The organism is Alteromonas genovensis, from assembly GCF_010500895.1.
GTDB classification, from domain to species: domain Bacteria; phylum Pseudomonadota; class Gammaproteobacteria; order Enterobacterales; family Alteromonadaceae; genus Alteromonas; species Alteromonas genovensis.
Genome location: NZ_JAAAWO010000006.1, coordinates 57,672 through 115,342, shown reverse-complemented (window position 1 = coordinate 115,342; position 57,671 = coordinate 57,672). Strand labels below are relative to the sequence as shown.

The following is a 57,671-nucleotide window of genomic DNA, read 5'->3' as shown; positions in this document are numbered from 1 at the left end:
ACGCTACGTCCTCGTGCACCAGCCTGCGCGGCACAAAAAAGCCCAGCAGCACCTGCTCCAAGCACTATCACATCGCGTTTAATCACGTATTAAGCCTCTCTTGGAAATACGGCTAACGGGTGGGTAGTAATAAGCTGCATATGCGCACGCTCACCTGGCTTAATCGCATTCTCGTGGCTTACGCGCACTTTAAGCTGACTGCCGTTATCATGAGTTACAGCATAAAGTCGACTTTCACCCTCATAGCGTACCCAGTCTACTGTACCGTTTGGCGAGGCATGACTTGCATCTAAACTTAAGTCATCGGGTCTTACCAATAAATCTACGTCGCCATGAGCATTTTGAAGCGGTGTACCAGGAACATTGCCGATATCCGTAATAACGGTGTTATCTACATTGTTTTCGCTATTGTCGAATTGAGCCTTCAGAAAGCTCGCCTCACCCATAAAGCGCGCTACAAAGCGGCTGTTTGGAGTTGAGTAGCACGACTCGGGCGTGTCTAACTGCTCTAAAACGCCCTTGTTCAAAATGCCAATTCTGTCACCCACACTGAGCGCTTCTTCTTGATCGTGAGTCACCCAAATAGCAGGTACGCCCGCTTTTTTAAGAGCGTCGCGTATTTCCCAACGCAAGCTGTCTTTTAGCGCAGCATCAAGGTTTGATAGGGGCTCATCAAGTAATACAAACGCAGGCTCATGAGCAAGTGTACGGGCTAACGCCACACGCTGCTTTTGACCGCCAGATAAACTGGCTGGCTTAACGTCGCGAAAATTATCTAGTCCCAACAGCGTTAGCCAATGATCGGCAAGGGAGGTGTCTTTTAAACGGAAACATACGTTTTGCTGCACAGTAAGGTGAGGAAACAGCGCAAAGTCTTGAAACACCATGCCTACATTGCGCTTTTCAGGCGGAACGTGCTTAGCCGGCGTACTTGTCCACTTACCTAGGCGAATTTCACCTTCGGATAACGGTATTAGGCCCGCTAACGCCTGCAAAATAGTGGTTTTACCGCAGCCTGTAGGCCCTACCAACATGAGTATTTCGTCTTGCCCAAGTTCTAAATTTAACTTGTCGACAACGCGGGTAGACCCATAATTCACTGACAAATTACTGACACTTAGCATTACGAACGTTCATCCTCGGTAACGGTAAATTGGGCTTTGCGTTCGCCCGATAGCATTAGCACTAACCCAACGCCTGATAATAAAACTAGCAGCAAGCCCGGCACAGCGGCGCGGCCAAAATAGCCTGCTTCGTAAACACGCCACATATAAGTAGCTAGTGTTTCAAACCCCGTCGGCCCAAGCATAAGGGTAGCCGGGAGCTCTCGCATAGCTTCTAGAAAGACTAATGCAGCACCCGCAATCATACCACGAAGGGTTAGCGGTAGCGTAATTCGTGTAAAGGCTTCTCTGGGGCTTGCGCCAAGTACTCTTGCCGCTTTTACTAAGCCTGAGTCGATATTTTCAGCGGTGGTTCTTACACTGCCTACTGCCAATGGCAAAAAGCGCAGCACGTAAGCCATAACTAATAAACCTAGGGTTTGATATAGCGCAGGAAGCTGCAGGCCAACATAAACCAGTGCAGTCCCCATAACGATGCCAGGTACGCCAAAGCCAAAGTACGTAATACGCTCCATCAAACGGCCTGCTTTCCCTGCAATAGCAGCATGAGCAACAGGAATAGCCAATAGCACCGCCACAAGAGCCGCGAGGAAAGAAGCGTGAGCAGAGTTCCATGCGTAGCTTAATTCAAAGCCACCGGTTCCCTCTCGCACTAGCCAAAGGGTAAATATAGCGAGAGGCAAAACAATTGCCATAAACACAATAGGCATGGCAGAAAGTAGCATTAAGTTGCACTTCCAACGCGCAGGAAAAAGTGACAGGTGTCGACCAGGGCGCTCTGTTGCGCCACTAATGCGGCTCTCAATAAATAGGATGAGCCCCACAATTACCATAAGCTGCAAGCTCAACATGGCAGCTTGGCTTAAACCAAACGCATTGTATTCAACGAAAATAACGCGGGTAAATGTATCGAGGCCCATTATGGCTGGGGTGCCAAAATCGGAAAGCGCGTAAAGCGCGGCAAGCAATGCCCCAGCCGCAATGCTGTTTACCACTCTAGGCAGTACTACACGCCAAAGGCTTGCACCTAATGAAAGCCCTAGCGTACGAGCCGCATTCACTAAACTGGCGTCTAAACTAAGTAAGCTAGAACGCGTGGTCATCATAACAAACGGGTAGGTATACAGGCTCATGACAAGTGCCGATCCCCACAAACCGCTGATAGGTGGCGTGGTAATACCCAGCACGTTTTCTATTTCGCCACCGCGGCCAAACGAGAAGTACATGGCAAACGCGCCAATATAGCTTGGTAACGCCAGCGGAGCGGCTAATACAATTAGCCAAAATCGTTTAAACGGCAGTTGCACATAGGCGGTAAACATTGCCAGCGGCACACCAATAATCACTGCGCCAATAATGGTCAGCACCATTAATGCAACCGTGTTGCCTAGTACTCGTAAATTATGGGTATCGAATAATTGCGCACTGTCTTGAGCTAGAGAAAACAAAACGCCGACGGGCAATAAAGCCATCAGCGCAATGAGTAGTGCCAGTGGATACGACTTTGGCCAATTTGTCACAGTACGCCAACATCCCTCATCATATTTAGGGTTGGGCGCAAGTCTGCAAGTTTGCGAAGATCGAGTTCAGGAGGAGACAGCGAGGTCAAACTCGCCAACCCTTCTGGTGCAGCCACATCTTGCACCATTGGAATTTCATACGCTTCTCGAGCAAGGTAGCTTTGTACTTCATGGGTCAGTAAATAACGAATGAAGTTAACGGGTAAATCGCCATCGCTTAGGGCTACAATACCCGAAGCGTTTACCAAACAGCCCGCATCGTTATTGGTGTAGGCTAACGCCACATTAGCGTCAGGTTTGCCCGATTTTAAGCGTAAGGTGTAATAATGATTGGCAAAACCGATATCCACTTCACCGCGCTCTACGCCCATGACTACACCAAGCTCACCAGCGTATTTCTTAGCATTGCGGTTAATGCCTTTTAACCACATGCGAGTGGCTTTTTCGCCTTCTAGTACGCGCATTGCCGTAACAAACGACTGAAATGAAGAGTATGCAGGCGCCCAGCCAATTTTTAAATCGCTGTCGGCTAATGCCATTACGCTATCAGGAATTTGTTCGGGAGTAACTCGCTCGGTATTGTACGGTAGCGTACGTACTCTGCCCGTTACCGGAGACCAGCTAGGATATTGAAAACCGGGCTTTAACTGATTGGTAATGCTTGCAGGAAGGGGTTTTGCTGCTCCCGAATCGGTAACCATACCAATAGAGCCCGTATCTACCGCCCAGAATAAGTCAGCCCGCTTCACGCCTGCTTTAGTTTCAGCCACAATGGTATTGGCCAACGCGGCAGAACCACCGCGGCGAATTTTAAGATTTAACTTAGGATTGCGCTTTTTAATCGCATCGAGAACATTCTCGTAAAGCCCACCTTCTCCACGCCCTAAATACAGCGTTAGATCGCCCTCTAACTTGGGTAGCGATTCTACAGAAACGCTACCGACTACAGATGCGGCTTGGGCTAAACTGAAAGGTACACAGCCCAATACACCTGCGGCAGCTAAACCTTGTAAGAATGTTCTTCGTTGCATCTAGGTTCCTTAAAATACGTCTTTACGGCCTTTTTCTGCTTCTACAAGCAGTACACGCGCTTTATCGAGTTTGCTTTGCATGGTTTCTACCACGCTACGCACACCGTCTACGCCTTTATCTTGGGAGATAGCTTGCGGCAATGTAACGTTAAAATCTTTTTCCAACGACTCAACTAACGCAGCGTCTTTTGCAATTAGGTCGCCTTCTACCCCTTCAAAGCGCTGAAGGTAAGTATCGTGAACTAATGTGGTAGCCACTTCATTAAGCTGCTCTGCGTATTTGGCCACAACGCGATCTAGTCGAGTTTTAATATCGTCGATAACAGCTGGGCCTGTAGTTGGTTCAACTTCGGTGGTTTGCACTTCACCAACCAGTCCACGCTTTTGATATTGCGACGCAAGTTTAACTGCGCCCAGCGCTTGCCACAAGGCGTGGTTCAATTTCTCTTGCTCGTGGCGTACTACATCAATAGGTTTGCCGTCATCAATGGCCACTTTTACGCCGTATATACCCTGCCAAATTGAGGCATAAATAGGTACATACTGAGTTTCAATTGCCGAATGAAAATCTACTTCTTCCCAATATTCCATTAGGGCGTCACTTTTAAGGCTTTTATCTTTGTTGGCGTAGGCATCTACCACACCGCCAAACTTGCTTTCCAACCACTCGACTTCTTCAGTGTATTCACCGATATGAGCATGCAGATTATTGACATGGTCGCCTATAGCTCCATTCGCCATCGCGTGTCCTGTCACCATAGATAGTGACATCACTGATACAGCCAAAAGAGCACTCATTTTTTTCAATGTTGCTGTCATACTTGTTCCTAAAACATTGTTCTGTAACGTTGGCATCTGCGCAAATGATACTTATTATCATTAACTAAGTAAAGGCAACTCACCTTGGCTACCGGTTGTATACCTATGCTCAAGAGCATGAACTCACTCAATACTGGTCCGTTTTAACACAGGTTTAAAGTGACTTAATCGCCTTGTGTACTCACTACATGCCCGCAGCAGACTCCTTTCTCAAGCGGTCAAAAGCACTGATAGTCATCGAGTTTTTCTCAATTGAGCGCACTTTTTTATGCGATAGATTACGAAAGCGGCGTTATATTAATAAAAATGAGTCTCAGGTACATTAACTCTTTCTTACAAATACGCTAGAAAACAAAAACCCGCTAAAAAGCGGGTTTTTCAATGGATAAGTAGTGTCGAAAGTGGTTATAAACTTTTTAACATAGACTCTGCATCACTCACTTCAAAGCGGCCTGGATCTTCAACGTTAAGCTGTTTCACTTCACCGTCTTCAACAAGCATCGAGTAGCGCAACGAACGTACGCCACCAAAGTTACTTGTATTCATATCTAGGCCTACTTGGCTGGTGAAAAACGCATTTCCATCGGCAAGCATAGTAATATGCTCCGCATTATTTGCTTTACCCCACGCGTCCATAACGAATGCGTCGTTTACCGAAAGGCATATAATACTGTCTACGCCCTTAGCTTTTATTTTATCAGCTAATGCGATGTAGCCTGGCAAGTGAGAATGTGAACAGGTTGGCGTAAACGCTCCCGGCACGGCAAACACTACCACGCGTTTTTCAGAAAAAAGCTCGTTAGTACCAGGATTGGTAATTTCTCCGTCAACTAAAAGGCTAAAATCGACTTCTGGTAAAGTGCTTCCAACTCGTAACATGCTGCTCTCCTATTTATTTTGACACAAATACACATCAAATCTGTGTTTCTTACTTTCAATAGCCATTGATGGTTTTTCACCTGCTAATACATCTGCACTGTTTGGACGTTTAACCACCACGCGGTGTGTAGCAAGCTTAAGCGCCGGCGGTAATAACGCATCTGCATCTGGATCGTGACCAAGCAATTGTTGAAACAACCGCATTTCTTTTTTCACAAAGGCTGATTTCTTTTTATGTGGGAACATTGGGTCTAAGTAAATAGCATTCACACTCTCACCTTCGAAGTATTGCATCACCTCTGCACTATTTCCATGTTGAAGTGAAATTCTCTCAGCAAGTTCTGGAAAATGTATCGCTAGTCGCCTAATACCGTCTTCTAATAACGCGGCAACGATGGGCGAACGCTCTATCATGGTAACCTTGCACCCCACACCTGCCATAACAAAGGCATCGCGGCCAAGCCCGGGTGTGGCATCTACAACATGCCAGCTGTCATTCCCTTTTAAGCCAACGGCTTTCACTATGGGCTCTTTCCTTCCGCCGCCATGCTGCTTGCGATACATGCTGGCAGGAGAGGCAAAATCAACCTCAACGGGCAGTACCTTTTTCTCACTGGCATCGGCTAAACCCAGTACATTGTCTTTTATCTGTAAATACAACCCCTCATTAGGCTTGTTTTCTTCTATAAGTATCGCCTCGGCCCACTTTACGGCCACGTCGTTAAGTAGCAGTCTGTCACCTTCATACAAGTTACTGCTTGTGTCGGTAGCAACCGTTACCGGCATTAGCACTGAGGGTGTGGGAACCGAGCGGTCTGACGCACTAATGTTTGTATTATTAGGCATTGCCATACTGCTCCTTATGACCAATCCAGCGATTAATAATGGCCTGCGCATGGGAGGGGTATTTGTCCCACATGGTATAAGCAATCTCTTGTACTTTAGGGATGAGCGCTGCATCGCGCACTAAATCGGCTATTTTAAGCTCTGCCATGCCGGTTTGCCGCGTGCCCATAAACTCACCCGGCCCGCGTATTTCTAAGTCTCGCTGAGCGATATAAAAGCCATCGCTACTTTCTCTTAATACACCTAGTCGCTGAGTGGCGGTTTTAGATAGCGGGCTTTGATACATAAGCACACACTGGCTTTCCACCGCGCCGCGCCCAACTCGACCGCGCAGCTGATGCAGCTGCGCTAAACCAAGGCGTTCGGGATTTTCGATTATCATTATGCTTGCGTTGGGTACATCTACGCCCACTTCAATGACCGTGGTGGCAACCAGCAAATCAAGCTTCCCTTCTTTGAAATCGGCCATGACTTGGGCTTTTTCAGCAGACTTTAATCGCCCATGCACTAAACCAACCTGTAAATCTGGCAGTGCGGTACGCAGGGTAATAGCAGCCTCTTCGGCTGCTTGGCATTCTAATACTTCAGATTCATCTATTAGCGTGCACACCCAATACGCTTGCCTGCCGTTGTCTTTGCATGCCTGACGCACCCGCTCTATAACATCCGCGCGACGGGTATCGGGCAATACCACCGTAGTAACTGGGGTTCGCCCCGGCGGTAGCTCATCAATAATTGATGTGTCTAAGTCGGCGTAGGCCGTCATGGCAAGGGTACGCGGTATGGGCGTTGCCGTCATAATAAGTTGATGGGGAAAGCGCCCTTGCTGCTCGCCCTTATCTCGCAGTGCAAGTCGTTGATGTACGCCAAATCGATGCTGCTCATCAACAATAACTAATGCCAGCTGCTGGTAATTTACGCTTTCCTGAAAAACAGCATGGGTACCCACCAGCATTTGCACATCGCCGGCTTCAAGCCTTGCCAGCACATCGCTTCGAGCTTTGCCTTTAAGCTTGCCTGCTAACCAGCCTACCTCAATACCTAGTGGCTCTAGCCAACCTCTAAAATTATTAGCGTGCTGCTCTGCTAATAGCTCGGTGGGCGCCATTAACGCCACTTGATGACCTGCGCCAATTGCTGATAAAGCAGCAAGGGCTGCCACTAGGGTTTTACCCGAGCCTACATCGCCCTGCACCAGTCTCATCATAGGTCTGGCGCGCTGCATGTCTAGCTGAATATCTTTCACTACCCGCTGCTGTGCGCCGGTAGGCGAGAATGGCAGCTGTGCCAGCATTTTTCCAATCAGGTTGTCATCTACTTTTATGGCTATGCCCGGCTGGGCGTCTGACTGCTTACGTACTTTAAGTACGCTTAAGTTGTGGGATAATAGCTCTTCAAGAATAAGACGGTATTGAGCAGGGTGAAGCCCCTCTTCTATTTCATGCACATCGGCATCTGGAGGCGGGCGATGCACTGTGTGCAGGGCTTCATTAAGGGAAACTTGATTATCGTAGATACCCTCTGGCAATAAATCTGTTAAAGCGCCTTTATCTAAAAGCGCTAATGCCTGCTCGGTTAAGTTGCGAAGGGTAAGCTGTTTAATGCCCTCTGTCGTTGGATAAACAGGGGTTAACGACTCTTCAATTGGCGGCGCGTCTTCATCTACCACTTTAAATTCGGGATGCATCATTTCGATGCCCCATTTGCCCGTGCGAATTTCCCCAAAACAACGAACTACGTTGCCAGGGGTCATCATTGTTCGCTGCACTGCACCAAAGTGAAAAAAGCGCAGCGTTATTGTGCCCGTGCCATCACTAATTTTGACGACCAGCATTCGCTTTTTGCCATACTGAATATCGGCATTCATCACTTCGCCCTGCACACTTACATGGGTAAAAGGACGGCATTCAGCAACACTGTAAACGCGAGTTCTGTCTTCATAGCGAAGGGGAAGATGAAATAGAATATCTTGCAGCGTAAACAAGCCGATTTTGTTGAGTTTTTCTGCCACCTTTGCGCCTACCCCTTTAAGGGCAGTGATAGGTGTGGTGGCGAGTGCTTGCATGCAGCCTAATCCTCAATTCAAACGGTTGATTGTGATACTAAAACGATAAATGAAGTGTAAAGGATTGTTGCGGGGTTGGCGAGTACGCTTTAGGCCAGTTTTTACTGACTGGCCTTAGGCTTACACCACTTGCTAGTTGGCTTCTAGTGCTTCAGCCTCAGCTTTGGTTATTTGCATTTCACGCCACCAACTTTCATCGGCAATCACTTCACCCATGTTATTGATTGCGGGATAAGGCAGGCCTTTGCGTGTGCATAACTTAAACAAACGCGGATAACCATTTTGAAATGCCAATGCTTGGCACTCTTCCTCTGGTAATTGCTGGTTGTTGTACATACCGGCAATAGTGCGCTGGCGCTGGGCTTCATAAAGCACAAGCGCTGCCGCTACAGACACGTTTAGCGACTGCACCATGCCCATCATAGGAATAACAATGTCCTGATCGGCAAGGCCAATAGCTTCGTCAGTGGCACCGTATTTTTCCTGACCAAACAAAATGGCGGTGGGTTTGGTGTAATCCACATCGCGAAAATCGATAGCCGAGTCAGACAAGTGAGTAACCAGCACCTGCATATTCTGCGCTTTCAATGTGTCCATGGCACTACCAATATTGTCGTGATTGGTTTGACGCACCCAATCTTGACTGCCCATGGCGGTACCGCCACGAAATTGGTATTTCTTTTCCCACACCGTGTGCACACGATGAATGCCTACGGCATCGCAGGTGCGCACGACAGCTGACACATTATGTGGTTTATGCACATTTTCTAAGCAAACCGTAAGGTCGGTTTGCCTTTTGTCCAGCACAGATCGTATGCGCTGATAACGCTCTGGCGACATGGCTTACTCCGGCAGCTCCATAACTCCGTCTATCTCTATTTGAGCGCCTTTAGGTAGTGCAGACACCTGTACCGCAGCACGAGCTGGGTAAGGCTGGTTGAAATAACGGCTCATTATTTCGTTCACTAACGCAAAGTGACCTAAATCGATGAGAAAGATGTTTACCTTTACTAAATCGTTAGTGGTGCCGCCAGCTGCTTCACACACTGCTTTTAGGTTTTCAAATACCTGAACGGCTTGTGCTTCGAACTCTTCAGACACCATTTCCATTGTTTCTGGTACAAGTGGAATTTGACCTGAAACATATACCGTAGTGCCGGCTTTAGCCGCTTGGCTGTAAGTACCAATAGCAGCAGGTGCCTTATCGGTCTGAATAATAGACTTAGACATAAATATTCCTAAATTTTGATAAAATTAGTGTCGAGATTGACTGTGACGAGACACTCTTTGAACCTCTGGCATGGTGCGTATTTTCTTCATAACGCGGGCCAGGTGCACGCGATTGTGCGTGGTTAGCTCTAGGTCAATAAAGTAGATGTTACTCTCTTTCTCTTCGGTTTGCAGACCAATAATATTGGACTCACACCCAGAGATAGTGTTTGTTAACGTTGCCAGCGTACCTTGATGGTTAATCAGCTCAATGCGAAGTGACGCTTTAAACTCACCCTGAGGTTCATCGTCCCATTGCATAGGCAGCACGCGCTGCGGCTCTTCTTTGCTTAGCTTGCGAATATTATTACAGCCCGTTTGGTGTATGGTCATGCCTCGACCAGGACTTAGCACAGCAACAATTTCGTCATCGGGTATGGGGTGGCAGCAACGAGAATAATTCACTAACAAGCCTTCTGTACCGCGAATAGCGACGTTGCCTTTCTTATTGGATAGATCGGTTGTGCTCTCGCCCAATAAACGCCGCGCCACAATGGCACTTAACTCGTTGCCAAGGCCGATATCCACTAACAAAGCATCAAAATCGGAATGCTTCGTTTCAGCCACCACGCGGTCAATGTCTGCATGGGGAATTTCATCTAATTTCACACTGCCAAGGGCATGTCGTAATAAACGGTTACCCATATTCACAGCTTCTTGAGAATGCTGCTTACGCAAATACTGGCGAATGCGAGTGCGTGCTCGGGCGCTCACCACAAAGTTAAGCCAGTTTGCATTAGGCTTTGCCCGTGGCGAGGTAATAATTTCTACCGTCTGCCCATTTTCTAGTGGCTTACTTAAACTGAAATTACGACGCTCTACACGCACGCCAACACAGGTGTTACCTACATCGGAGTGAACTGCATAAGCAAAGTCCACAGCAGTTGCGCCCATAGGAAGTTCTATAATGCGGCCATCGGGAGTAAATACGTAAATTTCATCCGGGAACAAGTCTGTTTTTACCGATTCGATAAATTCAAACGACGAACTTGCTGATTGCTGAAGTTCTAATAGGCTTTGTGCCCATTTTCTGGCCCGCATTTGCGCTGTGGTGCCACTGTCACCAGGCTCTTTATAAAGCCAGTGCGCGGCAACGCCTTTGTCTGCCATTTGGTCCATTTCGTGGGTTCTAATTTGAACTTCCACCGGAATACCATGGGGGCCGATAAGTGAAGTATGCAGCGACTGATAGCCGTTGGTACGAGGAATCGCAATATAGTCCTTGAAGCGGTTTTCAATAGGCTTATACAAGCCGTGCATGGCACCAAATGCTCGATAGCAGTTGTCTACAGAATCCACCACGATGCGAAATGCATATACGTCCATGACCTCGCCGAACATAAGCTCTTTGTTTTTCATCTTTCGATAAATAGAGTACAAATGTTTTTCACGGCCTAACACGTTAGATTCAATGCCATACGCATCTAACCGAAGACTCAGCTCTTCGCGAATATTCTCGATAATTTCTTTTCGATTGCCTCTAGCCTGGCGCACTGCAGATTTTAGCGCACGATGACGCATGGGATACATCGCTTGGAAACCCAAGTCTTCAAGCTCATTTTTAATATCGTGGATACCCAAGCGGTGGGCAATAGGCGAATAAATCTCTAACGTTTCAAGAGCAATGCGACGGCGCTTGTCTGGTCGCAAAGACCCCAGCGTTCTCATATTGTGGGTTCGATCGGCAAGCTTAATAAGAATAACCCTGATGTCTTGTACCATGGCCATCATCATTTTACGGAAGTTTTCTGCCTGCGCTTCTTGTTTGCTGCTAAATGCAATTTTATCTAGTTTACTTACACCCTCTACCAGTTCAGCAACCGTATCGCCAAAGGCTTTGGCAAGGTCGTCCTGACTGTAGTGAGTATCTTCAATAACATCGTGTAGTAAAGCAGCCATGAGGGTTTCATGGTCCAGATGCATATCGGCAAGTATGCTGGCTACTGCGACAGGGTGTGTGATGTACGGGTCGCCACTAGAACGCATTTGACCATCGTGGGCCTCTTGAGCCAGAATGAAGGCATCTTGAACCAGCTGCACTAAATCAGCGGGCAAATACTTAACAACTTTCTGCTTTAAACCTTCAAACAAATACACAGTGTAAAATGGCCCCTAATTCCAGTATTACCCTTAGAATACGTTTATTTTCGCATTAATCCAATACGCTAAAAGCAAAGCGCCAGTGCTTTTTTCAAAGCACTGGCGCAAATTTGCATGTAACCGCCCTAAAAAGGGTTGGTTACATCGTCTATCTGAATAGAATTTACTGTTCAGATAGGATATTCGCAACAGAAGAAAACTCTACGTTGTCTTCACGCTCTTGTGTTTGAAGAGCATCTTGTTCAAGGGTGGCTGCTGTAACCAAACCTTCTTCAATTTCACGCAAAGCCGTTACGGTTGGCTTGTCGTTTTGAACGTCAACCATAGGGTCTCTCCCGCCAGTGGCGATTTGACGTGCACGACGAGCAGCAACTAGCACTAGGTCAAAGCGGTTACCAATTTTATCTACGGCATCTTCTACAGTTACGCGAGCCATCTATTTCTCCGAAAATCAGGTTGAGCGAGGAATACAAAAAACAGCCACGCAGTATACACGCATACCAATTGCGATCCTAGCACTTTGTTGAAATATAACACAGTAGGATCGCGCCGATCCTACTGTGTTAGGAGAAGCGCGAGCACTGAGTGTTAATTGAGTTTTGCAGTGCCTACTAAGCAGTACCTAGCAGCGAGTCGAATAGTGGCTGATGGCGAATTTGTTGCTTTGCAGAGCGCAGGCGCTGGGCAGTCACAATTGCCTCTAATTCATTTAATGCCGTAGCAAAGTCATCGTTAATAATGATGTGGCCGAACTCGTTAAAGTGGGACATTTCATCCACAGCCTTCGCCATACGACTAGCAATAACTTCATCGCTGTCTTGGCCGCGGTGATTCAAGCGTTGCTCTAAAACATCTAATGATGGCGGTAAAATGAAGATGCCGCAGGTATCGGGCATTAGCTTTGTCACTTGCCGCGCACCTTGCCAATCGATGTCTAGGAATACGTCTATTCCACGATACAGCGTTTGCTCGATAGTCACTCGCGACGTACCGTAATAATTACCAAACACTTCCGCGTATTCAAAGAAAACGCCTTGCTCGATTAACGCTTCAAACTGTTCGCGTGTAACAAAATGATAGTGCACCCCGTCTACTTCGCCAGGCCGAGGTTGTCGTGTGGTGTGCGATACAGACACCTGCATGGGGGTGTTAGCATTGCCCTCATACTTTTCCATTAATGCCTTGATAAGGCTAGATTTTCCAGCCCCAGAGGGAGCTGCAAGAATAAACAAATTACCGAGTAGTGAGGCCATGTAATAATAAAGTTTTGTTAAAGTATGGTGATTTTATATGTCAATGATAGCATATTGGATGTTCATGCCGTAACTATCACGTAAGCAAATACCCTGTCGCTGTGTTTCGAGAAAGTGAGTCAGGTTTATTACGTGTTTTTAGATAGCAGAATGAATCACAACGAAACAACCCGCCGATGAAGGTTGTGAATAATAACTCACTAGGAACAGAGACAATGACCCAACCACTTTTACCCTGTGTAGAAAACACGCCTTCTTCCACACCAGATGCCTGCGTTATTTGGTTACACGGCCTCGGCGATTCAGGGCATGGTTTCGCGCCAATTGTTCCAGAACTCAAGCTTCCAGGCTCTATGGCAATTAAGTTTCTTTTTCCTCACGCTCCTGAACGCCCTGTTACTATTAACGGCGGTATGAGAATGCGAGCTTGGTACGATATAAAGTCTCTCGATTTTGAAAGTCGCGCCGATTTAGATGGCGTAGAAGAATCTGCACGTCTGGTAGAGCAGCTGATTAACGCGCAAATAGACAGCGGCATTCCCGCAAATCGCATTGTGCTTGCAGGCTTTTCACAAGGCGGCGTAATTGCGTTGCATCTTGCTCCTCGATTTAACGCAAAACTGGCAGGTGTGTTGGCGTTATCCACTTATATGTGTGAACCCTCATTGCTAGCAAATCAAGCCAACGACATTAATAAACAAACACCGGTAATGATGGCTCACGGAGAGCAAGACGAAGTGGTACCTGTATTTATGGGTAATGCCGCGTTTAAAACCATGACAGAAAACGTATTTAACGCCACATGGCAAACCTACACGATGCAGCATAACGTATGCATGCAGGAGTTGAATGATATCAGCGCATGGCTGCAGTCGGTGCTTTCGTAAGAGTGCTTTGTATGGAATGAGGTTTTGTGAGCTCAGGTTTTATGGGCTTGCGTTTTGAAAAGCCGGGCTTAAGAGAACGTGTCTGGCTGTTTTAACTTAAGCCTTAAGCCCTGAACCTCACACAACCTTGTTTCTGCCGCTGTTTTTAGCTTGATACAAGTTGTCATCGGCCTGCTTTAATGTCGCATTGATGTTGCCATCGGTTAACGCGGTTGCTACGCCAAAACTTGCCGTTATCTTGTGATGAATATCACCTTTATCAAAAGGCTTGGCCTCCACTTTAGCGCGAATAATCTCGGCTAATTTTACCGCCTGAGTCAACGTCGCTTTTGGAAATATCACCAAAAACTCTTCGCCACCAGTGCGCGCTACAATGTCCGTTGTGCGCACTGCGCTTTTCATTATCTCGGTAAACTGTATAAGTACTTCATCGCCCACATCATGTCCGTAGGAATCGTTAATCACTTTAAAGTGGTCTATATCAACGACAACCGTGCTGAGTGGAAAGTAGCTGACGGGGTCTTTCGACACTTTTTCAAAATATACCGCTTCTAAGAATCGTCGGTTTGGCAGTTTAGTAAGGGGGTCGGTGTTGGCCTGACGCGTGCGCTCTAGGTTTTCTTCTAGCATTTCCTTTCTGCTCTGATGCCAAAAGTTTTCCGCAATAAAGGCAACGCAAATAAAGCACCCCATAGAGATAAGAAAACGGGACACGTCTTCTTCAGCGTATTGTGCGTAAATAAGATGCTGATTAAATAGCATAACAACAGCCAACATCATGGTGGCTGCTACATAAAGTAGCGCTGGCCTAAAGCTCACTACAATAATCTGAACAAAGATAAGCGGGTATAAAAAATACAGGCCGGTATTGTTGTATCCCCCCGTGTAAATAAGCGCATTAAAAGTAAACAGAACAATAAGACCTGCTACATAATAAGAAACGTCTGAGTGGGGAAAAATATGCGAGGCTATTACGTTAAGGTAAATAACCGTGGCTGATACTGCCAGCGCGGCAATTAAAAATGGGTTATCACCACCTACATTTATTCCCGCCATAATAGCCATGAGGGTGCCACCTACATAGGAAATAAAATACAACGTTAAGCGGCGACGCCTTGCTTCAGCTTCGTCCTTGTGCGCGCCTTTTAATAGGTGGCGTAGAAATGAATGTTCCATATACCTAGCTCTTACTCATTAAACGTAGTGGTGGCACTTCAGACGGTGCCTCTTTAAAATTTTAATACGCGGGACTCAATGCATTTGTTCCATATAAACCAGAGGAAAACCACGTGAATTCAACACATTTTTGTCTGATATGCGTATAATATAGCTTACGTTTTCCTGAGTATAATTCTAAATGTCAGGTATCGCATCCAATTTGAGCAGCATTATAGCCTAGTGTTAGCATCGACATCATTTTAACTATTTATAGCGTGGAATTATCATGAGTCACCAAGGTACGTCTCGCACCATTCGAATTGCAACCAGAAAAAGTGCACTAGCGCTATGGCAAGCCGAGTATGTGAAAGCAGAGTTATTAAAGCACTATCCATCGCTAACCGTTGAGTTGGTGCCGATGAGTACGCAGGGCGACAAGATTTTAGATACACCCCTTGCCAAAATTGGCGGTAAAGGCCTTTTCATTAAAGAGCTTGAAATTGCCATGCTTGAAGGCCGAGCCGACATTGCTGTGCACTCAATGAAAGATGTACCGGTGGCGTTCCCTGAGGAGTTTGGGTTACACGCCATTTGCGAACGTGAAAATCCGTTTGATGCTTTTGTGTCTAATCACTATGACAGCGTAGATGCCTTGCCAAATGGTGCCGTAGTTGGAACCAGCAGCCTGCGCCGTCAGTGCCAAATTCGCAAACACCGCCCCGACCTCATTATTAAAGACTTGCGCGGTAACGTTAATACCCGATTAGCCAAACTTGATGCCGGCGACTACGACGCTATCATTTTAGCGTCGGCGGGCCTTATTCGATTGAACATGCAAGACCGCATAAAAATGGCATTACCAGCTGAAGTGTCTTTGCCAGCAGTAGGCCAAGGCGCTGTAGGCATTGAATGTCGCAACGACGATTCCCAGCTTATTGAATTATTGAGCGCGTTAAACCACGACGAAACTCATGTGCGAGTAACTGCAGAGCGCGCAATGAACGAGCGTCTTGAAGGCGGCTGTCAGGTACCTATTGGTAGTTTTGCTACCCTCGACGGTAATACACTGACACTAACCGGAATGGTTGGAAAACCCGATGGCACAACATTACTGTTTGCCTCGGCTACCGCGTCTGCAGAAAAAGCAAAAGACATTGGTGTTGAAGTTGCCGATGCGCTTCTAGAGCAAGGCGCTGGCGAAATTTTAAAAGCCCTTTACGAGTAAGTAACCCCAAGTGCTGCTTTTTACCCGCCCTCTGCCAAAGCTTGCCTCTAGCGCAAAAGCGTTTGATGCTGCCGGGCTTGATGCAGTGGGCGCGGCCACCTGCGACATTGTTTACGTGAAATCGGAACGCAATGCTATTAGTACATTTTTAGCAGAAACGAGGGTAGATGTGATCATTGTCACCAGTGTTTACGCTGTTGATGCGGCTGAAGATGCGGTGCAGTCACTGATTGAAAAAGCGGTGCCTAACAGTAGCCTACCGTTAATTATTGCCGTTGGTGATGCCACTGCTAAAAAACTTCATCACGCCCTTTGTGCTATACCACAGCAAATATCACCGCTCGTTATACTGACTCCTGAGATACATACATCAGAAGGTATATTGGCTATGCCTCTACTCAATGAGGCAAAGGGCAAACAAGTGGTTATTATAAAAGGAGAAGGCGGTAGACAGCTCATAGCTGACGGACTGACTGCAAAAGGAGCCTCGTGTCAGAGCTTCTGCGTATACCGAACCGAGCAACTTACTGACCCAATTTACACAAAGTGCTGGAAAGTTGAAGATGTTCGCGGCATCATCGCTACAAGCGAAGCAATGGCAATGCAACTTATACACAGCCAAGGGCATGCAATTTTATCTCTGCCCTGGCTTACGGTTAGCGAACGCATAGCCGTATCGCTGAGAAAACGTGGAGTGACAGAGGTGTTTGTATGCCACCGTGCCACTGACCAAGCGTTGATTGCTTGGGTAAAGGACAACTGGGAGTATTGAATGGCCGATAATAAAGATAATGGCGTGCAAGATAGCAAAGAGACTGATGACGCAGTGATTGGTGTCGATGTAAAACGCAATGCAGAAGATTCAACAACTACTGCCAAGCCAGACGCCAACAAAAAGGCAAAAAAGAAGTCATCTGGAAATGGCCTACTGTGGTTTGTCGTTTTTATTCTCTTCTTATTATTAATAGGCCTCGCCGGCGCTGGCTACTGGTATTACACGCAGCAGCAATCAAGCAGCAGTTCTATGACAAGTGCACAGCAGCAAACTACGGCAAAGATTAATGCATTAGCTTCTGCAAAAGACGACGTAAACAGCACGCTTAGCCGAATTGCTCGTGATAACGACGCTTTAAAAGACACCATTAGCGATCTTCAAAAGCAAAACGAAACTCTGTCTTTACAAGCAGAGTCTACCCTTGAGCAACTAAATCAAATGGAAGGGCGTCGCCCAGCAGACTGGCTTATTGCCGAAGCTGACTATTTAGTGCGTATGGCTGGGCGAAAGCTGTGGCTAGAGAACGACGTTCGCACCGCTATCTTATTGCTAGTAAACGCTGACAAACGCTTAAAATCGTTAGCCGATCCGTCGGTATTGCCCGTACGCGCCGCATTAGCACAAGATATTCAAACCCTTCAGCAGCTAAACCCTGTGTCGCAGAGTTCGGTAGCGTTAGCGCTAACTGGCATGGTAGCGCAAATTGATAAACTGCCCTTAGACACTTTTGAAAAGCCTGAAGATAAAGACGCTGCAGATAATGCCCTTTCTGAGTCTACCGACGACTGGAAAGACAACTTAGCAAAAGTATGGCACTCATTAGTTGATGACTTCTTAACGGTAAAATCTATTGAAGGCCCTATTGAGCCGGTATTGTCGCTAGAAGCGCAGTTCCTTATTAAAGAGCAACTGCGACTGCAGCTTATGCACGCACAATCTGGTGCATTAACTGCCGACGCCGGTCTTTATAAACAGTCTCTGCAATATGCACAAACCTTGCTTATTGAAAAGTTTGATACAGAGAAAAGCCAGGTAAGCGGGTTTGTTAACGCTTTACAAAACTTGCTAGAAACTGATGTGGCGCGCCCTATTCCTACCGAGCTTGTATCGCAAAAGCCGCTAGAGCAACTTCTAGACCGCCGTGTTAAACAGGTCTTTGGTCAAGGAGCAAGCGCACTATGAAATGGTTAGCTATTGCCCTTGCGGTATTAGCCGCATTCGTTGTCGCGCTTATTGTTGGGCCTATGATTTTAGGCGACAAAGGTTACGTATTAATATCCCTCGGTGAAACCGCGGTAGAAATGACGGTGATCAGCTTTTGCATTCTGGTAATAGGCGCCGTAATCGCCTGGTACGTGCTGTCTCGATTAACACTTTGGGCGCTTAGTTTAATTACTGGCTCTCATCGCTGGTTTGGCACCTTAGGCGAACGCAAGCGCAAGCGCGCCTTTTATGATGGCTTACACGCCATGGCCGCAGGCGATATTGAATTGGCTCAAAAATCGTTAGGCAAAACCACTAACGGCGATTTTGAAGGGGTAAATTATCTTGCCTCTGCGCAAATTGCGTTTACAAGTGGCGAGCTAAACAAAGCCCGTTACTTTTTAGAGCAAGCAAGTGATTACGCCAATGCAAAAGTAGCCGCTACGGTTATGCAAGCTCGCATTGATATTAGTGAAGGTAAACATACCGAAGCATTAGAAAAGCTAAATGCGCTAGATGAGAAAGACCAAGAGAATAAGCAGGTTATTCGCCTTAAAGCACAAATACTAGCGGAACTGGGTAAATGGCAAGAGCTGCAGAACAAACTATCAGGATGGCGAAAAGCCCTGGCGAAAGAGGACTACAAAGCCTGGTCGCAGCGCATTGCCAAAGGTAAGTTTGCAGAAATTGCCAGTAAGCAAGGCGCTGTTGAGCTTAAGAGTTACTGGGAAGACTTACCCCGTAAAATGCGCAACGACGATATTTATCAGGCAGCGTATGTTCAGCAGCTGCTCGACCAAGGCATGCACTCTGATGCGCAAACCTTATTAGTAGAATGGCAGAAACGAGGGCCAAACAGCAGCTTATTCCCTCTGTTTACTCAGCTTAACATTCCCGATTCGTCGCCGTCTCTGCGCCTATTAGAGGGCTGGATTAAAAAAGACGAAAAGAACATCGAGCTATACTCTACCTTAGGACAAGTGGCCTTTAATTCCGGCGACGATGTATTGGCAGAAAAAGCGCTACTAAAAGCCACCAAAATGGCATCGCGCAGAGAAGACTTACTACTACTGTCAGCCATTAGCGAACGTCAGCACGATACCGCAACAGCACTTCAGCTTTACAAAGAAGGGCAACAAATAGCGGGCTAATGTGGCGTGGCACACCGTGTTTTTTTACACGTAAGCTAAACAAATAAGCTACACAATTTAAAACGCGCTTTTATGAAAATAAAGACGCGTTTTTTTGTACCTGCCACAGTAGAACCTGCTATAGCGCAGTATTATTTTTTCTAATATCAAAAGCGAGAAAATTTGTTTTGCTTTCGCAAACAAGCGCCCGTACACTCCGCACAAATTTTAGCCAGACGTTATGTGTTGCCCTATACTTTTTTAAGCAGCATGTATGGCTGCATCTTTAAACGCTTTTTCACTCGCTATTTAACCTGAATCCTGTTTAAAGAATGGTGCAAGTATTTGTTTTTGGCCCTAACTCACTAAGGAACGCTGTTGGACACAATTGAATTTATTCAAATTCGAAAGTTTATTGTTAAGCTTGGCAAAATGCTGCACAAGTACGGTACACCTGCATTCAGACTAGAGGCCTACCTAACTGAAATTGCCACGTACCTGGGTGTCCACGCCTCATTCATTTCTACGCCTACGTCGTTAACCATCGTTATTTGGAGCGATCGCCACGAAGACGAATACAACCACTCCGCGCGCCTAATGCCTGGAGAGTTAGACATGAATGCGCTCTCGCTAACCGATGAGCTAGCCAGCTCCTTATTAAAAGGCGAACTCTCCTTAAGTGAAGCCAATACTCGCCTAGACGAAATAGACGCAATGGGTAGCCTATACGGCAAACTACCAACCGGTATTGCTTATGGCATGGCCACCGGCGCATTCGCTATGCTGATGGGAGCCAGCTGGTCTGAAATTGGATGGTCTAGCGCTCTTGGCTTACTTGCCTTTGTATGGACGCTTTGGGCGACCCGCTCTAAACGAGTTAACTTAATGCTAGAGCCAATGACCGCGTTTATCGCAGGCCTATTAACTTGCGCCATTGGCAGCTATGTAGACCCTGGCATTAACATTCCCCTCGTTGTGCTGTCATCGGTAATTGTATTTGTTCCTGGTCTTGCCCTAACTATGGGGCTAGCGGAATTGTCTTCGAGGAATATGGTGTCGGGAACAGCGCGTACCATGGATGCCATTATGCAGTTATTTAAACTGTATTTTGGGGCATTTCTTGGCGTTACTGCAGGCTTTAATTTGTTTGGCGAAAACATCTATACTCCGGCGCAGTCACTTCCTTACTGGGCAACCTGGCTATCGGTATTATTGCTGTGCATTGCCCTAGTGGCCATTTTTAGAACCCGAGTAAAGCACATACCGTGGGCATTGGCTGCAGCTTTTATTGCCTACAGTGCTACAGCGTGGAGTGCCGATTACATGAGCCCAGGCTTAGGCGCATTCGTAGGCGCATTTGCATTAGGCATATTTGCCAACGGATTTACCCGCATTGCTAACCAACCGGCGACCATTGTGGCTATGCACGGATTAATAGTATTGGTACCAGGCTCAAAAACCTACATTGGGCTGAACTCGTTTATGACAGGAAAAGACTTTGTGCAGGCTGATCATTTAGGCCAAGAAGTGTTTCTCATTTTCATGTCCTTAGTGGCAGGACTCATATTTGCCAACGTCGTTATGCCCACGAAAAAGGCGCTGTAACAGCGCCTTTTTCATCATATTGAGACTCGACTAACATCTCTTTAAAGCCTATTTGAAACCTTATTTAAGCAACGCGATAAGCGCTCTGCCAAGTCTTGCATTTAGCGCACCTGCGGCAATGGCTTCGGCGGAGTTTTCCATAAATTTAGCCGATAGGCTGCCACCAATTTGATTGGCGACTTCGTCGGTGGCTAAATCAAAGATACCCTGCGCGGCAATGTTTTGCGCCAACACTTTTAATAACTTCCAGTTACCTGCTGTACTTGGGCGTAAGCCATATACCCGGGCCATGCGACGTATTGTGCGAAAGCTTATCCAGATTACCGCAAAGGTTTGAATAAGGTTGTTTGGGCTAATAAACGCTAAACTACCGGCTGTTACCGACTCTTTATTGAGCACCTTGTGGGCCTTCGCTTGCACTGGGGTTAATACCGTATCTTCATAAAGCCCAAGCAGCTCGATAGCCGTCATATCGCTTTGCACTGTTTGCTTGTAGCGCGCAAAACAGTGAGCCGCATAAGAGCCTTTTGTAAAACGCTGTCCATGAGCGGTAAGTACGCGATTAACGTCATTAATACTGATATCACTTTGCTTTGCTGCATCCCTTTTTTCTTGCAGCAATATACGAATAGCAGCAGCGTCATTCATTGCTGTATTAACCTGCTTATAGCCTCGCCATTCACGAAAGCTTAAATAACTAAATGTGCTGACAAAACCTGCTAGCAGTGCGCCTAATACGCCTGTACCAATGGGATGCTCGCTCACATTGGCCACTAAGGTGGTGTAAGCATCAAACGTAAAAAAACCTAAAACCGACAGCATACCAAATATCAGGGTTGCACTGCCTAACGACACCCCTTCTTTTTCTACCTCTAAGGTCCAGCTATCGTTTTCTACTTGCGCGGGCAGCTTAGTTTCCGGGGGCTCTATATCAAGGGTTTGCGTCGTCACTTTTGAACGATAAGGCGCTTTGTATTCGGCTTTATTTTCAGAGCTGCGGTCGGCTGTTTGATCAGCTTTAGCATTGCCCCAAGCGTCGCTATTATCGTAATTTTTGCCGTTATGTGCATCAAACCCGGCTTCTGCAGCCCTATTTGTTTCGGGCTTATTTTTTAAGTGCGCAGGGCCTTTGGAAGGTGCATCATCATCAAAGTCATCACTGGTATAAAACGGGCCTTCATTACGCTCTTTCATTATTGCTCTCCTTTACCCAGTAAAAATTGTAGAAGCCTGTCTAGCCCTTTGCCGGCTAATATTCTGGCCTTAAAGTCTGCGGGCACCTTTGCATGAGGCACGGGGAAATGCGCCCCCTCTTCCATTTCTTTTAACGCACTAGGCACAGGTTCAAACGTAGATTCAACGTAAGCACCATCGCTATTTTTATAACGAATTGCCTGCGGCGTGCTGCCTTTGTCTGTTACCTCTATAGCCGACACTAAAAAATGCTCAAACTCAATGGGCTTGTCGGTAAAGCGAGCTCTAGCACCTTCGGTAATCTGAGTCAGTAAACTCAGTAAATTCTCGCGCTGACTAACAGGAATTAAATCGGCTTTTGTTGCCACAAACGCTACTTTTCCTATCTGCTCTTTTTTCAGCACATTGCGCGAAAACCAGCTGCTTTGCCCGTACACAAAGGTATCAGCCAAATGACTGAGGGTTTCTTTTAGCTGATATAAATGCTGACGACTGTGATTAAGCCCTTCAAACAAATCGACCAAGATAATTTGCTTGTCGGTCTCTTTAAAAATTGACTGCTTCAATGGGGCTAACCATTTGTCTTGAAACGCACCAAAATGCTGTTCAAACGCTTTGTACCACGGATGCGATACATCGCTGGTAATGCTTGAGGGCAATGGCGTAAAGCCAAAGCTTTGCCAATCGAAATCGCTGGAGTCGAGTAAAAAACTGCCTGGCTGCAGCAAAGATATTCCTTGGCGCTTGGCTTCAATTAGATACTGCCTGTATGCATGCACAAGGTGTTGAATGCGCTCTGGCGTTGGAGGCTGCTCAAAGTCAAAGCTGTTAACAACTTGCTTCCAATCGTGCGCAAAGTGCTGTTGCGGCCCGCCGCTTAGTTGGGCCCATGCAGAGTCTGACCACTGTGCATAGGTTTTACTTAGCATGGGAATGTCGGTTATCCACTCGCCGGGATAGTCAATAAATTCAAACACAATGTCGGTATGGGGAAGTACGTGGCGCTTAATCGACGCTGTTTGCTTTAACCTAACAATAAGCTTAAAACCGAACGCTTCTTCTGTCGCCGCGGGCCACTGACCTTGCTCTAAAGCGGCCAAGTTTTCTGCTTGGGGAAAAGACTTATAGCCCTCTAATGGCTCAATTCGAATATCGAGCACCTGAGATGGCGGTAAATAACGCAACAGCGGTAAGCAGGCATAACCTTCCTCACTTCTACTTTTCAGCATAGTGACAAGGCTAGTAAACAGCATAGACTTTCCGCTGCGACTTAGCCCAGTAATAGTGAATCGATGTGTTTCTTTACTAAAAACATCCGCTAACGTGTTGCTTGTCAGCGACGCTGCTGCCATTGTTTTATCGAACAATGCGGCAATATTTTTTTGCATAGTAGAGGTTATGTCCCGTTTTGTGCGGCTATTAACATCGCTATAAAATGGCTAGTAAACCGCTGCGCACTGCTATTCACAGCGCTTTTAAAGCAGCGTGGCGCGCAAGCAAAAGTCTGCATTGTGTAACACGCAGCGTAAACTATCGATAGTACATTCTATTAATAGTGGTTCTTTAGCTGTTAAAAGCAAGGGCGGTGCCACATATTAACGCTGGGCATTATTTAACATTCCATTACCGTTCAGCGTTATAGAGCGTCATTCAATCTAATGATTTTTGGTGACACCAAACAGCTTTTTCTTGATGCGGTTTTTACTTGAGTGCCAGTGGTTCTTTGGCTTTATAGGGGCATTATCGATGACATGCTCAAAGTCTATATCACTTTTAGCCGTAGGCGGCACGTGGGCACAGAAGAAGGTATCTATAGATGATTGAGCCAAGGTTTTTAAACTTTCTCTGTACTGATTAGGATGACAAAGCGGGTATGGTGGAACCAGTTTTCCTTTTACCTTTACCAGCACATCGGCAATGTAGGCTTGCTTGCTAGGCACGTGCATAACTGAAAGGTCGTGATCGGTATGCCCCGGCGTATAAAGCACCTGCCAGTTAGCAAAAATAGGTAGCGTTTGTTTGTCTTTTAAAAGAATATCGGGGGCAAGAATCGGGTTATACCAAATAGACTCTTTCGCTTTGCCTATTCTATCTGCCACCCACCAAGTGAGTAATAAATCGATAATATGCGCAGTGCGCCCCCCAAGCCCTTTATACCAAGCTGCAGCTTTAGGGTGAGATGCTACCTGCGCGCCCGTTCTTTCGCGCAAGCGCATTGCACCACCGGCATGATCGGGGTGCATATGAGTAACGACTATCAGCTTTAAATCGCTTAATGGCCGCCCTAACGTACTCGTAATATACGAGCACACTTTGTCTACATCCGCGCGACTGCAGCCATCTAATAACAGCAGCCCCTCGCTATCTTCGGCAAGATAAATATGTTGTATATAACCTGACAACGTATGAATTTTCATAGAACAACCTAAATAAGCACGTGTCGCATGCTAGCAAAATTTATCTGGTAAGACCAGATTCGGCGAACAACTGTAGCATCAACCCTTTTAACCACATAAGCCCCGGCTCACTCTCGTGCTGACTATGCCAATATAAATGAGTTTCTAGCGCAGGCAACCCATAAGGTAGCGGCGCAGATATAAGTTTGTCGTCTGATATTGCCACTGCCACAGAGCCCGGCAGCGTAAGTATAGCGTTAGTACACGCTACCACATCGGCAGCAGCACGGTAATTTTGGCAGCGCCACAGCGAGGGCCTATTGACTCCAAGCTGCTGTAACGCAATTTCTTCTACCGAGGCCCCTTTCGCGCGATTAGACACAGTAATATGCCTAGCCTCAAGATAGTGTTTTTTGTCTAGTTGATTAATCAGCGGATTGTTGCGATTTATTAATACACGATAGTTATCTCGGCGCAGCATGCTATGAGATATGGGCTTTGGCACAGCACGGCCAATATCAATGGCCAAATGTAAACTGCGATTGCTTAAATCAGCTTCCATAGTATCGCGCTGTAAGCGTGTACTTACTATTTCTATGTTTGGTGCTGCTCTCTCAAGCTGGCTAAGCAAAGTGGGCAACACACCTAACTCTAAAGACTCTTGCATAGCAATAACAAAACGCTGATGACTTAAAGCGGGGTCGAAATGGTTAAACTGCTCTAGCGCACTGCGTATTTGGGTAAGGGCATGCAATATATCGGGGGCAAGTCGCTCGCATGCGGCCGTAGGTAACATATGCTGCTTTTCTCGCACAAACAGTGGGTCGCCTAGCAACTCCCTAAACCTGCGCATGGCGTGACTGACAGCAGAAGGCGTAATATGCAGAGTTTCAGCAACACGAGACATATTACGCTGCTGCCACAGGGCTTCGAACACTTTCAATAAATTTAAATCGAGTTTCTCAAACTGCCTGGTATCAATCATTTTATGCATACCCTTCTTGTTAATGCTTTTTTTACACACTCTGATGAGCTGTAAACGACCACACCAATAATGCATTTCAGTAAACCACACTATGAACGAAATTCACACATCACTGGTATTATATTTCATTTCATTCAAAATCATTCTTCTACTAAGCTAGGTGTTATCAACAATTAATCGTAATGGTTAATTACGCCAGAGTTTGAGCACGTTGAGCCGCACAGTTGGGTTTTTAGCAGCACAAGCGCGGCAACATTGCAGTGTAATATTTAGCTTAATAAGGGTACCCATGGACTTTTCACATAACGACAAAACCAACGCTTTGCTAGAAAAGCTCGATGCGTTTATTGCCGAGCATATCGAGCCTATCGAAAATGAGGTGTACGACTTTCACCACAAAGAAAATAATCACAGCGATTGGAAAAGCTGGAAGCTGCACCCTAAAACCGAAGAGCTTAAAAAGAAAGCTCGCGATGCTGGGCTAGCCAACCTCTTTTTGCCTGATGACAAATTAGGGAAAGGGTTAACCACCCTTGAATACGCCCCAATGGCAGAGCGCATGGGTAAGTTTTTATTCGCGCCAGAAATTTTTAACTGTAATGCCCCCGACACGGGCAATATGGAAGTGCTTTACCATTTTGGTAATGACGAACAAAAAGCCCAGTGGTTAACGCCGCTACTTGCAGGTGAAATTCGCTCTGTGTTTGGCATGACCGAACCAGATGTGGCCTCTTCTGATGCAACCAATATGGCCGCTACCATTATTGAAGATGGCGATGACGTAGTTATTAATGGCAAGAAATGGTGGTCGACAGGACTTGGGCATCCTAATGCAGCCTTTACTATATTCATGGGCTTATCTAACCCTGACAACGACAGACACAGCCGCCATAGCATGGTGATAGTGCCTCTTGATACCAAGGGAATTACGATTAAACGCATGCTAGATGCCTATGGTGATTTTGATGCGCCATATGGTCATGGCGAAATGCACTTTGATAACGTACGCGTAAGCAAAGCCAACGTGATCACCGGGCTAGGTAAAGGGTTTGCCATAGCGCAGGGACGCTTAGGTCCAGGCCGAATTCACCACTGCATGCGCGCCATTGGTATGGCAGAAAAGTCCCTTGAACTTGCCCTTAAACGAGGCCACGAGCGTGTGGCATTTGGTAAGCCTATTATTAAGTTAGGCGGTAACTTAGAGAGAGTTGCCGATGCGCGAATGGCTATTGAGCAGGCCCGCTTACTCACACTGCATGCTGCATGGAAAATTGATAATTTAGGCGTTAAGCATGCCATGACTGAAATTTCAGCCATTAAAGTCGTCGTGCCAAACATGCTTCAAGACGTTGTAGATATGGCGCTGCAGTTACACGGTGGCGCAGGTATGTGTAGCGACTTCCCGCTAGCGCGTTTTGCCGCTGGGGCTCGTGCACTGCGTTTAGCCGACGGACCAGATGAAGTGCATAAAGGCATGGTGTCTCGATTAGAGCTTAAGAAATATCAGTAAGTAATTAAGCGCGTGCTGATCTGATTTGTATTGTGCTAATTCATGTAGATTTTGGCCACACGCTCTAGTAACCCATAAATAAAAAATGCCGCTTTCCGGTGCCTCACTATGAGAGCACAAGAAAGCGGCATTGTTGTATGTGGCTGCTAGCAGCCACATTATCAGTACTGAAATGCTTTTTAAGTAAAGCGTTTAGTACGTGTAGCGTGCTTGTACGTAGTACGAACCACCGTTGAAACCAAACGGGCTAGCTTCAGAGTAAAGCTGACCTAAGCTTCCCGCGCTTGGGTTTTCATCTGGGTAAGTGTCGAATAAGTTGTTAGCGCCCACTACCAAATCAAGGTTTTCGCTGTACGAGTACACGGCCTCAACATCAACTAGTACCGTTGCACCAATACCGTTAACACCGTTACCAGTATCATCCCAACCACCGTAGTAATTAGCGCGCACTAGCGTTCTGAAGTCGCCTTGGGTGTGTGTCCACGAAACGTTACCACGTAAGTTAGGTAGTAAGTCTTCAATGGCAGCAACACGGCCTTCACCAATTGGGTTAAGCGTACCAACATCGTCCACTTCGGTTTCGTTGTAGTTAGCCGCTAATGTTAGGCGTGAACTACCGCCCCATGCATCAAAGCTGTAGTTACCAACCACGTCGATACCGCGCGTAGTGGTGTCAAAGCTGTTAGAGAAGAATCTGAACTGAGATAAGTCGTCTAAGCCAATGAAGTTTTGTCGATCGATGATGCCAGAAGAATCAAGCTCTGTTAGCGCCTCAGATACAGACGCGTAGCTTGTACCGCCACCTGCAAAGTTAAGCGCGTCAAGGAAGTCTACGTTAGCACCAAGTGCTACGCGGTTTTCAAGCTCGATATTGTAAAAATCGACTGTCCAGCTCATGTCTGCAACGTCTACAGAGAAACCGACAGAGAAGTTTTTCGCTTCCTCTGGGCCTAAGTCTGGACGACCGTTACCCTGGCTCTCAATGAAATCAGCGGCTAGCTGACCCGCGGCCGATGACAGAGGCAATGTACCTTGGTCGATAAGCACGCCATTCACGTTCTGTGTAGTTACGTTTGTAATATTCGCCTGACCCGCTGTTGGTGCGTGGAAGCCCGTTGAATAAGCACTGCGAATTCGGAAGTCGTCGGTTACGTGGAAAATACCCGCCAGTTTAAAGTCGGTAGTATCACCAAACTCGCTGAAATCTTCGCGGCGGACTGCAGCTTGTAGAGTCAGTGACTCTGTAACGTCAGCTTCTAAGTCTAAGTAAAACGCTGTACTGTCTTGTGAAGCACTGGTGTCACTTGGGAAACCACCAAAGCCGTTCGAGCTTGATGAAAACCCTTGGCTTGCCAATGGGCCTAACGCAAATGAAGCGGCATCACCAGCAAACAGGTCAAACTCTTCTTCGCGGTATTCAGCACCAAAGGCTACGTTTAAATCTGATTCAAAACCAACGTCTATGCCATACACAAAGTTAAGGTTAAACAAGGTTTCAGTTTGCTCTTGACCACCCGGGTTAAAGTCGCGCGGCGTATCAGGACCTAACGATGCATTAATTGTGTTGTTAATGAAGAAGTCAGTTCGGTTAGAACCGCGCTGTGCGCTAACGTCGTAATAAAGACCCGTACCCACTTCTAGGTCGCCACGTAAACCAACCGTGAACGCCATGTCTTCGTTTTCACCACCAAAGCGTGGCACAAAGCCCAATGGAATTGTTTCGATAAACGAGAAACAGTTGTCATCGGCTTGAACTTGCTGAAGGAACGTTGGGTCTGGAAAAACGTTACCGTTTCCGCCAATTGGGATACCTGCAATACAGCTTCCGCCTACCCCTACTCCGTCTAAGTCGCCAACAAGCACTGAGTGTACACCGTTCTCATCTTCCATGCCTGTGAGTGGGTCAACTAATGGGCCAGCGTAAACACCACCACGCTGGCTGCCTTCGGTTACCGGGTTACGATAGAAGAAACCGCCAGTAACCGTACGCTGACCGTAGTTACCAAAAAGGTAAACCTCGGCGGCATCACTAAACTCATACCCAGAGTTAATGAACACTTTTACATCGTCTTCAACATCGGGCTGACCCCAGTACTGAGGCACTTCGTCTGTATACGCGTTAATGGTAGAGAAGTCTGACTGTGCTAAGTATCCCGCATCAACCATAGCCGCAACATCGTTGCGTACTACCGAGCGGATAGTCCCTTCTACGTCGCGAATTTCACCAGTTACGTTGACAAAACCGCTATCGCCTAAAGAGAAACCCGCGTTAGCAGAAATAGTGTAGTTGTCTCCGTCGCCTTCATAGGTAGAACCATAGTTAGCGCGAAGCTCGAAACCTTCGTCGTCATCGCGAAGCAGGAAGTTAAGCACACCGGCAATGGCATCAGAACCATACTGTGATGATGCACCGTCGCGCAGAACTTCAACCTGCTTTAACGCAAGTGACGGTATAGCTGAAATGTCGACACCTTGTGCCCCATCAGAAATACCACCACCTAAAAATGAGATAATTGAGCCACGGTGTCTACGCTTGCCGTTAACCAACACCAGTACGTTATCAGGAGATAAGCCTCGCATGTTGGCAGGACGCACGATGGTTGCCGCGTCGCTTATTGGCTGAGTGTTTACATCAAACGACGGTACGTTGGTGCGAAGCATGTCTTGTACGTCAGAAGATGAGTTTTGACGAAACTCGTCACCACTGATCACATCAACAGGTACCGGAGAATCTGCCGCAGAACGGTTAGTCATGCGCGTACCGGTAACAATAATATTCTCAAAACTTTCTGCTTCTTCTTCCGCTTCCTGTGCCAATGCAGGAGCAGAAAGTGCGGCAAATAATGGTATAGAGCCAGCTAGCAGCGCTGAGGTTATACGATTAAGTTTACGACCTTTTGTGAAGTTACTTTGGTTCACTGTGTGTCTCCTTCAAGACATGTTGTTTGTATAGATATTATTTTTATTATGTTTTGTGATATTCAAAATGACGCGGTGAGGTGAAATCTCACCCTGTGCACTTTTGATGCTACAATAATGCGCCTTATTAGTACAAACATTTCGTTATTTCGACCTTTTAGCACTACTCATCACTATTAACCCTATATAAAATTACTACTTTAGGATAATGCTTTCTCACCAAATGATAACAAAAGGGCAACAAGCTGATTAAATAATGAGCTACACTTTTACACTTAGTTAACAAGAAAAACGATTAAGTATTTTCGTTATTAGTAGAAAAAGTAGTTCGTTTAACATGGTAGGTTGGGTTTGCTTCTTAGCAAAAAATTGTGTCAGAAATTACATCTCGTAACATATAAGCGCCTGAAAAAAGTAGATTAATTCCTTATAAAGCGTATATTTCCACGCTGCCTGGTCCTGAACTCGAATTCGGGGTTCCCAACCACAGGCACTCAACATTAAGGAATGATTAAATGAAAAAACTAATTCTTGCTGCCGCACTTAGTGCAGTATCTGCAGCCTCTTTCGCAGCTGCTCCTGCTTGGGATTTTGTCCAAGCCAGCTATGTAATGACCGATTTTGATGATGCTGATTTAAACTATGAGCCTGATGGCTTTAGCATTTCAGCATCAAAACTAGTGACAGACGACGTGTTTGTTACCGGTAGCTATTCAATGCAAAACGACGATATCTTTGGCACTGAAGTAGACTTCGATAGATTGTCACTCGGTTTAGGCTATCGCTATGCCCTATCAAACAAAACAGACCTTTACGGTATTGTTAGCTATGAAGATGTTGAAATATCAGGAAGTGGTGAGTCTGAAAGCGAAGACGGGTATGGCTTAACAGCCGGTGCTCGCTCTATGGTAATGGACAACATAGAACTTCGCGGTGCCGTGAAATATATTGATACTGACAGTGGCAGCGACACATCGCTACTCATTGGTGGCGACTACTTCTTCTCTCCTGCCTTTGCTGTAGGCGTTAGCTATGAAACTTCAGACGACCTAAGTACGTTTGGATTGAATGCACGTTATAACTTTTAATGTGATGTAGCCCCTATATGGCGTAAATTTTTACATTATTATAGTTGTTGGCGCTAATGATAAAGCCGGGTAGGTAAATTCCATACCCGGCTTTTTTTATTTTATTTTTTTGCTTACTTGCTCCTAAAAATGCTGTCATCAGTCTGTCACAGAAGTAGTTAAATATGATGCGACAAAATCTTGACACCATAAGAACCAAAAAACTGGCGTATCAATGTCTGGGGAGACAAAATGAAAGCAATGATAGCAGCAGCTATGTCTGTTGCATTAGCATCAGCAGCACAAGCTACAACTGTGTTTATAAATGAAATTCACTATGATAACACTGGTGGTGATACAGGCGAGTTTGTGGAAATCGCAGCGCCTGCCGGAACTGATCTTACCGGTTGGTCTGTCGTTTTTTATAACGGAAGTAATGGCACAACTTACGGTACGCAAGCACTGTCTGGAGTGATAGGCGATCAAGCTGCTGGCTATGGCTTTGCTACAGTCAATCGTTCTGGTATCCAAAATGGCTCACCCGATGGGCTGGCACTGGTTGATGCGACAGGTAACGTGGTTCAATTTTTAAGCTATGAGGGCCAGTTAACAGCGACTAACGGTGTAGCCATCGGAATGACAAGCGCTGATATTGGTGTTTCAGAGCCTGGCTCAACCGCTATCGGTGATTCATTGCAGCTTTCGGGCTCTGGCACGACCTATAGTGACTTTGTTTGGCAATCACCAGCGACAGCAACTCCTGGCACTTCTAATAATGACCAAGCTTTTGGTGGCGTAGTTGTAGACAATGCGCCAACGGTTGTATCGACCACCCCCGCTGATGGCGACACAAACGTAGCGATTGACGCAGCAATTTCTTTCCGCTTTAGTGAAAACGTTGCAATAAGCGCTATCAATTCAATTGAATGTTCTAGCGACGTTGCTATTCAAGGTACGCTGTCGGGTGAGGGAGCAACGTATACGGTTATTCCTGATTCTAACTTCGCATCTGCAGATGAATGCTCATTCACAATAAGCGCAGAGGATGTGTTTGATTTGGACGGCGAGCCAGACACGCTAGCAGAAGACATCATGATTTCTTTTAGCGTAATTGATGAGTCTGTCACCGCTCCTTTGTTGGTTAATGAAATACACGCCGACCCTGCATCTGGTGATGCAGGCGATGCAAATGGCGATGGCACACGAAATTTCTCAGACGATGAATTTGTAGAGATTGTTAATAACGGCGAACAAGCCTTTGACCTAACTGGGTGGGAACTTAGCGATGGTGCACAAGTTCGTCATGTTTTCCCAAGCGGTTCAAGTGTTGAAGCGGGCTGTGCGCTGGTGGTATTCGGCGCTAACGCACCAAACGATGGTTTAGCAGGCGCGCTTGTTCAGGCGGCATCAACCGGAGCCCTTGGCTTGAACAACAGTGGTGACACTATTACGTTAAGTAACGGTGCCATTGTTGTCGAGCAGACTTATGGCTCTGCTGGCGGTGACAATCAGTCACTCACACGTGACCCAGACATTACTGGCGAAGTCTTCGTTAAGCATAGCGTTGCGACTGGTTCTGAAGGCGCACTTTATTCGCCGGGAACTAGAATAAATGGAAGTAACTTTGCAGGCTGTAGTGTGCCAGATGTGGCGCCAACTATCGTTGATGTTACGCCAGCTGATCAAGCTACGTTAATCAGTGTTGATACTGCAGTCACCGTCACGTTCAGCGAAAATGTTAGTCTTGGTGATTTGCCATCACTTAACTGCACAATTTCAGGTGAAGTATTACTTAACGGTCAGTTAGATGGTACCGCCCTCACGCTGACACCAGAAACAGAATTGGCAGACGGTGAAACGTGCACGTTGCTGGTATCGGCTGATCAAGTCAGTGATGTTGACGGGCGAGTAGATGCATTGGCTGCTGATTTCTCAAGTTCTTTCACTACAGTAGAAGCATTATCTTGTGATGCGAACAGCTCCTTTACACCAATTGCCACCATTCAGGGTAACGCTAGCGAAAGCCCGATATCAGGCCAGGATGTATTGGTAAAAGCAGTGGTAACCTCTGTTTTACCTGAGCTGAATGGTTTTGTTGTGCAACAGCTAGTAGCAGACGAAGACGGTAACCCTGAAACATCAGAAGGGGTGTATGTTCAAAATACTAACTTCACGTTACCTAGCGTCGGTGAACTAGTATTAGTAAATGGTAACGTGTCAGAGAGATTTGGTCGTACGCAACTGAGCTTACTTGCGGAAACAACGCCTTGCGAAGAAGAAGTAGCTGCAATAAAACCTACGTCGTTGAGCTTGCCTGTAGAGTCTTTAAGTGTGCTTGAATCACTTGAAGGAATGCTAGTTAACTTTTCTGCACCGCTAACGGTAAGTGATAACTTTGGTTTGGGTCGCTTTGGTCGAGTAACATTGTCAAACGGTCGTATATTCAACCCGAATAATATCTTTGAGCCTGGTACAACTGACAATCTTGAATTGGCTGCGCAAAATCGATTGAACCGCATCATTCTTGATGACGGTAGCGACAACCAAAACCCTGCTGTTGTGCCATTCCCTACTGGTAATTTGTCAGCCTCAAACACCTTACGTTTAGGCGATACGGTATCATCACTAACGGGTGTGCTTGATTTTACACGTGGTGAATACATGATTTATGCGACTGCTGAGCCAACGTTCGTTGCCTCAAACCCTCGTTCAGAAGCACCTGATTTAGCGCCTGGAAACCTTTCAGTAGCCAGTCTGAATGTTCTGAACTTCTTCAACAACATCGACAGTGGTCCAGATATTTGTGGTCCAGCAGGAAACGATGATTGTCGCGGAGCAGACGATAACGGTACAGATAGCGCTGGAAGAACAGAGTTTGAACGCCAGACTCTCAAAACTGTTGCCGCCATTGCGTCAATGAACGCCGATATCGTGGGCTTAATGGAAATTGAAAACAACGGATTTGGTGAAGGTAGTGCAATTGCTGAGCTTGTCGATGCGGTAAATGCAGAATTAGGTGAAGACGCCTACGCAATTGTTGACCCTGGCACAACGGTCGGTACTGATGCGATTACCGTCGCGCTTATTTATAAGCCTGATGTCGTTTCATTGAGCGGCGCGTTACGTATTCTTGATAGCAGTAACTCGATCATCGATGAAGATGGTCCTTTATTTAACGACCGTCGCAATCGTCCGTCGCTCATTCAAAAATTCGCATTAAACGCAAACGGCGAAGAAGTGGTGGTAAGTGTTAATCACCTTAAGTCTAAAGGTTCAAGCTGTGGTGCGGGTGACGACGATAATGAAACTGGTCAGGGAAGCTGCAACTTAACTCGTACGCGTGCTGCTCAAGCGTTAACAGCGTTTATTGCAAATGAGTTTGTTGATACACCGGCTTTGATTATTGGCGATTTAAATGCGTATGCAAAAGAAGATCCTATCCGTGCAATTTTAGCCGAAGGGTACACCGATTTAGCAAATGAATTTGGCGGCGCGAATGCATATTCGTACACCTTTGGCGGCGAGCTGGGGTACTTGGACCATGCGCTTGCCAATGACATTCTAATTGATAGCGTTGTAGACACTACCGAATGGCACATTAACGCTGATGAGCCTATTGTATTGGATTACAACCTTAACTTTAAATCAGCCTCGCAGATTGATAGCTGGTATGCACCTGATGCATATCGCATGTCAGACCATGACCCCGTTATCGTGTCACTGAAGCTTGAAGCTCAAGCGTTACGTGGAGACTGGGATAAAGACGGTGATGTTGATATTAACGATGTGCGTGGCTTCATGATGGCTATTCGCACACGTCAGTCGATTAGCGACGATTTTGACCTCAATAAAGACGGTAAATTCAATATTATCGATGTTCAAACAATGATGACTTTATGCTCGCGCACCCGTTGCGCGGCATAAGGGCAAAAACTTAAAAGCAGTAGGAAGATAACATGAAAAAGATTTTAGCTAGCTTATTTTTATTCGTGACAATGCAGGCAAATGCATCGTTAATTTCATTATCTGTAAGCGACAACGATATTGATGTTGGCGAAACCGTTACTGTCTCGGTCATTGCTGATATGACCGAAGCCTTTACTGGTTTTCAGCTTCAACTTGAATTTGACAAAACGATATTTGGTTTCGTTGATGGAACGTTTAGCAGCGACTTAACAGCATTGTCTGATTTAGCCTTTTTATCTGGTGATGAAAGCTATGGTTTTAGCATTGACTTTGCCAACTTTTCTGAAGTTTTGGCAGGCGAATACACCGTATTAGAAATTGAATTACTTGGACGTAAGAATGCCATAGGTTCAACTATCGGTTTTGGTACTGTCGCTGCATCTTTTCTTGACTTCTTTACGTCTGAGGTCAGAGAAGTCAACATTGCTACTGACGCTGGCACTGTTCCGGCATCAGTGAATGTTAATAATGCAGTTGACGTTCCTGCGCCAGCATCATTAGGTTTAATGGCAATGGCTATCGCCGGACTAGTAAGCGTGCGCCGTAAGGCCTAAGCCAAACCGTTTCAAGAAAAATTTACAAAAGCCGCGGTTTGAGTCATTCATGCTGCGGCTTTTTTGTTCAGTTTACAAGCCACTTGCCACTATCACATCATCGAACTTTCTCGATTAAGTCTCTGAACATTGTAAACCTTATCAGTAATCACTCCTTCAATGAGGTGACTATCAAATATAGAGTGATGCACATTTTAATGATTCTAGTTATTGGTTGAAAATAATTGCTTGCTTCGGTAAATACACTCGAAACCTGAGTACTAGTGCATTACTGTATGCAGTATCTAAATTATTGTGTGGCGCTTATGCATTTTACTCCAACCAACATTGAAGACTTACCTACACCCTGCTGCTTGATAGACAAAGCCAAAATGCAGCGCAACATTGCTCGGTTATCTGCACATATTGGTAATTTGCAATGCACTCTACGTCCTCACGTTAAAACCCATAAGTCGATTGAAGTAACTCAGACCATTATTGATGCTGGCAACGTTAAGGGCATTACGGTTTCAACGCTAAAAGAAGCCGACTATTTCTTTAAACACGGCATGGACGATATTTTGTATGCGGTAGGTATTACACCAAACAAAATAGCCCACGTGGCACAACTTATTCAGCAAGGTTGTGACCTAACGGTTGTCATCGATAATGAGGATATGCTGTCACTTATCTTTGAGAAAATGGCACAGCACAACTGCGTATTTAAGGTCATTATTGAGCTAGATACCGATGGGCATCGCTCTGGCGTAAACCCTCACACTGACACACTTATTTCCATTGCTAAACACATCAGCAATAGTGCTCATGCAAAGTTTGAAGGGGTGATGACCCATGCTGGCGAGTCTTATGCTTGCTTTACTGAAAAAGCAAAGCAAGACATGGCGGCACAAGAGCGCGACCTGACTCTACATGCTGTTAAACGTTTGTTTGAAGAGGGAATACATTGTAATACGGTGTCTATTGGCTCTACCCCTACCGCATTTGCCGTTGACCAACTCGACGGCATCACCGAAGTGCGCGCCGGCGTGTACGTATTTTTCGACCTTGTTATGGCAGGATTAGGCGTATGCGACGTAGACGATATTGCTATGTCGGTACTGGGCACGGTAATAGGTCATCAGAAAGACAAAGGCTGGGTAATAACCGATGCTGGCTGGATGGCCATGTCGAGAGACCGCGGCACCGCCGATCACGTTCAGGATTATGGCTATGGGCTAGTTGCCCCTTCAAGTAGCCACAATACGCGCTACATCATGAGCGACGCGAATCAAGAGCACGGCATTATTACTGCAGCTTCAAACGCAAGCCCCGAAACGCCGTCGGAAAGCCAATCAAAAAGCACTGACGGTATTTTCACTCACTTCCCAGCAGCCAAAGCCGTAGAAATTCTCCCAAATCATGCATGCGCCACTGCCGCGCAATACAGCCATTATTACGTGGTAGAAAATGGCGTTGCCGTGGACAAATGGCATTCGGTTACAGGCTGGTGAGTGGACTTACGGTTAGTCTTGCGGCTTTAACCATTCAAATTTCAAACCTTTAGCCGTTCGATTTTTAAAACCAGTCCAGTGTGTATGTTCTGGCTTTTCCTCACCACTTTGATCTGTGGCCCATTTGCCCTCATTCGAAGACGGCACCAGGTCTAAGTAATCTTGCATTTCAGTATTCTTTTTTAGGTACTTACCTAGCCAAGCCGTTGTAAAGTGCTGCGCAATATTGTTCATTCTGGCGCTTTCCCACACCGAGTCGGTATAGTGCACACTCACGTTAATTCCGAGGTCTTCGTTGAAATAAAAGCTTTCTTCAGGCGCGGGCATTGGCGCACCCGCACTATGATTAGCATTTTCATAGGTAAGTAAGGCTCGCTCGGTATTCTTCGCATTTTGCCAAAGCGCTCTTACGCCATTTTCGTATCCAGAAACATCGTCAACAGACCCTGCAACAAACAGCATGGGTACGTCTATGTCGGCTAAACCTTGCTCATTCCAAACGTTATAATTCATTCCCCACGGGGCAAACGCGATAACAGTTTTAATTCTTGAGTCGGGCCGCTTGGCTTGAGAAGTTGAAGCCTGTTGATACATGCTTAATAAACCAGAAGGCACCATATTGTTAGATTCGGCTGCTTGCTTGGTCATTCCTGCGCCACTCATAATTACTGCGCCGTAACCACCCATCGAGTATCCGATAATGGCTGTGTTTTGCGTATCAACCATGTTGTGCAAGAAAGAGTCTGAAGTTTCGCTGAGCCTTTCAATTTCATCGAGCACGAAGCCTTGGTCGAGGGGGCGATTAACGAGCGTCGATTTGAAAGCATTTAACGTGCGATAGGTTGAGTCGGTATGATCAATGGAGGCAACCACATAGCCTTTTGATGCCAAGTTCTCGCCCAAATGAGACATTAAATAGCGGTTACCAGGATAACCATGAGAGATAATAACGAAGGGATAGGCTTGGTCGCTTTGCGTAGGGCTCGCGTCGCGCATTGCCTTGCCATGAAGACTAATTTTGGTTTTACCATCGCGTAAATAAGTAGTTTGCACCCTACTGCCAGTTGCATCTTCAGCCGCTGGATACCAAAGCTCTACCGTAAGCGGCCTGTCGTATTTTGGAAGTGAGGGCGCATCGGAGCCACTAGAGTTAACACCCGATGAATCAAGCTGGGCTGTATCAATACTTACAACATCAATCTGATTAGGATTAATAAGTTTAAGTGTGCGCACGCCCACGTTGTATTGACCATATTTTGCTAATTCGGGCGCATCGGGTCGTTGAGTATCAATTCTATTTTCGCCGTTGGCACTTGTGGTTAATCCCAACAACACAAACAGGGAAGTCATTACTGTGGCAAAGCTAGATGGGTACAAGTTTTTCATTTTATGCCCTTTGCTATAAAGCATGAGTGTGGAATAGGTTGTCTTTAATAGGCTATTTGTTACAGGCGAACTGTCGTATTGCATGCCTAATTGATTGCGCGTACTAAATAATACGTGAAAAGTAATACACTTAAGCTACAAACAAAAAAGCCAGCGGCAATTACATCACCGCTGGCTTATGCTTTTTTGCTAATCTTAGTATCTTAGGCGAGCTTGAATACCAAAGTACCTGTCTGCATCGCGAGGAATTTGATATCGGAAGTTGTCACCGCTGTAGGTAGTAACAAAACTTTCGTCGGTCAGGTTTTTACCAATTAGCGATATACGAACGTCATCATCGTTAAACGAGAACGCCAGGCTTGCGTTAACAATGCCATAGTCAGGCAATAAGGCTTCAGGGTTTGTCTCAGCCGTTGTACCTGGGCCACCTGCGAATATTTCGTCGGTGTAAACGTAAGAGCCGTTTAAGTAAACGTTCATATTGTCAAGTTCCCAAACGTATTCACCGCTTAGAGAGTATTTCAAATCTGGTGAGAATGGTAAGTCGGCACCCGATCTGCCGTCGCAGGTGTCTAAGCCTACTGGACATCTAAACTCATCAACAGTCGCATCAACGGTAGCCATTCCACCGAATAAGCTAAATTGGTCGCTTACTTGCCAAATAAAGTCAACTTCTGCACCTTCGGTAATAATAGACCCGGCGTTAGTTAAACGAGTAATGAAAACACCGTCTAACAATTCTGGGTTATTAGCTTGGAAACCGTCAATTTCTGTGCGGAACACTGCCGCATTAAATACGAAGTCGCGGCTGGCGTATTTGTAGCCTAGCTCGTAAGCGTCAGAGGTTTCTGGGCCAATAGGAAGCGTATCGTTTGGCGCCATATTGTAAAACACGTTAAACGCAGGGCCTTTATAACCTTGCGAGAAGGTAAAATAAGCCATGCTGTTGTCGTTAATGTCGTACTGCACGCCTAGCTTACCCGACAAATCAGTTTCGTCTGTCTCTCCGTCGAAGTCTGTATCAAAGCCACGAACACCTACACCCGTTCTTGCATACTCATCGTTACTGCGACGGTTATGAGAAAAGCTCACTTCATCTTTTGTATAACGCAAACCGAATAGTAAGCGTAAGTCGTCGTTTATGTGGTACTTACCGTCAGCAAATACGGCGTAGTTTAGAAACTCAGTTTCCATAAAGGCAGTTGCGCTAACAATATCGTTTGATAAACAGCTTAGCGACTCGTCTTCAATAAACTGGTTAACTTGTTCTTCGCTAGGGTTTTCAACACCTAATGTGCCGCTTAAATACGCACTAATTGCCGCAGGGAATTGTCCGTTGTTGTTTTGACAGCTCGCCTCTCGCGTAAAGCTACGGTTAGACTTTTGTTGCCACCAGAACACACCGCCTTGATATTCAAGTGCGTTGCCTAAAGGTGAAGCAATACGGAATTCTTGCGATACTTGGTTCCAGTCTTGAGGACCGATGTCATGTAGCTGAAACGGCACGCCAAATACAGGCAGCGGTGCGTCTCCGGCAGTAGAGGTGAAATCGCCTTCACGGAATTCCGTGTTCGACCAATCGCGATACGCGGTAATAGAGGTAAATTGGTGATCGCCAATCATAGTGTCGAACTGCATCGAGAACGCAGTATGTTCATCGATGGTACGCGTTTCAAAGTCGTGATCGACTTGGCGTTGGCTTAAGTCCAAGTCGCCCACACCAGTGCTATCGGGTGAGGCCTCTGACTGGTGACGACCGCTTGGCGTTAGCTCTAAATCTGCGCAACAGTCATCGTTTGACTTCATATTTTCAAATATGAAAAGCATTTCGGTATCGTCTGAAATACTATAATCGAGCATGGCGCGAACGCCTTCTCTGTCGTAACCGTTAACCGTCTCGTTATTGAAAACGTTTTCAATATAACCGTCGAAACCCGATTTCATTACCGTAATGCTGCCACTAGCGTCTTCGTTTAAGGCGCCGTGCATACTGCCTCTTAGCCGATATTCATTACCTTGAAACAACGTGGCTTCTAGCATTCCACCAAACTCATCCTGCGGACGCTTAGTGGTAATATTTACGACACCGGCCGATGCGTTTTTACCAAACAATGTACCTTGTGGACCGCGTAGAACCTCAATTCTTTGTAGGTCGTACAAGTCCATAAATGCTTGACCAGAACGCCCAAGAACAACACCATCTACAACGGTAGATACGCTTGGCTCAGCCGCAATACTAAAGGAGATAGTACCTACACCACGAACCGTAATTGCCGAGTTTCGGGTTGTGTTACCTTTTCGAAAGCTTACAGAAGGCACCAACGCTTGGAGGCCTTCAATGTTGTTAGCGAAGGCTGCGTTAATTTGATCTTCACGCAAAACAGACACTGCAACAGGAATATCACTGATACTCTCCACACGCTTTTGCGACGTTACTACAATTTTCTCGAGTGATCGTTCATCAATAGGCTCTTCGGCCTGTTGATTTTCTTGCGCATAGCCATGTGCACTAACGAGTAATCCAGATGTCATGGCGAGCGTTACCGCCCGACTAACAATAGACCTTCTTGTATTCATGTTGTTCTCCAAGGGACTGTTCTCAAGCCTTTTTCGCAATCAATAATCAAGCTTGTGTAGGCATATTGATGACGCAAAGCATGTAGGTTTTATTTTTATAAGTGAAACACACCACAATGTAACTTTTGTTTTTAACACCGTTTTGTATAGAAGATATCTTTTATCTAGTATCTTATATAAGAGTATTTAAGTTAAACAATTGTAAATTCATTTGCAAATAGAATGTTAATATTTCGGCATGTTTTTGATGGCCATATTTTTGGTAAATGCGGAGTAGGTAGAAATAAGGGGATCATTTCTACCTACTCATTAGGCATTGGTTAGGCGTTGGCCGTTAAACGCTTCAGACTTTTTGCGTATCTAACACGCCACCATTTAAGACTTAAGCCAATGGCAATGAAGCAGCTCGCCCACAGGGTTATCAAAAGAGGTATAAATGATTGACTCAACCCTCCCACAAAACCGATGGGTGAGAACATGAGGTAAAGCGTTGCAATAAGGCTAATAAGAATGATGGCGCTTGGAATAGCATAGCGCCAAGGCGTCATATTAACTTCTGCCTTTAATGTAAATTGCCATGGTGTGGCCATAGGATACAGACGCCCAATAACCAACATAATGGTCAGTTCTATGAAGAACAAAATGCCGTAAATATGAATGAAGTTGATGTCCACTTCCCACACAAATTTCAACAGTCCGTACGCAATAACGTGGAAAATTATGGCAACTTTGGCAGCTAGTGCGGGCACGCGTTTGGTGAATAAACCTACCAGCACAATGGTAATTACCGGAATATTATAGAAGCCGGTAAATATACGAATAATTTGCCACAAACCATCAGGCGCAAACATGAGCAGCGGTGCGGTAATGAAAGACAGAACCGCAATAACCAAGCTGGTTATCTTTGCTACCCGTATAATTTTTTCATCGCTGACGTTGCCCTTTTTGAAGGGCTTATACACATCGAGACAGAACAAAGTAGCCGCACTGTTTAACAGCGAATTGAATGAGCTGAAAACAGCACCTAATAATACTGCTAAGAAAAAGCCAGACAGATATTGGGGCAATACGTTTTTCACCAAGTGCGGATACGCTAAGTCAATAGTTTGCAAACTTTCATCTTGATACAGATGGTAAGCAATAACGCCAGGCAGCATCATCATAAATGGCACCAGCACTTTGAAGAACCCTGAAAAGAGCACGCCTTTTTGCCCCTCCACCAGGTTTTTCGCGCCAAGGGTGCGCTGAATAACGTATTGATTCGTTCCCCAATAAAAGAGGTTGGCCAAAATCATGCCGGTAAAAATGGTGCCGAACGGAACCGGATCGTCGGGCCCGCCTATTGCATTGAGCTTTTCGGTTTCTGTTGTGGCAATGGTGGTTAAACCCTGGCTGAAACTGCCGTCCCCCAATGCAATAAGACCAAGTATTGGTACTAACAAACCCACGATTAACAGGCCAACGCCGTTGATAGTATCTGACACGGCTACCGCTTTTAAGCCACCAAAAATGGCATACAAAGCCCCCACTGTGCCCACGACCACAATGGTTAATACGAGGCTTGCCTCATAATTTAGGTTTAATAAACCAGGTACATCAAAAAGTCGAAGCACGGCAATGGAGCCCGAGTACAGTACAGAAGGTATGGTAACGAGGGAGTAGCCCACCATAAACAGCACAACGGTCATGCGGCGCACGCTGTCGTCAAATCGGTCTCGAAGAAATTCAGGTAAGGTAGAAAAAGCGCCGGCCAAATAACGTGGCAGAAACACTAGCGCCATAATAATGGTAGAGATACCTGCGGTAACTTCCCACGCCATGGCACTTAAGTTATACCCAAAGGCAGAACCATTAAGTCCTATCAACTGCTCGGCGGAAAGGTTAGTTAGGATCATGGAACCGGCAATAAAGGTACCGGTAAGCCCACGCCCGGCAAGGAAGTACCCGTCTTGCGTATTTACCTCGCCTTTCGTCTTCATGTAAGAAATAACGGCAACTAAAATCATAAATGCCGTGCATGACAACAGCGTAAGGGTGATGTCCATGTACTACTCCTTCCTCGCTATTGCGCCGGCCATAGGGTGGTGTTCGACATGTCCATATCGGTGTGTTGAACGTCTGGTCCAAACTCAATTTGACTGCCCTTTTTCACAAAAACGGCCATATCATTAAGGGACAGCGTTTCTTCTTTATAGCTATTACCGTTAATAACTTCATCGCTACCCAAGCGCACCCATTCGCCCTTAGGCAGGTAGTATTTTATTTTTCCACCCGGCACCACACATGGCACAACGAGTAGGTCGTCACCACACATAAACTGCTGCTCGAAGCCGTGAGAAAGGGGTTCATCAGGAAACGCCAGTACCATTGCGCGTTGAACGGGCAAGGCGGTTTTCGAGGCCTGCTGCGCCACTTTCTGTAAATAAGGAATGAGTCTGTATCTCAATCTTAGTGCTTCAAACACCGCGCTCGACGCGGCTTCACCGTAAGACCAAGGTTCGCGAGGCCCTATACCGTGAAGACGCATGTGAGCACTACATACCGACGCTTGAGTCCAGCGAACGTAAAGCTCGGCATCGCGGGTATCTTTATAAAAACCGCCAATATCAGTAGCAAAGAACGGCCCGCCCGATAACCCCCACGACAGACTACCGCGAATGCTTGCTGCAAGCCCTTGCCAATCGGCTTGCGGATCGCCGCCCCATTGTGAAGGATAACGCTGACTGCCAGTCCAGGCAGAACGGCTGAATAAAAACGGCCCGGTTTTACAATACTTTTCAGCGGCCTCGTACACGCAGCGGTTATACAGCATGCTATACACATTGTGCAGACGATTGCCCGAATCGCCGCTGTACGAAAGCATATTGTCGTCTTCTAGCTGCTCACCAAAGTCGGCTTTTATCATATCTATGCCTAAATCGAAGAGAGGCTTGTGAGACTCTCTCCAAAATTCGTAGGCTTCGGGGTGGGTAAAATCGAGAATACCGGAATCTGGCAATGGCGTAAGTACTTCACCAAATGGGCTTAAATCCCACTCGTAGCGATAGGCCTCGCCCGTACGTTTGTCTTTTATTAGCCAGCCTTTATCGGCGGCCTTTTTAAACAACGGGTTCTTCACGGAAATCATGGGGTATTCCCACACACAAATTTTAAACCCTAGTGCCTTTAACTCATCTATTACGGGTTGCGGATCGGCATAGCGAGATGGGTCCCATTCAAAAGCAAAGCGGGTATCGGTGTCTTGCCATGCCCTACCATCAAGGGTAATGACGTCGCACGGCATTTCTTTTTCTCGCACTTCTTTTGCTACCGCTAGAAGCTCTTCCGCGTCTTTGTAATACGCTTTTGAAAGAATGACGCCCAAGCTCCACGTTGGCGGCGTTGGTGCAAAACCGGTTAGCTGGCTATAGGTGTTAATGCTTTTTGCTGGTGTGTCTTCGTGATACAGAAATAGATCGAGTAAAGCGTCTTCAACTAAGCACACATAAGCCCGTTGAGACCATAGCGCGTAGCCCACGCCGTGGGTTACCGGTGAAGGTGTATGGACAAATAAGTTCCACCCTTCAGGGCTCCAAGCATAAGGTGTGTTTTTGTAAGACTTTTCTGCGTTAACACCAAGGGCATCGTGGTTGTATGAGCGAATAAGCTGACCGCGTTTATCAAGCTTAGCCCATTTCTCTCCCAAGCCATAAACAGCTTCATCATAGGCAAGCTCTAAACTGACTAACCAACCCGCATCGGTTTTTGCAAAAGGGGGAAGACGATGCTGACGAACAAAGTGGCCGTCGGTGGCGCTTTGCTGTACAAGCTTGTCGTTTTTAAACAGTTTAAAATGAAGCGGCGACGTGAATAGCTCTAGGCGGTAGCTTCCACCTTTTAGCGTAAATTGGTCATTGTCAACAGATAACGTGAGCGACTCTTTTTCCGGCGTACTTGTGAGCATTCCGTATGTAGCTTGGCTATCATCGGCGCTTTGAATCCGAAGCCCGAAATTGCTTATCGATAACCTAAGCTCACCACACTGAGTAGGTACAATAAGAATATCGTTATTCTCTAGGTAAGGTGTTTGGGTAATATCTGCCGGTTCTATTTGGTTCCAATCTGGCTCACTGACACTAAATGCCTTACTCATTTGCTCATCGCTCTGAATGTCTTATATAAGACACAAGTTAATGAAATGTAACCACGGTGTCAATCAGCAATTAAAACTTTACCAGCAAATGCCGCTTTTAAAAACGACGGTGAACAACGAAAAGGTGCCGTCGCTAGCGACCATACCAACTTTTCATGCAGATACAAAATTAGTAAAAAGTACGCTATACATCTTGTGTATGATATAACAAAAGAAAAACAATCTTTAGGTTTTGGTTTTATGTCTTCATCTCAATTTGACCATAAGCTCGGCGGGCCGAGTCTCGCCTTTCAGCCTCTATACCAGCAGGTTGGCGAATACATTAAGCAGCTCATTGTTGAACGCAGATGGCAGCCAGGTGAAATGCTTCCCAGCGAGTTTAAACTGGCAGACGAATTTAACGTTAGCCAGGGTACTGTGCGTAAAGCGCTTACCTTACTCACCGACACCAAAATAGTTACTCGCCGACAAGGTGTAGGCACCTTTGTGTCAGAACACACTGCGCAAGACGCCTTATTCCGCTTTTTCCCTCTTCAAGCCGATGGTAAAGGTGCAGACCTTCCTAAAGCGGAATTGCTCAGCAAAGAGCGTGTTACGCCATCTACCGTAGTGCAAAAAGCCCTTTCGCTTTCAGCTAAAGACAAGGTTATTAAACTTGTACGCAGGCGAATTCTAGACAATGAGTTTTGCATGCTAGAAACCGTTTATCTTCCGGCAAAACTGTTTACCGGCATTAATACCCGTGAAGATATTCCTCATACGCTTTATCACTTCTATCAAACCGACTATAACCAAACCGTGTTTAAAACCCGAGACAGTATAAAGGCGGTGCTGGCATCTGAAAGCGATGCGGACGCATTACATATAGAAAAGGGCACACCTCTTTTACTCGTTACTCGCGTTACCGAGTCGATAGATGGAAAACTTATTGAGTACCGCGAAAGTAAATGCCGCACCGATCATTACCACTATCAGGTAGAGTTAGATTAGTACAATCAGCTCTGCCTTTTTACGTTAAGTATCTGCTTCATCTACTCTTTCTCGCCCTTTCCCTGCTTAAGTATATCTGCCCAACACATACTATTTCTTTTCTCCTGACACTTTTTTACACGCTTTCGAGTTAAGCACACCACCCGCTAATCAATAACTTTGTTAACAGTTTGTTGACTTAACTCGGCCTGTGTAATAACTTATGTCTTATACAAGACTAATGTATTATTAAAATACACTTAGCTAAGATATGTGAAATATAAGGTGAATAACGTAATGGACAAAATACCAGAGGTAGGATTTGGCTTTTGGAAAGTAGACAAAGCCATTTGTGCAGATACAACCTATGAAGCAATTAAGGCGGGATATCGCCATTTAGATTGCGCTACCGATTACGGTAACGAAAAAGAAGTGGGTGAGGGAATTGCTCGCGCCATTGCTGAAGGTATTTGTTCGCGAGAAGAGTTGTGGATCACGTCAAAGCTTTGGAACACCTTTCACGCGCCAGAGCATGTTGACCTAGCGCTTAACAAAACATTAAGCGACTTAAAACTAGATTATCTCGACCTGTACCTCATCCACTTTCCTATAGCGCAAAAGTTTGTGCCCATTGAAACTCGCTATCCGCCAGAGTGGTTCTACGATCCAGAAGCCGCAGAGCCGACAATGGAACTTGCGCCGGTACCACTTTATAAAACATGGGAAGCCATGGAGAAGCTTGTTGATGCCGGTTCGGTAAAACAAATTGGTGTGTGTAACTACAACACTGGGCTTATTAACGACTTAATGAGCTACGCTCGCATCAAGCCTTCTATGCTTCAAATAGAGTCTCACCCTTACCTGACTCAAGAGCGACTAATACGGCTGGCCAAAAATTACGGCATAGCAGTAACGGCATTCTCGCCTCTTGGCGCGCTGTCTTATTTAGAGCTAGAAATGGCTGACAAAACCGAGTCTGTTTTAGAGCAAAGCGTTGTGAAAGCAGCAGCAGAAGCTCACGGCAAAACGCCTGCTCAAATCGTTTTACGATGGGGCATTCAGCGCGGTAACGCCATCATACCTAAAACCTCAAAAGTTGAGCGTATGAAAGAAAATATTGCTGTGTTCGACTTCAGCTTAAGCGATGAAGAAATGCAGGCCATCTCGTCGCTCAATATGAACCGTCGTTTTAACGATCCTGGGCATTTCTGCGAAGCTGCATTTAATCGTTTCCACCCTATTTACGACTAGGAGCTTATTAATGAAAAACGTCAATGAAACCTCTGAAGTTACGTATGCAAATGTGGCTACTCAGCATCATTACAACGACGATGTGTTTCCGTCTATTGTCGTAAATAATACGAACTGTGAAACCGTAGCAGACACGGTGGCCTTTGTTAAAGCAAACCAAGCGGAATTAGAGGCTAAGTTAGCCAGCTCAGGTGCCCTATTGTTTCGTGGGTTCCCACTCGATAGCGCAGAAGTATTTGACGTTTTTTCAGCCGGCTTTGGCTATCCAAACTTCACGTACCAAGAGTCGCTGTCTAATGCGGTAAGAATAAACTTTACAGAGCGCGTGTTTACGGCCAACGAAGCCCCGAAAGATGTAGAAATATTCTTACATCATGAAATGGCGCAAACGCCCATCTCTCCCAGTAAGGTATTTTTCTTTTGTCAGTCGGCCGCTGATGAAGGCGGCGCTACGCCCCTATGTCGCTCAGACAAACTGTTTGAAGCACTGAAGGCAGAAAACCCACAGCTAGCCGATGACTTCAAACAAAAAGGTTTGAAGTACACTACCACCATGCCCGCCGCAGACGATGCAAACTCAGGCCAAGGTAGAAGTTGGAAAAGCACATTAAGCGTTGAAACGGTTGAAGAGGCCGAAGCCAAATTAAGCGAACTGGGATACAGCTGGGAATGGATGGCAGACGGTAGTTTAAAAGCCGTTACCCCCGTATTACCAGCAGTAGTGGAAATGACTGATGGCTCTGAAGTGTTTTACAACCAGCTTATTGCCGCTTACATGGGCTGGAAAGGCGTAAGAGAAAACCCGTCATCGGCCATTACATTTGGTGATGGAAGTGATATTCCAAAAGAAGGTTTAGAACGGGCCTCTGAACTTGCTGAAGACTTTACCTTCGACCTTGAATGGCAAGATGGCGATGTCGCAGTTGTTGATAATTATCGCACTATGCACGGACGCCGCCCTTATTCTGGAGATAGAAAACGAGTTGTGTTAGTGGCTTTAGTGGCCGCAGACCGGTAATTGCAATGAATGACATAGCAGTAAGGTGTAAGAATATATGGCCAGGACTGGGCATTGCTATTATCACCGGCATGGCGGCGCTATTTCTTAGTGAACACTACAACGCCCCTGTTATGTTATTCGCTTTGTTACTTGGCATGGCGGTGTCGTTTCTTTATCAAAAAGACACGCCCTGTTCATGCGGTATCGATTTTACTGCCAGCACGTTGCTGCGCGCTGGCGTTGTATTACTGGGGCTAAGAGTTGCACTAGGCGATCTTATTGTTCTAGGGTGGCAAACTGCCCTTATGCTGGCAGGTGCTATATTCACCACCATAGTGCTAGGTGTTTTTCTTGCTAAAACCTTTGGTTTACAAAAACGCTTTGGTGCTCTAACCGGAGGCTCGGTAGCCATTTGCGGCGCGTCTGCCGCTCTTGCTATTTCCACTATCCTACCTAAAGGCGAAAACCACGAGCGAGACACCCTTCTTACCGTAATTGGCGTTACTGCTATGTCTACCATTGCCATGATTGTGTACCCCATTATTGCGGCGCAGATGGGTATGGATGATATAAAAGCAGGCATATTCTTAGGCGGCACTATTCACGACGTAGCACAGGTGGTAGGCGCTGGGTATTCAGTGTCGGAAGAAGCCGGTGATATGGCAACGCTAACAAAACTTGTGCGCGTAGCCATGTTAATGCCCGTAGTGCTTATCATGATGCTAATAATTAAACGCTTTTACACCACCAAACAAAATATGAAAGAAGGCGACGTACCTAAAGTGCCGTTATTTTTGGTGGGCTTTATTGCCATGATGTTGCTCAATAGCTTTGTGACGTTGCCCGAATACATTGTTGGAACAGGCTCGCAGGTATCGCGGTTTTTCCTTGTGGTGTCTATTACCGCTATTGGCATGAAGTCGAACTTAGGCAAACTTGCCGAAGTGGGCGCCCTTCCCATAATGATGATTTTGACTGAAACCATATGGATAGCGTTACTTATTTTAGGCTACTTGTACTTTCTATAACCGCCTGTTTAGCTAAGCAGTAGCGTAGCCATACAAACCAAACAAACGTCTGTAATTTTAAAAGGTAAAAGCAGTGAAAAAACGCGGCCTTCATGAACTTTACGCCAACGATGCTGAAAAAGCAGACCACACCGTATTTGGCAGAACCAGTAACCCAATGAGCCGTCGAGGCTTCTTATCTGGATTAAAAACGCTGTCGGTACTGCTTGGCGCCGAAGTGGTTTACGGACAGTTCATGCCTTCAGGGCTTATTCCCGCCGCCTTTGCACAATCGGACACGCCTTTTGAAATAGCAGGTAAAGATGGGCTAGTGGTATTAAACGACCGCCCCGTTAATGCAGAAACACCCGCACACCTGCTTGATGACAAGGTAACGCCAGCCAATCGCCTTTTTGTACGCAATAACGGTATTGTGCCAAGCGCCCCTAATCCAGATACATGGACACTCACCATAGAGGGTGAATCTGCTAAGCAGTCTAAAATATTCACCCTCAATGAGCTAAAACAACGCTTTAAACATTACACCTACCAACTCACATTAGAGTGCGGCGGTAACGGCAGGGCTGAGTTTTCTCCTGCAGCCACAGGCAACCAGTGGACCACCGGCGCGGTAGGCTGCCCAAAATGGACAGGCGTTCGGCTAAAAGACGTATTACAGGCAGTGGGCGTAAACGATGACGCTGTTTATATTGGTTACTATGGCAACGATCAGCATTTAAGCAGAACGCCGGGTAAAGCAGCTATATCCCGAGGCGTGCCTATTAGTAAAGCCATGGAAGATGAGTCGCTTATCGCCTGGGAAATGAATGGCGACCCCTTACCCATCATGAATGGCTTTCCATTACGCTTAGTATTTGGAGGTTGGCCTGCTTCCACATCGGGCAAATGGCTAAGCAAAATTGTTATTCGAAACCAGGTACACGATGGCGCAAAAATGCTGGGTAAAGCCTACCGAGTTCCTTGCGAGCCTGTGGCACCAGGCACAACCGTGCCCGATGATGAAATGTGTATTATTGAGGCCATGCCGATAAAATCGCTTATCACCTATCCTCAATCTGGTGTACAGCATAAGCTCTCAAAAGCGTTAGCGGTGAGGGGGCATGCATGGTGCGGCTCAACTAGCGTAAAAGACATGTTCACCTCTATCGACTTTGGCCAAACTTGGCAAAAAGCCGAGCTATCTCGCCCCGCAAACCGACATGCGTGGCAACACTTCTCTACCCGTATTTCGTTCCCTCAAACAGGCTACTATGAAATATGGGCAAAAGCGGTGGATGAAACAGGTAAAGCCCAGCCCATGGTGCTGCCTGGCTGGAACCCAAAGGGTTATTTAAACAATGCGTGTCATCGCGTTGCAGTAAAAGTGATAGCGTAAAATATGAAAGATAAACAGATCACGCCGCTGCCAATAACAGGAGCTTCACTATGATGTTAGCGTTACGCTCATTCGTTATTGCGCTTTGCTTAACTGGCTTTAGTGCTATGTTTGCGAGCAGTTCAGAAGCAGCGGAACCGGCAGTAGATAAGCAATCAGGATTAGTAATAGCTGAGGGCTCGAATCTGGTTTTAGCCCATTGTAGCGCGTGCCATTCAACTTCGCTTATTACGCAAAACGCCATGAGTAAAAAACGTTGGTTAGAAACTATCAGGTGGATGCAAGACACACAAAAACTGTGGCCACTAGGTGACGCAGAGCCGGTTATTTTAGATTATTTGGCGAAGTGGTATGGGCCAAAAGAATCGGCAAGACGACCGCCGCTTGCCCCGCATCTTATGCCAAAACGATAATTGTAGCTGCCTTTAAAACAGGTACTAGCTAATTACCCCAAGTTCTACCGCCCGAAGCACGGCACGAGTGCGATCGCGCGCGCCCAGCTTAGCCAAAATAGTCGACACCTGATTTTTTACTGTGCCTTCAGATTTATAAAGCGCTCCGGCAATTTCTCGGTTACTGCAGCCAGAAGCCATTAGGCGCAAAATTTCTTTCTCTTTACTCGATAACGGCTCAATAGGCTCGGGTTCGTCACATGACGTGTTGAGCCCCTGCAAACTGTTAATAAGCGTAGTGGTAATGGCAGGCTGGATAAGTGATTCACCAGCATTAACGGCCTCTATGCCTTCTACTAGGGTTTCTAGCGACACGTCTTTTAATAAATACCCTTTTGCGCCAGCACGCAGCGCGCCCATCAGGTTTTCATGATCATCGAAGGTAGTCAGCATAATAGTTGGAATAGCTGGAATAGAAGCATTGGCCTTGTTAAGGGCTTCGAGCAGCTCAATACCTGTCATGCGCGGCATGCGAATATCTAGCAGCATTACATCAGCGCCATTCGGGTTATCGCGTAGCCAGTTCATAGCCTCCACGCCATCGTTAGCTTGGCCCACCACTTCTACTTTGTCAGAAAGGCCCAGCAGGCTGCATAACCCCTGTCGTAATAGTTGCTGGTCGTCTACTACCAATACGCTAATCATTGCGCCTCCGGCACTACTCATAATTTCGCCCCCGGCACTACTAGTCATTTCGCCTCCGGCAGTATTAGCGAGGTATGAAAACCTCCACCGCTGTTGATAAACGTTGCACTGCCATTTAGCTCGCTAACGCGTTCTTGAATACCTTTGAGGCCATTTCCCTGAATAACATTATTGATATTAGAGCTAGCGCTGCCGCCATTGTCTTTTATGTCTATGTGCAATTGGTTAGCGTTGCTGTAAATGCTGATCACAAGTTCATCGGCCCTGCTATGGCGCATAGTGTTAGTGAGACTTTCTTGAATACAGCGCAGTAAATTAGTTGCCTGAAGCAGGGTTAAATTGCTGATGTCAGCTTGGCAATCAACTTTTACCCGAATCTTATTTTTTAAAGGCGCGGTAAGCGCATTAAGCGCCTGCAGTAAATCTAGCTGATTAAATTCACGCATGTCTGATACCGCTTCGCGAACGTCTGCAAGCAGCAGCCGCGCAATGCCTAAACACTGGTCTATAGCGGGGCGCTGGTCGGGCGACGCTGTGCGTGAGGCCACCTGCAAATGCAGCGACAACCCCGTTAAGTGGTGCCCCACCAAGTCATGAATATCGCGGGCAATGCGGGTACGCTCTTCTTTGCGACTAGCCTGCTGCATTAAATCTTGTAAAGCCCTTAACTCCCTATTCGCTTCTTCAGCGCGCTGGGTTTGGCGCTCTGCGTTTTTACGGCTTTCCATCATTACTAAGGCAAACAAGTTGAATGTCCAAAATAGCAGAGCATTAACCCACAAACCGCTACTCGACTGCCATACCCAACTAAACAATAGCCATGGTACAGCCGACCAAATAGGCGACAGTAAAAGTGCCCGTTTAAACGGCATAAAATAAGGTAATAGCGCAGACCAAATCACCAATAAAATAGCGTTGAATGTCATGGGGCTTAAGGAAAAGAGTACCAGCACAAGCCCATATTCAACGCCGACGAATAAAGTACGAAGCTGTTTGTCGTGACCGAAGGGTTCATCCTGGCTTATCAATAAAAACACCAAGCTAAAAACCGCAAAGCACAACATAATAGCCACAAACTGAGTGGTGCTTACACTCGCTGAGCCCGCGAGTAACCAGGCATTGGTGCTAGCCACAACCAATATGGTGACTAGCGCTCCACTTTGTTCTGGAGCAATACGTAATTGAGATAATGTCATAGCGCTTAGTATTGGGTAATTTCACTGCTATTGGAATAGGCCAAAAGTCACTATTACGATAGTGACTTTGTGCACTGATGCGCCCTTGCTCATCTCGGTAAACTTATCACCTCAAGTTTACAAAGAAGAGATAACAGTGACTATTTCATACCAAATTGTTTTGTACAGCCACATTCTTGCCGGCGCCATTGCTTTGATATTGTTTTGGGTTCCTGTTACCGCTAAGAAAGGGGCATTGAATCATCGTAAATTTGGCGCTCATTATCGCCACGCTATGCAGTGGACTATTTATAGCGGTGTAATGCTAGCTGGCTTGTGGCTATTTGCCCCCGTTGCAGTTAACCCTAACTTGGCAGACAACCCTGCAGCTGTGGCCAACTTACAGCGCTTCGCCATCTTTTTACTGCATTTGGCGGTACAAATGTATGCATCGGTCATGATGGGGCAATGGGCGCTTGATGCTAAGCAAAGCCGCCTGTCGCTTCGCCGTGTTAGTCGTACTGCGCCAGCTGTACTGTTAACCTTAACAAGTCTCTGTATTGGGGTTATCGGCATTATGCACCAGCATATTCTAATGCTAGTTTTTGCACCACTAGGGCTAACGTTAAGCGTAAGCCAGCTGCGTTTTATATTTGCCAAACAAGTAGCGCCAAAAGCATGGCTGATAGAACACCTTGGTGGCTATATTGGCTCTGGTATTGCGGCATATACTGCGTTTGCAGCATTTGGTGGGCGTACCTTATTTAGCGATATTGGCGCATGGCAGTATGCGTTCTGGGTTTTGCCGGGGCTAATAGGCGGCATTGCAATAAGCCGCCTGTCACGGCAGTACAGAACAAGCACTGCAAATAATACGCGGTAAGCATGATCTCATCTAGCGGCGCTAGCTTTTCACAGGCGAAGGGGCTCCCCCCCTGCGCCGTGGCTTTTTAGGCGACTTTCTAAACAGGTAAAAATACAGGCCAGTTATGGCAAGTAACACGGGGCTTAAACCCAGCACACACCACAGTATTTTACTGGGTAAGCCTGCAAAATAACCAAAGTGCAGTTTTCTAAACATATCAACAAATACTGCCCAGCCCGATTCTTCTCTTACATCAAACGTAGCTAATACTTCGCCAGAATCGCGGCTATAGGTAACCACCGAGGAATACTCGCTTGAAAGATAGGGTTTACCGGGCACTTCGCCAAATACATTAATGTGCGCTTCAGGTTCAAAAGGAAAGGTAAGATAAGTGGGCCGGTGGCCCTCAATAGCGTTAGACGACCCATAAACCAGCTGCTGAAAATCGAGATTTGGGCTGTAAATGGCCTCGGTAACATAAGCGTGTTCGTCGCCGTGTTCTAAGGTTTCGTGTATCACTTCAGAGGCATTCCAATAGCCCCCGGTAAACGCCAAAATAAGCAGCACCGGTGAAGATAATATGCCTATTAGCTTATGCACATCGCTAAAAAAGATGCGCCTAGCCGCCTGCACGCGCAGGGTGAATAGCTTAGTCCAAAACTTGCGATGCAACACTATGCCTGTAATGCCAAGCACTAACAGCATAAGAGAAAACACAAACCCGAAGGATGTGCCTATCACGCCCATCAAAAAGGTGTAATGTAGCGACAGTAACCAGTCGGTAATATCATGGGTTACCGATACAGGGGTAGATAACAGCGTGGCAGAATACTGGTCGACATACAGCTTATACCATTCGCCCTCAGACTTACTGATGAGGTACGCCGCATCGCTGCGCTGCTTGTTATCAAATAGCTCCCAACTTCCCAATACATAATCGGGATGGGTGGCTTCTACTTTGCTAATTAACTGATTTAAGTTTTCACGAGGCTGGCCTTCTGCTGCCTGCACGCTCATGTGCGAAGGCATTAACCACGTATCAATTTCAGGCTTAAATACCAGTATGCTGCCGGTAATTGAAATAACAAAAAGCGGCACCATTGCAATGAGTGCCGTTATGGAATGCCACTTAAACAGAGTTTTACGCATGTTTACCTTCCATTTTTAGCCCGTGCACCTCAGCTGAAGCGCACGGTAAACCGTTATGCCGTTATAGCGACCAGGTTGCGCTTAACATATAACTTGCTGGCGCACCGTAAAAACCCTGTGCCCAATACAAGCTATTGATGTATTTTTCATCTGTTACGTTGTTGGCGTTTAAGGCAACCGAGAAGTTGTCAGACACGCGGTATCTGGCCATCAAATCGATAATGGTGTAGGCATCTTGGCGTGTGGTGATGGTATCGCCTGCGTTTGCGAATCCTTCACCCACAACACCCTGCACACGTGAGGTGTCGTCTTGCCAACGTGCATTTACACCCACAGACAGTTTGTCGAAACTTGCAGGCGTATAGGTTGCAGCAAACTTAAGCAGTCGCTCTGGCGTGTAGTTTGCCACCAGCTCGTTACCATCAATGGTGAAATCGGTATAACCAATGCTGGTTTGAAGGCCTGGTAATAGCTCGCCGGCCACTTCAAATTCATAACCGCTAGACTCTATACCTGTAGCGCCAATAAAACGCTGTTCGCCTGGCGGTAAATCGGCTGTTGCTGGGTCGGGTATGGCAAGGTTCTCTTGCACAATGTCGAAGTAAGCCACTGTAGCAATTAGGCGGTCTTCAAAAAACTCGCTTTTAAAGCCCACTTCTTTACTCTCTCCCACAATGGGCGCTAGGGTGTTGTTATTAATGTCTAGCTCGGTTTGAGACAAGAACGTTTCTGTGTAGCTGGCATAGGCTGAAATGGAATCGTTTAGCGCATACACTACGCCAACATAAGGGATAAATTCGCTGTCTTCAGCGTCTTGCGCTACATCGTACGACATGCCGCTGGTATCCCATCTGTTCTGGCGGCCGCCAGCGGTAACGTGCAAGTCATCCGTTAAGCTAAAGCGCGTAGTGAAATACACTGCCGACTGCTCTGTATCAACATCGGCGCCCGTTAGCCCATCTACAAGGGTAGGAATAGGTGCATTGCCATCCCAGGTTTCAAGCGGCGGCATTGCAGGAAAGCCATTGCCCGTTGTGAAATCGTATAACGACACATCTTCAAAGGTCATAGAGGCATGGTTTACCCCTACTACAAACTCATGCGAGCGCCCAAAAAGATTGAAATCGCCGGTAAGGTATACGTCAATCAAATCGGTTTCTTCATCGTGATCATATTCGCTGGCGTAACCGGTTAGGCCAAGGCCCGTCTCGCGATTAGGCGTGCCAAACACATAAAATAGCTCTGAGTCTTCATCGGTTACTTTACGGGAGTAAGTAGCACGCATGTACCAGTTGTTGGCAAACACGTGGTCTAGCTCTATTAAGGTGTTGTGTTTTTCAACATCCCAATAGGCCCAATCGGCTGAGGTGTTGGTAGACACATCAAAATTAGTGGCTGTGCCGTCGGAATAAAACAGCGGGTTAGCGCCCCAGTTATTACCGTCGGCATTGTTGGTGTGATACGAATGGCTTACCGAGAACGTGGTGCTATCTGAAATATTGTACTCTGCGAACAAGTATGCCACTTGGCGCTCTTGCTCGTAACGGTCGAGATAAGACTCTTGCGACTGAGACACCGCCACGCCGCGAATACCAAAATCTTCATTCACGCGATACGTGCCGTCAACTTCAACACGGCGGTTATCCCAGCTGCCAACTAAGCCTTGTACGGTTAGGCCATTTTGCATGCCTGGGCGCTTACGAATAAAGTTAACCGTAGCAGAGGGGTTGCCCACGCCAGTCATTAACCCGTTTGCACCACGAATAATTTCAATACGATCGTAAATGGCAGAGTCTTCATCGCCGTGGTTGTTGCCTCGAATAAGCGGCAGGCCAATGCCATCAATTTGGAAGTTGTTTATGTCGAAACCACGTGCACTGTAATAGGTTCGGCTGGTCTCTACTCGTTGCACGTTAACACCGGTTGCGGTATCGAGCACATCGTTAATGCCATTTAGCTGATAATCGTCGAACTGTGCACTGGTAATAACCGACACCGACTGAGGAATGTCTTTAATGGGCAAGTTAATACGCGACGCACCACTGGCCTTGTGCGCGCCGTACCCTTCAATGTAAGAGCCCCTTACTTCAATATTTTCTATTTGAGTGCTGTCGATATCAGAGCCATTCATTTCAGTGCTGTTCATTTCAGAGCCGCTCACTTTAGAGTTGTCTGCTTCAGCACTCGTATTTGCGGTTGCGGAATAACTCATTGCAGAAGCAATTGCCAAGGTAAGGATTGACCATTTCATAAGTACACACTTTTTGTTGTTCGGTTATTTATGGTCGCAAGATTTTACACATCGCCGCAGCAATGTAAATAGAAATAATTATCATTTGCATAACTTTTACGAGTGATTCGGTAAGGTTATGCCCAAGTAGAAAGAGGAAGCGATAAAATTTCATGGTATGCTAATTTTTAGTTAGGCAGCGGCCAAATTAACAAACGCACACGGCGCGCAAATACACCTGCACTGCATATAAAGAGGGATTTTTAGTATTGAAAACAACCATTAACCATTACAGTGCGAATGCAGAACACTACTACTCGCTTTATCAATCGATAAGTGCAGATAGTGTGCATGGCTACCTCGAACAAGCACTTGCTAACACACAGCCCACTACTGCATTAGACGTTGGCGCAGGCAGTGGGCGCGATGCAAATTGGCTGGCCGCAAAAGGTTGGCAGGTAACAGCA

Annotated in this window: 46 protein-coding genes (2 of these 46 cut by a window edge); 19 read left to right on the top strand and 27 right to left on the bottom strand. The window is 46.3% G+C overall.

All coding sequences use genetic code 11. The annotated features are described in order from the left end of the window. The 13 genes from GTQ48_RS10000 to gmk form a co-directional block, all read right to left on the bottom strand. Positions 1 to 86, bottom strand: partial view of an aminoacetone oxidase family FAD-binding enzyme gene (locus tag GTQ48_RS10000; RefSeq protein WP_163106558.1) — the start only. The gene continues 1,096 nt to the left of window position 1, outside the view; 86 of the gene's 1,182 nt are visible here — the first part of the coding sequence; its start codon is at positions 84 to 86; its stop codon lies off the left edge, out of view. A gap of 3 nt (positions 87 to 89) precedes the next feature. Next, on the bottom strand, positions 90 to 1,124 hold the full coding sequence (locus GTQ48_RS09995) for an ABC transporter ATP-binding protein (RefSeq protein WP_163106557.1): 1,035 nt from the start codon (positions 1,122 to 1,124) through the stop codon (positions 90 to 92). Then, the gene (locus GTQ48_RS09990) at positions 1,124 to 2,644 is read right to left on the bottom strand and encodes an ABC transporter permease (protein WP_163106556.1); all 1,521 of its coding nucleotides are present in this window, start codon (positions 2,642 to 2,644) and stop codon (positions 1,124 to 1,126) included. Before GTQ48_RS09990 ends, GTQ48_RS09995 begins: the two co-directional genes overlap by 1 nt. Continuing rightward, the gene (locus GTQ48_RS09985; protein WP_163106555.1) at positions 2,641 to 3,675 is read right to left on the bottom strand and encodes an extracellular solute-binding protein; all 1,035 of its coding nucleotides are present in this window, start codon (positions 3,673 to 3,675) and stop codon (positions 2,641 to 2,643) included. The genes GTQ48_RS09990 and GTQ48_RS09985 overlap by 4 nt, the downstream gene beginning before the upstream one ends. 9 nt (positions 3,676 to 3,684) lie before the next feature. Beyond that, positions 3,685 to 4,494 (bottom strand): hypothetical protein, encoded by an 810-nt coding sequence (locus tag GTQ48_RS09980; protein WP_163106554.1) that lies wholly within the window; start codon positions 4,492 to 4,494, stop codon positions 3,685 to 3,687. Positions 4,495 to 4,899: 405 nt separating this feature from the next. Next, entirely contained in the window at positions 4,900 to 5,373 is a 474-nt protein-coding gene (locus GTQ48_RS09975; protein ID WP_032094690.1) for a peroxiredoxin, read from the bottom strand. A gap of 9 nt (positions 5,374 to 5,382) precedes the next feature. Then, positions 5,383 to 6,219, bottom strand: a complete 837-nt coding sequence (locus tag GTQ48_RS09970) for a class I SAM-dependent methyltransferase (protein ID WP_239060070.1) — start codon at positions 6,217 to 6,219, stop codon at positions 5,383 to 5,385. After that, on the bottom strand, positions 6,212 to 8,284 hold the full coding sequence (recG, locus tag GTQ48_RS09965; protein ID WP_163106553.1) for an ATP-dependent DNA helicase RecG: 2,073 nt from the start codon (positions 8,282 to 8,284) through the stop codon (positions 6,212 to 6,214). The genes GTQ48_RS09970 and recG overlap by 8 nt, the downstream gene beginning before the upstream one ends. 132 nt (positions 8,285 to 8,416) lie before the next feature. Further along, the gene (gene trmH, locus GTQ48_RS09960) at positions 8,417 to 9,124 is read right to left on the bottom strand and encodes a tRNA (guanosine(18)-2'-O)-methyltransferase TrmH (protein ID WP_163106552.1); all 708 of its coding nucleotides are present in this window, start codon (positions 9,122 to 9,124) and stop codon (positions 8,417 to 8,419) included. A gap of 3 nt (positions 9,125 to 9,127) precedes the next feature. Next, positions 9,128 to 9,514, bottom strand: a complete 387-nt coding sequence (locus tag GTQ48_RS09955; RefSeq protein ID WP_032094693.1) for a RidA family protein — start codon at positions 9,512 to 9,514, stop codon at positions 9,128 to 9,130. 24 nt (positions 9,515 to 9,538) lie between these two features. Beyond that, complete coding sequence (gene spoT, locus GTQ48_RS09950; protein ID WP_163106551.1) at positions 9,539 to 11,650, bottom strand: bifunctional GTP diphosphokinase/guanosine-3',5'-bis pyrophosphate 3'-pyrophosphohydrolase; 2,112 nt, start codon at positions 11,648 to 11,650, stop codon at positions 9,539 to 9,541. Between the two features lie 166 nt (positions 11,651 to 11,816). After that, complete coding sequence (rpoZ, locus tag GTQ48_RS09945; protein WP_163106550.1) at positions 11,817 to 12,089, bottom strand: DNA-directed RNA polymerase subunit omega; 273 nt, start codon at positions 12,087 to 12,089, stop codon at positions 11,817 to 11,819. Between the two features lie 175 nt (positions 12,090 to 12,264). Then, on the bottom strand, positions 12,265 to 12,906 hold the full coding sequence (gene gmk, locus GTQ48_RS09940) for a guanylate kinase (protein WP_163106549.1): 642 nt from the start codon (positions 12,904 to 12,906) through the stop codon (positions 12,265 to 12,267). A gap of 215 nt (positions 12,907 to 13,121) precedes the next feature. On the opposite strand from gmk, the gene GTQ48_RS09935 reads away from it, so the two are divergent. Continuing rightward, the gene (locus GTQ48_RS09935) at positions 13,122 to 13,793 is read left to right on the top strand and encodes an alpha/beta hydrolase (protein ID WP_163106548.1); all 672 of its coding nucleotides are present in this window, start codon (positions 13,122 to 13,124) and stop codon (positions 13,791 to 13,793) included. A gap of 117 nt (positions 13,794 to 13,910) precedes the next feature. Here GTQ48_RS09935 and GTQ48_RS09930 read toward each other — a convergent pair whose 3' ends face one another. Beyond that, positions 13,911 to 14,969 (bottom strand): GGDEF domain-containing protein, encoded by a 1,059-nt coding sequence (locus GTQ48_RS09930; protein WP_163106547.1) that lies wholly within the window; start codon positions 14,967 to 14,969, stop codon positions 13,911 to 13,913. A 268-nt stretch (positions 14,970 to 15,237) separates the two neighbouring features. Between GTQ48_RS09930 and hemC the strand changes: the two genes are divergently transcribed. From hemC to GTQ48_RS09905, 5 genes are all read left to right on the top strand, one after another. Further along, on the top strand, positions 15,238 to 16,176 hold the full coding sequence (gene hemC, locus GTQ48_RS09925) for a hydroxymethylbilane synthase (protein WP_163106546.1): 939 nt from the start codon (positions 15,238 to 15,240) through the stop codon (positions 16,174 to 16,176). Between the two features lie 10 nt (positions 16,177 to 16,186). Then, the gene (locus GTQ48_RS09920; RefSeq protein ID WP_163106545.1) at positions 16,187 to 16,948 is read left to right on the top strand and encodes a uroporphyrinogen-III synthase; all 762 of its coding nucleotides are present in this window, start codon (positions 16,187 to 16,189) and stop codon (positions 16,946 to 16,948) included. Beyond that, positions 16,949 to 18,133, top strand: coding sequence for a uroporphyrinogen-III C-methyltransferase (locus tag GTQ48_RS09915; protein WP_163106544.1), 1,185 nt, complete (start codon positions 16,949 to 16,951; stop codon positions 18,131 to 18,133). Further along, positions 18,130 to 19,305, top strand: a complete 1,176-nt coding sequence (locus GTQ48_RS09910) for a heme biosynthesis HemY N-terminal domain-containing protein (protein ID WP_163106543.1) — start codon at positions 18,130 to 18,132, stop codon at positions 19,303 to 19,305. Before GTQ48_RS09915 ends, GTQ48_RS09910 begins: the two co-directional genes overlap by 4 nt. Before the next feature lie 357 nt (positions 19,306 to 19,662). After that, complete coding sequence (locus tag GTQ48_RS09905) at positions 19,663 to 20,889, top strand: threonine/serine exporter family protein (RefSeq protein WP_163106542.1); 1,227 nt, start codon at positions 19,663 to 19,665, stop codon at positions 20,887 to 20,889. A gap of 60 nt (positions 20,890 to 20,949) precedes the next feature. Here the strand turns inward: GTQ48_RS09905 and GTQ48_RS09900 are convergent, their stop codons facing one another. The 4 genes from GTQ48_RS09900 to GTQ48_RS09885 form a co-directional block, all read right to left on the bottom strand. After that, complete coding sequence (locus tag GTQ48_RS09900) at positions 20,950 to 22,083, bottom strand: YcjF family protein (protein ID WP_163106541.1); 1,134 nt, start codon at positions 22,081 to 22,083, stop codon at positions 20,950 to 20,952. Continuing rightward, a complete protein-coding gene (locus GTQ48_RS09895; RefSeq protein WP_163106540.1) occupies positions 22,083 to 23,471 on the bottom strand; it encodes a YcjX family protein in 1,389 nt (462 codons plus the stop codon). Before GTQ48_RS09895 ends, GTQ48_RS09900 begins: the two co-directional genes overlap by 1 nt. Before the next feature lie 267 nt (positions 23,472 to 23,738). After that, the gene (locus GTQ48_RS09890; RefSeq protein ID WP_163106539.1) at positions 23,739 to 24,500 is read right to left on the bottom strand and encodes an MBL fold metallo-hydrolase; all 762 of its coding nucleotides are present in this window, start codon (positions 24,498 to 24,500) and stop codon (positions 23,739 to 23,741) included. A gap of 40 nt (positions 24,501 to 24,540) precedes the next feature. Next, a complete protein-coding gene (locus tag GTQ48_RS09885) occupies positions 24,541 to 25,464 on the bottom strand; it encodes a LysR family transcriptional regulator (protein ID WP_163106538.1) in 924 nt (307 codons plus the stop codon). 289 nt (positions 25,465 to 25,753) lie between these two features. On the opposite strand from GTQ48_RS09885, the gene GTQ48_RS09880 reads away from it, so the two are divergent. Then, positions 25,754 to 26,974 (top strand): acyl-CoA dehydrogenase family protein, encoded by a 1,221-nt coding sequence (locus GTQ48_RS09880; protein WP_163106537.1) that lies wholly within the window; start codon positions 25,754 to 25,756, stop codon positions 26,972 to 26,974. Between the two features lie 192 nt (positions 26,975 to 27,166). Here GTQ48_RS09880 and GTQ48_RS09875 read toward each other — a convergent pair whose 3' ends face one another. Next, positions 27,167 to 29,893 (bottom strand): TonB-dependent receptor plug domain-containing protein, encoded by a 2,727-nt coding sequence (locus tag GTQ48_RS09875; RefSeq protein WP_338023310.1) that lies wholly within the window; start codon positions 29,891 to 29,893, stop codon positions 27,167 to 27,169. Between the two features lie 515 nt (positions 29,894 to 30,408). On the opposite strand from GTQ48_RS09875, the gene GTQ48_RS09870 reads away from it, so the two are divergent. The 4 genes from GTQ48_RS09870 (at position 30,409) to GTQ48_RS09855 (ending at position 36,970) form a co-directional block, all read left to right on the top strand. Next, complete coding sequence (locus GTQ48_RS09870; protein ID WP_163106536.1) at positions 30,409 to 30,981, top strand: outer membrane beta-barrel protein; 573 nt, start codon at positions 30,409 to 30,411, stop codon at positions 30,979 to 30,981. A gap of 231 nt (positions 30,982 to 31,212) precedes the next feature. Continuing rightward, the gene (locus GTQ48_RS09865) at positions 31,213 to 34,884 is read left to right on the top strand and encodes an ExeM/NucH family extracellular endonuclease (RefSeq protein ID WP_163106535.1); all 3,672 of its coding nucleotides are present in this window, start codon (positions 31,213 to 31,215) and stop codon (positions 34,882 to 34,884) included. A gap of 32 nt (positions 34,885 to 34,916) precedes the next feature. Next, the gene (locus GTQ48_RS09860) at positions 34,917 to 35,480 is read left to right on the top strand and encodes a PEP-CTERM sorting domain-containing protein (protein ID WP_163106534.1); all 564 of its coding nucleotides are present in this window, start codon (positions 34,917 to 34,919) and stop codon (positions 35,478 to 35,480) included. Between the two features lie 275 nt (positions 35,481 to 35,755). Then, entirely contained in the window at positions 35,756 to 36,970 is a 1,215-nt protein-coding gene (locus tag GTQ48_RS09855) for an alanine racemase (protein ID WP_203565183.1), read from the top strand. A 12-nt stretch (positions 36,971 to 36,982) separates the two neighbouring features. On the opposite strand, the gene GTQ48_RS09850 is transcribed toward GTQ48_RS09855, so the two are convergent. The 4 genes from GTQ48_RS09850 to GTQ48_RS09835 form a co-directional block, all read right to left on the bottom strand. Continuing rightward, positions 36,983 to 38,356, bottom strand: a complete 1,374-nt coding sequence (locus GTQ48_RS09850; RefSeq protein WP_203565182.1) for an alpha/beta hydrolase family protein — start codon at positions 38,354 to 38,356, stop codon at positions 36,983 to 36,985. A 195-nt stretch (positions 38,357 to 38,551) separates the two neighbouring features. Then, the gene (locus GTQ48_RS09845) at positions 38,552 to 40,933 is read right to left on the bottom strand and encodes a TonB-dependent receptor (RefSeq protein ID WP_163106533.1); all 2,382 of its coding nucleotides are present in this window, start codon (positions 40,931 to 40,933) and stop codon (positions 38,552 to 38,554) included. Between the two features lie 320 nt (positions 40,934 to 41,253). Next, entirely contained in the window at positions 41,254 to 42,978 is a 1,725-nt protein-coding gene (locus GTQ48_RS09840; protein ID WP_163106532.1) for a solute:sodium symporter family transporter, read from the bottom strand. A gap of 17 nt (positions 42,979 to 42,995) precedes the next feature. Continuing rightward, positions 42,996 to 45,065: a glycoside hydrolase family 31 protein gene (locus GTQ48_RS09835; protein WP_163106531.1), complete on the bottom strand. Its 2,070-nt coding sequence runs from the start codon at positions 45,063 to 45,065 to the stop codon at positions 42,996 to 42,998. 240 nt (positions 45,066 to 45,305) lie between these two features. Here GTQ48_RS09835 and GTQ48_RS09830 point away from each other — a divergent pair, with 240 nt between their 5' ends. The 6 genes from GTQ48_RS09830 (at position 45,306) to GTQ48_RS09805 (ending at position 51,101) form a co-directional block, all read left to right on the top strand. After that, positions 45,306 to 46,055 (top strand): GntR family transcriptional regulator, encoded by a 750-nt coding sequence (locus GTQ48_RS09830; RefSeq protein ID WP_163106530.1) that lies wholly within the window; start codon positions 45,306 to 45,308, stop codon positions 46,053 to 46,055. A gap of 276 nt (positions 46,056 to 46,331) precedes the next feature. Continuing rightward, a complete protein-coding gene (locus GTQ48_RS09825) occupies positions 46,332 to 47,285 on the top strand; it encodes an aldo/keto reductase (RefSeq protein ID WP_163106529.1) in 954 nt (317 codons plus the stop codon). A gap of 10 nt (positions 47,286 to 47,295) precedes the next feature. Continuing rightward, positions 47,296 to 48,303 carry a TauD/TfdA family dioxygenase gene (locus GTQ48_RS09820; protein ID WP_163106528.1) on the top strand — a complete coding sequence of 336 codons (1,008 nt, stop codon included), beginning with the start codon at positions 47,296 to 47,298 and terminating at the stop codon, positions 48,301 to 48,303. A 5-nt stretch (positions 48,304 to 48,308) separates the two neighbouring features. After that, a complete protein-coding gene (locus GTQ48_RS09815; RefSeq protein ID WP_163106527.1) occupies positions 48,309 to 49,313 on the top strand; it encodes a YeiH family protein in 1,005 nt (334 codons plus the stop codon). 73 nt (positions 49,314 to 49,386) lie between these two features. Next, positions 49,387 to 50,688: a sulfite oxidase gene (locus GTQ48_RS09810; protein ID WP_338023309.1), complete on the top strand. Its 1,302-nt coding sequence runs from the start codon at positions 49,387 to 49,389 to the stop codon at positions 50,686 to 50,688. Between the two features lie 107 nt (positions 50,689 to 50,795). Then, the gene (locus GTQ48_RS09805; RefSeq protein WP_163106671.1) at positions 50,796 to 51,101 is read left to right on the top strand and encodes a hypothetical protein; all 306 of its coding nucleotides are present in this window, start codon (positions 50,796 to 50,798) and stop codon (positions 51,099 to 51,101) included. 24 nt (positions 51,102 to 51,125) lie between these two features. On the opposite strand, the gene GTQ48_RS09800 is transcribed toward GTQ48_RS09805, so the two are convergent. Next, complete coding sequence (locus tag GTQ48_RS09800) at positions 51,126 to 51,785, bottom strand: response regulator (RefSeq protein WP_163106670.1); 660 nt, start codon at positions 51,783 to 51,785, stop codon at positions 51,126 to 51,128. 44 nt (positions 51,786 to 51,829) lie between these two features. Beyond that, positions 51,830 to 52,981 carry an ATP-binding protein gene (locus GTQ48_RS09795; protein ID WP_163106526.1) on the bottom strand — a complete coding sequence of 384 codons (1,152 nt, stop codon included), beginning with the start codon at positions 52,979 to 52,981 and terminating at the stop codon, positions 51,830 to 51,832. A 136-nt stretch (positions 52,982 to 53,117) separates the two neighbouring features. Here GTQ48_RS09795 and GTQ48_RS09790 point away from each other — a divergent pair, with 136 nt between their 5' ends. Then, positions 53,118 to 53,843: a hypothetical protein gene (locus GTQ48_RS09790; RefSeq protein ID WP_163106525.1), complete on the top strand. Its 726-nt coding sequence runs from the start codon at positions 53,118 to 53,120 to the stop codon at positions 53,841 to 53,843. Between the two features lie 21 nt (positions 53,844 to 53,864). On the opposite strand, the gene GTQ48_RS09785 is transcribed toward GTQ48_RS09790, so the two are convergent. Continuing rightward, a complete protein-coding gene (locus GTQ48_RS09785; RefSeq protein ID WP_163106524.1) occupies positions 53,865 to 54,974 on the bottom strand; it encodes a PepSY-associated TM helix domain-containing protein in 1,110 nt (369 codons plus the stop codon). Positions 54,975 to 55,035: 61 nt separating this feature from the next. Continuing rightward, complete coding sequence (locus tag GTQ48_RS09780) at positions 55,036 to 57,120, bottom strand: TonB-dependent siderophore receptor (protein WP_239060077.1); 2,085 nt, start codon at positions 57,118 to 57,120, stop codon at positions 55,036 to 55,038. A 353-nt stretch (positions 57,121 to 57,473) separates the two neighbouring features. Between GTQ48_RS09780 and GTQ48_RS09775 the strand changes: the two genes are divergently transcribed. Further along, a protein-coding gene (locus tag GTQ48_RS09775) for a class I SAM-dependent methyltransferase (RefSeq protein WP_163106523.1) crosses the window boundary here: on the top strand, positions 57,474 to 57,671 show its beginning. Its footprint extends 420 nt past the window's final position; only the first 198 of its 618 coding nucleotides appear in the window; it begins with the start codon at positions 57,474 to 57,476; its stop codon lies beyond the right edge, outside the window.

What these genes read in the sequence shown, in the direction of transcription:
- GTQ48_RS09995 (WP_163106557.1), bottom strand. Translation starts at nt 1,124, where the DNA reads ATGCTAAGTGTCAGTAATTTGTCAGTGAATTATGGGTCTACCCGCGTT.
- GTQ48_RS09985 (WP_163106555.1), bottom strand. Translation starts at nt 3,675, where the DNA reads ATGCAACGAAGAACATTCTTACAAGGTTTAGCTGCCGCAGGTGTATTG.
- GTQ48_RS09980 (WP_163106554.1), bottom strand. Translation starts at nt 4,494, where the DNA reads ATGACAGCAACATTGAAAAAAATGAGTGCTCTTTTGGCTGTATCAGTG.
- GTQ48_RS09975 (WP_032094690.1), bottom strand. Translation starts at nt 5,373, where the DNA reads ATGTTACGAGTTGGAAGCACTTTACCAGAAGTCGATTTTAGCCTTTTA.
- GTQ48_RS09970 (WP_239060070.1), bottom strand. Translation starts at nt 6,219, where the DNA reads ATGCCTAATAATACAAACATTAGTGCGTCAGACCGCTCGGTTCCCACA.
- recG (WP_163106553.1), bottom strand. Translation starts at nt 8,284, where the DNA reads ATGCAAGCACTCGCCACCACACCTATCACTGCCCTTAAAGGGGTAGGC.
- trmH (WP_163106552.1), bottom strand. Translation starts at nt 9,124, where the DNA reads ATGTCGCCAGAGCGTTATCAGCGCATACGATCTGTGCTGGACAAAAGG.
- GTQ48_RS09955 (WP_032094693.1), bottom strand. Translation starts at nt 9,514, where the DNA reads ATGTCTAAGTCTATTATTCAGACCGATAAGGCACCTGCTGCTATTGGT.
- rpoZ (WP_163106550.1), bottom strand. Translation starts at nt 12,089, where the DNA reads ATGGCTCGCGTAACTGTAGAAGATGCCGTAGATAAAATTGGTAACCGC.
- gmk (WP_163106549.1), bottom strand. Translation starts at nt 12,906, where the DNA reads ATGGCCTCACTACTCGGTAATTTGTTTATTCTTGCAGCTCCCTCTGGG.
- GTQ48_RS09935 (WP_163106548.1), top strand. Translation starts at nt 13,122, where the DNA reads ATGACCCAACCACTTTTACCCTGTGTAGAAAACACGCCTTCTTCCACA.
- GTQ48_RS09930 (WP_163106547.1), bottom strand. Translation starts at nt 14,969, where the DNA reads ATGGAACATTCATTTCTACGCCACCTATTAAAAGGCGCGCACAAGGAC.
- hemC (WP_163106546.1), top strand. Translation starts at nt 15,238, where the DNA reads ATGAGTCACCAAGGTACGTCTCGCACCATTCGAATTGCAACCAGAAAA.
- GTQ48_RS09915 (WP_163106544.1), top strand. Translation starts at nt 16,949, where the DNA reads ATGGCCGATAATAAAGATAATGGCGTGCAAGATAGCAAAGAGACTGAT.
- GTQ48_RS09910 (WP_163106543.1), top strand. Translation starts at nt 18,130, where the DNA reads ATGAAATGGTTAGCTATTGCCCTTGCGGTATTAGCCGCATTCGTTGTC.
- GTQ48_RS09900 (WP_163106541.1), bottom strand. Translation starts at nt 22,083, where the DNA reads ATGAAAGAGCGTAATGAAGGCCCGTTTTATACCAGTGATGACTTTGAT.
- GTQ48_RS09895 (WP_163106540.1), bottom strand. Translation starts at nt 23,471, where the DNA reads ATGCAAAAAAATATTGCCGCATTGTTCGATAAAACAATGGCAGCAGCG.
- GTQ48_RS09890 (WP_163106539.1), bottom strand. Translation starts at nt 24,500, where the DNA reads ATGAAAATTCATACGTTGTCAGGTTATATACAACATATTTATCTTGCC.
- GTQ48_RS09885 (WP_163106538.1), bottom strand. Translation starts at nt 25,464, where the DNA reads ATGATTGATACCAGGCAGTTTGAGAAACTCGATTTAAATTTATTGAAA.
- GTQ48_RS09880 (WP_163106537.1), top strand. Translation starts at nt 25,754, where the DNA reads ATGGACTTTTCACATAACGACAAAACCAACGCTTTGCTAGAAAAGCTC.
- GTQ48_RS09870 (WP_163106536.1), top strand. Translation starts at nt 30,409, where the DNA reads ATGAAAAAACTAATTCTTGCTGCCGCACTTAGTGCAGTATCTGCAGCC.
- GTQ48_RS09865 (WP_163106535.1), top strand. Translation starts at nt 31,213, where the DNA reads ATGAAAGCAATGATAGCAGCAGCTATGTCTGTTGCATTAGCATCAGCA.
- GTQ48_RS09860 (WP_163106534.1), top strand. Translation starts at nt 34,917, where the DNA reads ATGAAAAAGATTTTAGCTAGCTTATTTTTATTCGTGACAATGCAGGCA.
- GTQ48_RS09855 (WP_203565183.1), top strand. Translation starts at nt 35,756, where the DNA reads ATGCAGTATCTAAATTATTGTGTGGCGCTTATGCATTTTACTCCAACC.
- GTQ48_RS09850 (WP_203565182.1), bottom strand. Translation starts at nt 38,356, where the DNA reads ATGAAAAACTTGTACCCATCTAGCTTTGCCACAGTAATGACTTCCCTG.
- GTQ48_RS09845 (WP_163106533.1), bottom strand. Translation starts at nt 40,933, where the DNA reads ATGAATACAAGAAGGTCTATTGTTAGTCGGGCGGTAACGCTCGCCATG.
- GTQ48_RS09840 (WP_163106532.1), bottom strand. Translation starts at nt 42,978, where the DNA reads ATGGACATCACCCTTACGCTGTTGTCATGCACGGCATTTATGATTTTA.
- GTQ48_RS09835 (WP_163106531.1), bottom strand. Translation starts at nt 45,065, where the DNA reads ATGAGTAAGGCATTTAGTGTCAGTGAGCCAGATTGGAACCAAATAGAA.
- GTQ48_RS09830 (WP_163106530.1), top strand. Translation starts at nt 45,306, where the DNA reads ATGTCTTCATCTCAATTTGACCATAAGCTCGGCGGGCCGAGTCTCGCC.
- GTQ48_RS09825 (WP_163106529.1), top strand. Translation starts at nt 46,332, where the DNA reads ATGGACAAAATACCAGAGGTAGGATTTGGCTTTTGGAAAGTAGACAAA.
- GTQ48_RS09820 (WP_163106528.1), top strand. Translation starts at nt 47,296, where the DNA reads ATGAAAAACGTCAATGAAACCTCTGAAGTTACGTATGCAAATGTGGCT.
- GTQ48_RS09815 (WP_163106527.1), top strand. Translation starts at nt 48,309, where the DNA reads ATGAATGACATAGCAGTAAGGTGTAAGAATATATGGCCAGGACTGGGC.
- GTQ48_RS09805 (WP_163106671.1), top strand. Translation starts at nt 50,796, where the DNA reads ATGTTTGCGAGCAGTTCAGAAGCAGCGGAACCGGCAGTAGATAAGCAA.
- GTQ48_RS09800 (WP_163106670.1), bottom strand. Translation starts at nt 51,785, where the DNA reads ATGATTAGCGTATTGGTAGTAGACGACCAGCAACTATTACGACAGGGG.
- GTQ48_RS09795 (WP_163106526.1), bottom strand. Translation starts at nt 52,981, where the DNA reads ATGACATTATCTCAATTACGTATTGCTCCAGAACAAAGTGGAGCGCTA.
- GTQ48_RS09785 (WP_163106524.1), bottom strand. Translation starts at nt 54,974, where the DNA reads ATGCGTAAAACTCTGTTTAAGTGGCATTCCATAACGGCACTCATTGCA.
- GTQ48_RS09780 (WP_239060077.1), bottom strand. Translation starts at nt 57,120, where the DNA reads ATGAACAGCACTGAAATGAATGGCTCTGATATCGACAGCACTCAAATA.